The following is a 43,171-nucleotide window of genomic DNA, read 5'->3' as shown; positions in this document are numbered from 1 at the left end:
CCCGCCGGCATCGGCGTCCAGGTGCCGGTCTACGCCGGCCCGGCCTCCGACGCGCCCAGTCTGGTCCCGGCCGACACCGCCGACGCCAAAGCCGCGCCGACCGTGAAGTTCAATGTCACCTACGTGGGCTTCACCCCCGCGGCCAAGGCGGCCTTCCAGCGCGCGCTCAACGCCTGGGCGAGCAAGCTCAGCTCGCCGGTGCCGATCACCGTTCGCGCCAGCTGGGAGCCGCTCGGGGCCAACATTCTGGGCTCGGCGGGCCCGAGCTACGCGTGGCAGTGCAATGGGATGCTCTGTGTCGACGCCATCGCCAACAAGAAGGCCGGCCGCAATCTCAATCCGGCACCCGACATTGTGGCGCGCTTCAGCAGCAACTTCAGCAACTGGCACTTCGGGACAGGACCGGCTCCGGTCGGCAAGTACGACTTCCAGTCGGTCGTCATGCATGAGATCGGCCACGGGGTCGGCTTCCTCGGCTTCGGCAATGTCACCAACGGCAAGGGCACGGTCCAACTCCAGGGCTTCAACAGCCCCTATGACCGCTTCACCCGGCTCGGCTCCACCAAGACGAGCCCCCTGCTGTGGAAGATGCCCAACAATTCGGCCCAGCTCGGCCGCGCATTGACCAGCAACAACGTCTTCTTCGACAGCGCCAAGGTCCGCAGCGCCAATGCCGGCAAGGCCGCCAAGCTCTACGCGCCGGCCGGGTTCCGTCGCGGCAGCAGCTACTCGCACCTGGACGAGAAGGCCTTCCCCAAGGGCAACCCCAACTCGCTGATGACCTACGCCATCGGCGACGGCGAGACCATCCGCAGCCAGGGCCCCGTGTCCCTCGCGCTGCTGAAGTCCATCGGTTGGTGACGATTCGGGCGTGACCCCGGAGGGCTGACTGAAATCACCCGCGCACCAGACTCGTGGGACGACCGCCTTAGGGTTGTCCCATGAGTCTGGCGGCGCGGGTGATTCCTTGTCTCGACGTCGACGCCGGGCGCGTGGTCAAGGGCGTGAACTTTGCCAACCTCCGCGAGGCCGGCGATCCCGTGGAGTTGGCCCGCCGGTATGGCGAGCAGGGCGCCGACGAGATCACCTTCCTCGACGTCACGGCCAGCACCGCCGAGCGGCAGACGATGTATGACGTCGTCGGTCGCACCGCGGAGGAGGTCTTCGTCCCCCTCACGGTCGGGGGTGGCGTGCGCTCCGTCGAGGACGTCGACCGCCTGTTGCGTGCCGGGGCGGACAAGGTCGGGGTCAACACGGCCGCCATCGCGCGCCCCGAACTGATCGCGGAAGTGGCCGACCGGTTCGGTGCGCAAGTCCTCGTCCTGTCCGCCGACGTCCGACGTCGCCGCGACGAGGCCGGTATGCCGCTCGGGGACTTCGAAGTGACCACCCACGGTGGGCGCCGGGGCACCGGCATCGATGCGATCGCCTGGTGCGCCCGGGCCGCCGACCTCGGCGCGGGGGAGATCCTGCTCAACTCGATGGATGCCGACGGCACGACGGCCGGCTTCGACATTGAACTCATCGAGTTGGTGCGCCGCGAAGTATCCATTCCGGTGATCGCCAGCGGCGGGGCGGGCACTCCGGAGCACTTCGCCGAGGCCCTGGACGCCGGCGCCGATGCGGTCCTGGCCGCCTCCGTATTCCACTTCGGCACCCTGACCATCGCCCAGGTCAAAGAGTCGATCCGCGCGCACGGCCACCCCGTGCGGTGACGGTGAGCCTCGGCGGTCAGGCAAGATTGACACCATGACTGCCTTCGCTCAGACCGAGCGCGACCAGCTCTGCGACGAGTTCCTCGTCGTGGGCCCCGATGCCCCGACGTTGTGCGAGGGCTGGACCACCTCGCACCTGGCAACACACCTGGTGGTCCGCGACGGTCGCCCAGACCTCATCGTCGGCCCGATGCTGCCCATCGTCGGGGGCTACGCCAAGAATGCCGTGCGCGCCATCCGCAAGCAGCCGTGGCCCGACCTGGTCGAGGCCGTGCGCACGGGCCCGCCGATCTATTCGCCGACCGCGCTCGGCCCGATCGACGAACTCGTCAACCTGATCGAGTTCTTCATCCACCACGAGGACGTGCGCCGCGCCGCGCCGCAGTGGGAGCCGCGCGAGCTGCCGCGCGCCGAAGAGCAGGCCATTTGGACGGCTCTGACCCGCGCCTCCCGCCTGATGTTCCGGCGCAGCCGGGTCGGGGTGGAATTGATCAGCCCGTACGGCCGCAATCGCGCCAAGCCGGTGACTCCGCAGGGGGATGTCGCGCTCGACGGGCTGCCCTCGGAACTGGTGCTCGCGGCATACGGTCGTCGGGCCCACGCCCGCATCGAGGAGGTCGGCTCGGCCGACGCTATCTCGGCCTTGTGGGCGAGCAAGCTCGGGCTCGCTTGACCGGCACCTTCCGCCGGGCCGCCGAGGTTGTCGCGCTCGGCGTCCGCGCCCAGCCGCGGCTGTTCACTCTGGCCGTTGCTGGCAGCGCGCTGTATGGCGTGATGACCGCCGCGACCGCGTGGGCGGTCGGCTGGATCACCCGCACTCAGGTCACGCCCGCAATCGCCGAGCACACGCTGACCCCTCGTCGGGCGGCCGTGATCGGCGGCACCATCCTGGCGGTCGTCATCCTGACGACCGTCGGTGTGCTGCTGCGCCGGATCGCGGGCGGGTTCACGATGTTCAACGTCGCCGCGCACTATCGCGGCAAGGTGACCCGCCAATACCTTCGGCTGCCGCTGTCATGGCACCACCGGCACCCGTCGGGGCAACTGCTGTCCAACGCCAACGCTGACGTGGAGGCGGCGTGGGGCATTTTCATGCCCTTGCCGATGGCCCTCGGCGTGATCGTGATGCTCTTGACGGGCGCCGTGCAGATGTTCCTCGTCGATCCGGTCCTGGCCCTGATCGGGCTGGTGATCTTCCCGCTGCTCTTCGTCGCCAACGCGATCTTCCAGCGCCGGATGAGCGCGCGCGTGACGCGGGCCCAACAACTGCGGGCGGACGTGGCGGAAGTCGCGCACGAGAGCGTCGAAGGCGCCCTGTTGGTCAAGGTCATGGGCCGGGAGAACCTGGAAGCCGCGCGATTCGCTGATGTCAGTCACCGGCTCCGTGACGCGGGCATCGCGGTCGGCCGCACCCGCGGCGCCTTCGACCCGATCATCGAAGCGATCCCCACGCTCGGGATCCTGGCTGTCCTCGCCGTGGGTGCCCACCGCGCCGTGAGCGGTGCCGCCGACACCGCGGACGTGGTCCAGATCGCCTACCTCATCTCGGTCCTGGCGTTCCCCGTGCGCGCCCTTGGCTGGGTTCTCGGCGAGATTCCTCGAACTCTCGTCGGCTGGGATCGGGTCGCCGCGGTCCTGTCCGCCGAAGGTGCGATGGAGTATGGCGCACACGCCCCGACATCCCCGGCCGACGGCGGTGCCGAAGTCACCTTCGAGCACGTGGGCTACGACTATGCGCTCGACGAGGACGATCTGGCGACCAGCGCCGCGGGACCGCCGAGCGCCCTGCGCGACGTGAACTTCACGATCCCGGCGGGCTCGACGGTCGCCGTCGTCGGGGCCACTGGATCCGGCAAGTCGACACTGGCCTCGCTCGTCGTGCGACTGGTCGACCCGACCCGAGGCCGCGTCCGTCTCGACGGCCGCGACCTGCGCTCCCTGGCGCCCGGCGTCTTGGCCGCACAGGCGGCCCTCGTCCCGCAATCCACCTTCGTCTTCGACGACTCCGTCCGCGGCAACGTCACGCTCGGCGCCCGACTCCCCGACGCCGACGTCTGGGCCGCCCTGGGCATCGCCCAGGCTGACGGCTTCGTCGCCGCGTTGCCGGACGGGCTCGACAGCCGAGTAGGGGAGCGCGGCACCAGTCTGAGCGGCGGCCAACGGCAGCGGCTCGCGCTGGCCCGGGCCCTGGTGCGGCGCCCTCGGCTGCTGGTCCTTGACGACGCAACCAGTGCGGTCGACCCGAGCATCGAACAAGCGATCCTGACCGAGCTGGGGGTGGGGTCCGGCGGCATGACGCTCTTGGTCGTGGCCTACCGGATGTCCACGATCGCCCTCGCCGACGAGGTTATCTATCTCGAATCCGGGCGCCTGAGTGACCAAGGCACCCACGAGGACCTCATGGACCGGAGCCCGGGCTACCGGCGGCTGGTCACGGCATACGCCAAGGACGCCGCGCGACGCGCCGGTGACTCGGCGGACGAGACAACCCCGGGCGATCGCGACGCGGTCGAGGCGATCGGCGGACGGGCGTGACCACCACACCAGCGACGCCCGCCGCGCCGACCCCGACCGCCCGGCCCCTGAATACCTGGGGAATCGTGCGCCGCGGCCTGCAACTCTCCCCGGAACTCGCCCGCGGGTTATGGCTGACCCTGACGTTGGCGGTCCTGGCCACCGCCGGGCGCGTCATCATCCCGATCGTGGTCCAGCGCGTCACCGATCACGGGCTGCTCGCCCCCGGCGGAATCGACACCGGCGTCGTCACGAAGGCCATCGGCTTCGCCCTCGCCGCACTGGTGGTCACGTCAAGCGCGACCTACCTGCTCAATGTGCGCCTGTTCCGTGCCGCGGAGTCGGGCCTGGCCACCCTGCGCATCACGGCCTTCCGGCACCTGCACGACCTGTCGATGCTGACTCAGAGTTCGCAACGTCGCGGCTCGATGGTCTCGCGCGTCACCTCCGACGTCGACACCATCAGCCAGTTCGTGCAATTCGGCGGCATCATCTTGTTGGTCTCCCTCGGCCAGATCCTGCTGGCGACCGCGCTGATGGCGCACTACAGCCCAATCCTCGCGGCCGTGACCTGGGGATGCTTCGTCCCGCTGCTCATCGTCGTGCGCCGATTGCAGCGCTCGCTCGGCTTCGCCTACGGCCAAGTGCGCGAACGCGTCGGTGACCTGCTGGCTGCGGTCTCCGAGAGCGTCGTCGGGGCCGCGACGATCCGCAGCTTCGGGGTGGAGGATCGCACCGCCGAGCGGATCGGGGTCGCGATCGAGGAGCACCGACAGGCCGCCACCAAGGCGCACATTCGCTCCTCCATCGCCTTCTCGGCCGGGCAGTTTGTCGCCGGAGTCACCCTGGCCGTCGTCCTCGTCGTCGGCACCGCGCTGGCGGCCGGCGGCCGGATGACGCTGGGGGAGTTGCTGGCCTTCCTGTTCCTGGTCGGCCTGTTCACCCAGCCCGTGCAGATGGCGACGGAGAACCTCAACGAACTCCAGAATGCCGTCGCCGGGTGGCGCCGCGTCATCGAGATCGTCGACACCCCTGCCGATGTCGCCGACCCCGGCGACGACGGGATCGACTTGCCGCGTGGCCCGGTGACCGTCGACTTCGACCACGTCGACTTTGCCTATCCCGAGGGCGACCTCGTCCTGCGCGACGTCTCCACGCACATCGCCCCTGGCCGGCGAATCGCCATCGTTGGGGAGACGGGATCGGGCAAGTCGACTTTCGCCAAGCTCCTGACCCGCCTGATGGATCCGACCTCCGGCGTCGTGCGCCTCGACGGCCACGACCTGCGGACGGTGCGGTTCTCCTCACTGCGCGAGCGCGTGGTCCTGGTGCCGCAGGAGGGCTTTCTCTTCGACGCGACGGTCGCCGACAACATCCGGTTCGGCGCCCCGGCGGGTCGCGCCGAGGTCGCCAGCGCCCTACGCGAACTCGGCCTTGCCGAGTGGGCGGCCAGTCTGCCTCAGGGACTGGAGACCCAGGTGGGCCAGCGTGGGGAGTCGTTGTCCGCCGGGGAACGCCAACTCGTCGCGCTCGCGCGGGCCTACCTCTCCGATCCCGACCTCCTCGTCCTCGACGAGGCCACCTCGGCGGTCGATCCGGCCACGGAGGTCCGCATCCAGCACGCTCTCGATTCGTTGGCCCGCGGCCGGACCTCGATCGCGATCGCCCACCGGATCTCCACGGCTCAGGCCGCCGACGAAGTCATCGTGGTCGCCGACGGCCGCATTGCGCAGCGGGGCCCCCACCGCGAACTCGTCACCCAATCCGGACCGTATGCCGCGCTGCACGCCTCGTGGGTCGCCAACCAGAGCGTCGCCGACGCATGACCGCGCCTTGGCACAATGACGGGGTGTCCCCAACGCCCGCGTCCGGCCTTGACCCCGCCATCGCTGCCCGATTGAAGCGCGACGATCACGGCCTGGTCGCGGCGATCATCCAGCAACACGACAGCGGCGATGTGCTGATGCTGGGCTGGATGGACGACGAGGCCCTCCACCGCACGCTGACGAGCGGTCGGGTCACCTTCTGGTCCCGCAGCCGGGGCGAGTATTGGCGCAAAGGCGACACCTCCGGACACATCCAGCGGGTCATCTCCGTTGCGCTCGACTGCGACGGTGACGCTGTCCTGGTTCGGGTCGACCAGACCGGGGCCGCCTGCCACACCGGCACGCGGACCTGCTTCGACGACCGTGACCTCGGCGCAGTAGCCGCCCGATGACCCGCTGGGCCAGGCCGCGGGTCGTCATCCCGGTCGCCCTGCTTGCGGCCGGATTGGCCGTCATCTCCGGCCGCCGGATCTGGTTGACCGGACGCGTCGATGATGCCGCGCTCGGCGCGAGCACCGTCTCGGCGACCGGCACCCAGGCCGTGCCGGGCCTCGTCGCCCTCGCCCTCGTCCTGGCCGCGGGCACCCTGGCCGCGGCCACCGCCGCCCCCGTAGTCCGACGCATCACCTTGATCACCGCAACGCTCGCCGCCGGTGCCCTCGCCGCCCTCAGCGCCCGGGCCATGACCAATGCCGACAGCATCGTCGGATCGGTGGCGGCCCAGCAATCCGGTCGCTCCGGCAGCATCCCGGTGGCGGCCGAGGCCAACGCCTGGCCCGCGGCAGTCCTGGTGGCGATGGTCCTGACCGGGCTCGTCCTCGTGGCTGCGCTCGCGAGCGCCGGATCCTGGCGCGGACTCTCCGAGCGCTATGACGCCCCGGGGGAGTCCGACGCCGCCGGTGGCCGGGGCGAACGCGTGCTCCGCACCTGGGATCGGCTCGACCGCGGTGACGACCCCACGCTCGACGAGACCGCCCCCTGACCGACATCTCGGCATACGTCTGCCAGAATCGACCCCAATGTCATCCCGAGAAGGAGTTCGCACCATGCACGCGGAAAACCACGAAGGCCATGGCAATAGCGTCGCCGCCTGGGTGAGTGTCGTCGTCATGCTCGTCGGCTTCCTGACCGGCGCACTCGGCGTCCTCAAGGCGAGCGTCGCCGTGACCGTGGTCGGTGCGGTCATCGTCCTGATCGGTGCCGTGCTGTGGCCCCTGCTCGCCAAGATGGGCTATGGCGACAAGAACCCGCCGCGCCCCATCGTCTACACCAACTGACGTCTCACCCGCCTGCAGCGCGCTCAGCCTTGTCGTGAGCGCGGGATAGCCTTCCACTCATGCCCGAATCCGCCACGTCCGCGACCGTGCTGGACGCCCTCATCGAGGGCGTTCGAGCCGACCTCGCCGAGCGTATGGCGCGTGCCTCCCTTGCCGAGGTCGCCGCGGCGGCCCGCGACGCCGCGCCCGCCCGCCCCGTCCTTGAGCGACTGCGGGGCCCCCGTCTTGGCGTGATTGCCGAGGTCAAGCGTTCGAGCCCGAGCAAGGGCGCCCTCGCGCCGATCGCCGACCCGGCCGCGCTGGCCGCGACCTATGCGGACGGTGGCGCCGCCGCCATTTCCGTCCTGACCGAGCAGCGCCGCTTCGGCGGCAGCCTGGCCGACCTCGACGCCGTGCGCGCGGCGGTCGACATCCCCGTCCTGCGCAAGGACTTCATGATCGACGAATACCAATTCCACGAGGCCCGCGCCCACGGGGCCGATCTCGTGCTGCTCATCGTCGCCGCGCTCACCGATGGGGAGTTGCGCCGCTTCCACGACCTCGCCGGTGAGCTCGGCATGACCGCCCTGGTCGAGGTTCACGACGAGGCCGAGATCGAGCGCGCGCTCGCCGTCGACCCCCAGGTGCTGGGCGTCAACGCCCGGAATCTGAAGACCCTCGACGTCGATCCCGATGCCTTCGCCCGCCTGGTCCCGGCGCTCCCGGACGGCGTCGTGGCGGTGGCCGAGAGCGGCATCGGCGGGCTTTCCGATGCGCAGCGGTATGCCGCGGAGGGCGCCACCGCCGTTCTGGTCGGCGAGGCGCTGGTCACCACGGGCGACCCGGCTTCCGCGGTGGCCGAGCTGGCGGGGGTCCCGGCTCCCGGACGAGCGGGAGGGACGCGATGACGACCGGTCGGTTCGGCATGTTCGGGGGCCGTTATGTCCCCGAACCCCTCGTGCCTGCCCTGGAGCAACTCGACGAGGTCCGCCAAAAGGCCGCCGTCGACCCGGAGTTCCTCGCCGAGCTCGAGCGGCTGCATCGCACCTACACCGGCCGCCCGAGCATCATCACCGAGGTGCCGCGCTTCGCGGCGCACGCCGGTGGCGGCCGGGTCGTCCTCAAGCGCGAAGATCTCAATCACACCGGCTCGCACAAGATCAATAACGTCCTGGCCCAGGCCCTGCTGACCAAGCGGATGGGCAAGCGCCGCATCATCGCCGAGACCGGTGCGGGCCAGCACGGCGTGGCCACGGCCACCGCCGCGGCCCTGATGGGGCTGGATTGCACGATCTACATGGGCAAGGTCGATACCGAACGGCAGGCCCTCAATGTCGCGCGCATGAAGATTCTCGGTGCCGAGGTCGTCGCGGTCGAGCACGGCAGCCAAACCCTCAAGGACGCCATCAACGAGGCGCTGCGCGATTGGGTGACCAATGTCGACGACACGCATTACGCCATCGGCACCGTCACTGGGCCCTATCCGTTCCCGGAGATGGTCCGCGACTTCCACAAGATCATCGGCATCGAGGCCCGCGAGCAGATTCTCGACCTCACCGGGCGCCTGCCCGATGCCGTCATCGCCTGCGTCGGCGGCGGCTCCAACGCCATGGGCATCTTCCACCGATTCATCGAGGACGCCGATGTGCGGCTGATCGGGGTCGAGGCCGGTGGCGAGGGCATTGAATCCGGTCGGCATGCGGCGCGGTTCGCCGTCGCCCAGCCGGGTGTGCTCCACGGCGCGATGAGCTACCTGATGCAGGACGAGGACGGCCAAACCCTCGAATCGCATTCCGTCAGTGCGGGATTGGACTATCCCAGCGTCGGTCCGGAGCACTCCTACCTGCGCGACGTCGGGCGGGCCGAATACCGCCATGCCACCGACGAGCAGACGATGGAGGCGTTCCGCCTGCTCTGCCGAACCGAGGGAATCATCCCGGCGCTGGAGTCCGCGCACGCCCTGGCGGGTGCCATCGAGGTGGGCCGCGAACTCGGGCCGGACGCGCTCCTGCTGATCAACCTGTCCGGCCGCGGTGACAAGGACATGCATACGGCCGCCTCCTGGTTCGGCTTGATCGAGGAGACCTCATGAGCGTCGGCACCGCGCAGGTCCTGGAGCGTTGCCGGGCCGAGGGCCGCGCCGCCCTGATCGGCTACCTCCCCGTCGGTTTTCCCGATCTCGAGACCAGCATCGCGGCGATGGTGACCCTCGTGGAGAACGGTTGCGACATCGTCGAGGTCGGCCTGCCCTATAGCGATCCGGTCATCGACGGGCCGGCCAATCAGCGGGCCGTGGCACAGGCCCTCGCCGGCGGCACCCGGGTCGCCGACGTCTTCGACGCCACCCGCGCCGTGCGGGCGGCCGGGGCGCCCCCGATGGTGATGACCTACTGGAATCTCGTCCTGCGCCGCGGCATCGACCGCTTCGCCGACGAGCTCCGGGACGCCGGGGGAGCGGGCCTGATCACGCCCGACCTCATCCCGGACGAGGCCGCCGACTGGATGTCCGCAAGCGAGCGGACCGGCCTGGACCGGGTATTCCTGGTGGCCCCCAGTTCCACCCCGGAGCGCCTGGCCCGGGTCACCGAGGCGTGCCGAGGATTTGTGTATGCCGCGGCCGTCATGGGCGTCACCGGCGTGCGCTCGTCGGTGGGCGCCGCCGCCGAAGACCTCGTGTCCCGCACCCGCGCGGTCACCGACCTACCGGTCTGTGTCGGACTCGGCGTCAGCACCGGGGCCCAGGCCGCCCAGGTGGGCGCCTTCGCCGACGGGGTGATCGTCGGATCCGCCCTGGTCTCGACCTTCTTCGACGTGACCCCGCGCGAGGGCCTCGACAAACTCGGGGCACTGACCCGCGAACTGGCCGCTGGCGTTGCGGAAGGACGCGCACGGTGACCCCGGAGACACCGGCACCGGAGGCGAGTGCCCCCGCGGCGCCGCCCCCGCCCGTGCCGCCCAGTTATCCCTTCCGATCCGGGGGGGCGGGGCGCGGCCTACCGGCAGTGGAGACCACCGAGACGTCGACCACCCGGGCGACCGCGCGGCATACGGATGAGGGGGACCAGGCGGTTGCGGCCGCGACCGACGTGCCGCAGACGCGAGCGGGCCGCCATGCCGCGGCCCGACGCACGCGGCGGCGATCACAACGACCGCTCGTCATCGGCGGGATCGTCGCTGTCGTCGCGATTGCCGGCCTTGCCTGGGCCCTGATCGCCCGATCCGGCGGGTCCGATCTGCCCCCCGGCGTCGCGGCCATGGGCGACACGCTGACTCGCGGCACGGCGAAGGCCGGGGTGAAGGTGCTCGACATCTATGAGGACTTCCAGTGCCCCGAGTGCGGACAGTTCGAGACCTTGCACGGGCCGAGCGTCCGGGTCCTGGCCGAGTCCGGCGACCTCTTGGTCAACTACCACCTGCGCTCCGGCCTGGACAAGGACCATCAGGGCGATAACTCCGCGCGTGCCGCCGAGGCCGCCGTCTGCGCCGCCTCGGTCGGGCAGTTCGGCGAGTTCCACGACCAACTCGTCGCCAACCAGCCGCCGAGCGTGGGCGCCGGCTGGACCGATGAGCAGTTGAGCCAGTTCGCCAAGGACGCGGGCATCACCGGGGCCCAGCACCAGACGTGGCAGAAGTGCGTCGACGACGGGAAGTTCGCCGACTATGTGGCCTCCGTCGAGGCGGGCGCGGTCAAGGCCGGGATCACGGCCGACCCGGCCATCCTGCGCGACGGCCAGCCCTTCACGATCGCCGGCCTGGACGCCGCGAGCTTCGCGAAAGCTGTGACCGGAAAGTGAGCGACCTGGACCTGCGCGCAGCGTCGGACGCGGCGGCCCCGCCGATCCCGGAACGCAAGCGCCGCCTTCTTTTCGGCGAGATGCTGATCTTTGCGGTGCTGAGCCTGATCGCGTCGTTCGTCCTGTCCTATGACGCGATCGTGCTGGCGCGGAACCCGGACGCCATCCTCAGTTGCTCGATCAACGCCATCCTCGACTGCGCCAAGGTCGGCTCGACGTGGCAGGCCAATATCTTCGGTTTCCCGAACGCCTTCCTCGGCCTGATCAGCGAGCCCGTCGTCATGACCATCGCTGTCGCGTCCCTGGCCGGCGTGCGCTTCCCGCGCTGGTTCATGTTCGTTGGCAACGTCTGCTACCTGCTCGGGGTGATCTTCGCCTACTGGCTGCTCTACCAGTCCACCTTCAACATCGGCGCCCTGTGCCCCTGGTGCCTGCTGGTCACGTTGTCGACGACATTTGTGTTCACGTCGATGACCCAGTGGAACATTCTCGAAGGCAATCTGTACCTCCCGCCGAAGGCGCAGGCCACGGCGCGGCGCCTCGTTGAGCATGGCTGGTTCACCGTCGGGCTCATCTCGTGGGTGACAATCGTTGTCATCATCGAACTGCTCAAGTGGGGAAACCGCTTCATCTGACGCGCCGCACGGCATACCGAACAACCGCACAAAGCCGATCAACCGCACGAAGCCGATCAACAGCACAAAGGAAGACCACCCGCACATGGCCAAGCAACCCAGCACCAACCGCGCGAATCGTGGCTCCTCTGCGCCGCAGGACCGCGCCGCGAAGATCCAGGCGGTCCAAAAGGCCACCAGCACCGGCGGTGCCAACAAAATCGTGATCGCCGGGATCGTGGCCATCCTCGCCATCGTGTTTGCGGTGGGCGGCGTCATCTGGAATCAGAAGTCCAACGAGAGCGATGTCGCCGCAGGTGGCAACTCCGTCCCCGCGGGAGCGTCGGTCGACGGTGGCCTGGTGACCAACGCCTCAGTGAAGCTCGTCGACGGCGCGCCGACTCTGGCGCTCTACGAGGACTTCCAGTGTCCCAACTGCAAGGCCTTCGAGGGGGCCTTCGGCTCGGCGATCAAGGAGATCGCCGACTCCGGCAAGGCCAAGGTGAGCTATCACATCCTCAACTTTCTCGACGAGCGCGGGACAAACCAGTCGACCATGGTCGCCAACGGCGCGTTCTGTGCGCTCGACCAGGGCAAGTTCATGGAGTTCCACAACGCGGCCTACGCCGGGCAGTACCCAGAGGGCGACAAGGTCACGCTCGACCAGGTGTCGACCTTCGCCACGGCCGCTGGCTTGTCCGGCGATGCGCTCAAGACGTGGCAGACCTGCGTCAAGGTGGGCAAGTACACCAACTTCATCAAGGACACCAATACGGCGGCCTTCAAGATCGCGAACTTCAAGGGCACCCCGACGGTGATCCTGAACGGTGAGATGCTCACGCTCAGCACCCCGGAGGCGCTGACCAAGGCCGTCACCGACGCCGCCAAGGGCTGATCGCGTGATGCTGCCGGCGGCGCTGCCGAGTCCCACGGTCGGGGCGATCCACCTCGGACCCCTGGCCATCCGCGGCTACGCCCTCTCGATCCTCGCCGGGATCGTAGTGGCGGTGTGGCTGACCGGCCGCCGGCTGGAGCATCGCGGGTCCGAACGCACCGCGGCGCTCGACATCTCGACCTGGGCGGTTCCGTTCGGCATCGTCGGCGGCCGGATGTATCACGTCGTCACCTCGCCGGAGGCCTACTTCGGCGAGGGTGGCCACCCGATCGACGCCCTCAAGATTTGGCAGGGTGGGCTCGGCATCTGGGGCGCCATCGCCGTCGGTGCCCTCGGCGCGGCGATCGGCGCCCGCCGGGCGGGCGTGCGCTTCGCCGACCTCGCCGACGCCGCGGCCCCGGGGGTGCTCCTTGCCCAAGCGCTCGGCCGGTGGGGCAACTGGTTCAACAACGAGCTCTACGGTGGGCCGACCGACCTTCCCTGGGGCTTGACGATCCACAAGTGGGACTTGGAGGCAGGCCGCGCGGTCACCGATGCTCAGGGACATGCCGTGGTCCTCGGCACCTTCCAGCCGGTCTTCTTGTACGAGTCGTTCTTCTGCGTCCTGCTGGCGATCGCCCTGATTTATGTCGACGGTCGGCGGCCGTTGGCCCGAGGCCAGCTCTTCGCGCTGTATGTCGCCGGCTATCCCATCGGCAGGCTAGTCCTGGAGAAGATGCGCACCGACGAAGCGACGATGATTCTGGGTCAACGCCTCAACGTCTGGACGTGTCTCCTCGTCTTCGCCCTCGGCATTGTGTTCTTTGTCCTAGCGGGCCGACGGGCTCGTTCAAAATCGCCCGACGTATCACAGAGTGAGACAGTTCCGCTCACATCGTAGGACGCGGGTCTGATATCTTTCGGCCGGTGGCCATCGCCGTCCACCACCCCTCGGCGCGGCCGAGGTGACCTTGACTTAGGGCTCTTCGGCCCCCGCACTCAGGACGGTGACGACATGACTCGCCTGCCCTTCAGCGCCCTTCCCCCAGATTCGGGCCTCTATCGGGGTGCCAACGAGCACGATGCGTGTGGCGTGGCCATGGTGGCCACCTTGCGTGGCACGGCCGGGCACGACATCGTGCGGCACGCGTTGACCGCCCTGACCAATCTGGACCACCGCGGCGCGACCGGCGCCGACCCGTTGGTGGGCGATGGGGCCGGCATCCTGACGCAGGTCCCCGACGCCTTCCTTCGCGGCGTCGTGCCGTTCACCCTGCCCGCTCGTGGCTCGTATGCCGTGGGCATGGTCTTTCTTCCCATCGACCTCGACGAGCGCGCCCGGGCCATGGCCCGCATCGAAGACCTCGCCGTCGAGGAGGGCCTGGAGGTTTTCGGCTGGCGTGATGTGCCGCACCTGCCCGAGCTCGTCGGCGCCGCGGCCCGCGACTGTATGCCGCACTTCGCCCAGCTCTTCGTCGGCGCGAGCAATGGCGCGATGCGCGGCATACACCTGGATCGTCGTGCCTATTGCCTGCGCAAGCGCGCCGAGCGCGAACTCGACATCTATGTCGCCTCGCTGTCGGCCCGCACCGTGGTCTACAAGGGCATGCTCACCACCGGACAGTTGGAGCCGTTCTTCCCGGACCTGTCCGACGAGCGGTTCGCCACCGAACTCGCCCTGGTCCACTCCCGGTTCTCGACCAACACCTTCCCGTCGTGGCCGCTCTCACACCCCTACCGGCTGATTGCGCACAACGGCGAGATCAACACGGTCAAGGGCAACCGCAACTGGATGGCGGCGCGCGAATCCCAGCTTCAGTCCGACCTGATCCCCGGCGATCTCGAACGGTTGTTCCCGATCTGCCCGCCCGGCCAGTCGGACTCGGCATCCTTCGATGAGGTGCTCGAACTCCTGCATCTCGGCGGACGCTCCCTGCCGCACGCCGTCCTGATGATGATCCCGGAGGCGTGGGAGAACCACGAGGAGATGGACCCCGATCGTCGGGCGTTCTATGAGTTCCACTCCTTGACGATGGAGCCGTGGGACGGCCCCGCGTGCATCACCTTCACCGACGGCACTCTCATCGGGGCGGTCCTGGACCGCAACGGCCTGCGTCCGGGGCGCTACTGGATCACCGAGGACGGCCTGGTCGTCCTCGCCTCCGAGGCCGGCGTCCTCGACCTGGCCCCGGAGACCGTCGTGCGCAAGGGTCGCCTGCAGCCGGGCCGGATGTTCCTGGTCGACACCGCGCAGGGGCGCATCATCGAGGACGAAGAGGTCAAGTCGGCGCTGGCCACGCAGCTTCCCTACGCCGACTGGCTTCACGCGGGTCTGATCGAACTGGGCGAACTCCCCGAACGCGAGCACATCGTGCATACGGCCAAGTCCGTGGCCCGGCGCCAGCAGACGTTCGGCTACACCCAGGAGGAATTGCGGATCATCCTGGCGCCGATGGCTCGCACCGGCATCGAGGCATTGGGATCCATGGGGACCGACTCCCCGATCGCGGTGCTGTCGAGCAAGCCGCGGCTGCTCTTCGACTACTTCACCCAACAGTTCGCCCAGGTGACCAACCCGCCACTGGATGCCATCCGCGAGGAACTGGTCACCTCCCTCGGCGTCGCCGTCGGTCCGGAGGGCAACCTGCTCACGGCAACCCCGGCGCACGCCCGCCAACTCGTCCTGCCGTTCCCGGTGATCGACAACGACGAACTCGCCAAGATCATCCGGATCAACGCCGACGGCGACCTGCCCGGCTACGCCACGGCCGTGATCAAGGGTCTGTATGACGTGCACGGCGGTGCGGAGGCGCTCCAGGCGCGGCTGGCGGAGATCTTCGCGGAGGTGTCCGCGGCCATCGCCGGCGGGGCACGGTTCGTCGTGCTGTCCGACCGCGACAGCAACCGCGACCTGGCGCCGATCCCGTCGCTTCTCCTGTGTTCGGCCGTTCATCACCACCTGATTCGGGAGAAGACCCGCACCCAGGTCGGCCTCGTGATCGAGACCGGCGACGTGCGGGAAGTCCACCACGTGGCGTTGCTCATCGGGTATGGCGCGGCGGCCGTCAACCCCTACCTCGCGATGGAATCTGTCGAGGATCTGGTGCGCTCCGGCGCACTGACCGGAGTGACGGGCGAGAAGGCCGTCAAGAACCTCATCAAGGCCCTCGGCAAGGGCGTCTTGAAGGTCATGTCCAAGATGGGCATCTCCACGGTCGCCTCCTATCGCGGCGCCCAGGTGTTCGAGGCGATCGGGCTGTCGCAGGAACTCGTCGACGCCTACTTCACGGGGACGGTTTCCCAGCTCGGTGGGGTGGGTCTCGAGGTGATCGCCGCGGAGTGCGCGGCGCGGCATGCCGCGGCCTACCCGACGGACGGCGTGCGTCTGCCGCATCGCCGCCTCGAGGTCGGCGGCGAATACCAGTGGCGGCGCGAAGGCGAGCCCCATCTGTTCGACCCCGAGACGGTCTTCCGGCTCCAGCACTCCACGCGCCAGCGGCGCTACGACATCTTCAAGCAGTACACCGCGCGGATCGACGATCAGGCGCAGCGGTTGATGACCCTGCGCGGGTTGTTCGCCTTCAAGGAGGGGTTGCGGCCACCGGTGCCGATCGAGGAGGTCGAGCCGGTCACCGAGATCGTCAAGCGGTTCAACACCGGGGCCATGAGCTACGGCTCGATCAGCCTCGAAGCGCACCAGACGTTGGCCATTGCGATGAACCGACTCGGCGGCCGCTCCAACACCGGCGAGGGCGGCGAGGACCTGGATCGGTTGCTCGACCCGGAGCGCCGCTCGGCGATCAAGCAGGTGGCCTCCGGCCGGTTCGGTGTCACCTCGGCCTATCTGACTCACGCCAACGACATCCAGATCAAGATGGCCCAGGGCGCCAAGCCCGGTGAAGGCGGGCAGTTGCCCGGCCACAAGGTCTATCCGTGGGTGGCCAAGACGCGGCACTCGACCCCTGGGGTCGGCCTGATCTCACCCCCACCGCACCACGACATCTACTCGATCGAGGACTTGGCTCAACTGATCCACGACCTCAAGAACGCCAACCCCGAGGCGCGCATCCACGTCAAGCTCGTCGCCGAGGTCGGTGTCGGCACGGTCGCGGCGGGCGTCTCCAAGGCGCACTCGGATGTCGTGCTCATCTCCGGACACGACGGTGGCACGGGCGCGTCGCCGCTGACCTCGCTCAAGCACGCGGGTGGGCCGTGGGAACTCGGCTTGGCCGAGACGCAGCAGACCCTGGTGCTCAACGGCCTGCGCGACCGGATCGTGGTCCAGGTTGACGGCCAGCTCAAGACCGGCCGCGACGTCGTGATCGCGGCGCTCCTGGGCGCCGAGGAGTTCGGCTTCGCGACCGCCCCGCTCGTCGTCAGCGGCTGCATCATGATGCGTGTCTGCCACCTCGACACTTGCCCGGTCGGCGTTGCCACGCAAAACCCCGAGCTGCGCGCCCGGTTCACCGGCAAGCCGGAGTTCGTCGAGACCTTCTTCGAGTACATCGCGGAGGAGGTTCGCGAACACCTCGCCGCGCTGGGCTTCCGCTCGATCGCCGAGGCCATCGGCGAGGTCGCCACCATCGACACCTCGGCGGCCGTGGACCACTGGAAGGCCAACGGCCTCGACCTGGCGCCGCTGCTGCAGGAGGCGATCCCCGCCGAGGGCACGACGCGTTACCAGAGCATCAGCCAGGACCACGGACTCGAGAAGGCGCTCGACCACCAGCTCATCGCCCTGGCTCGCCCCGCGCTCGACGACGGGGAACAGGCTCGGGGGACGCTCGCCATACGCAATGTCAACCGGACGGTGGGCACCCTTCTCGGCCACGAGGTGACCCGGCGACACGTCGGCGGGCTGCCCGACGGCAGCATCGACCTGACCCTGACCGGCTCAGCCGGGCAGTCGTTTGGGGCCTTCCTGCCCGCCGGAGTGACGCTGCGGCTCGTCGGCGATGCCAACGACTATGTCGGCAAGGGTCTCTCCGGAGGCCGGCTCATCGTCACCCCCGCCCCGGAGTCGACCTTCGTGGCCGCCGACAATGTGATCGCCGGCAATGTCATCGGCTATGGGGCAACCACCGGCGAGATCTTCCTGCGGGGCACGGCCGGTGAGCGCTTCTGCGTACGCAATTCGGGCGCGACCGCCGTCGTCGAGGGCGTCGGCGATCATGCGTGCGAGTACATGACCGGTGGGACGGTGCTGATCCTCGGCCGGATCGGGCGCAACTTCGCGGCCGGGATGAGCGGCGGCTATGCCTATGTCCTCGACCTGCCCGAACACCGCGTCAACCGCGAACTCGTCGACATCCTGCCCGTCGCGGGAGCGCACGCCGAGGTGGTCGAGTCGCTGCTGCGCCGCCACCACGAGCACACCGGCTCGGCGCTCGCCGCAGCCCTGCTCGCCGATCTGCCGTCGGCACTCGAGCGCTTCCGGCTCGTGCTGCCGCGCGACTACCAACGCGTGCTCGATGTGCGCGCCGCCGCCGAGTCCGAGGGGCTCGACCTGGACGGCGATGTCGTCTGGGACCGAATCATGGAGGCATCTCGTGGCTGACCCACACGGCTTTCTCACCACGCGCGAGCGCGAACTCCCCACGCGCCGGCCGGTTGCCGTCCGGATCAAGGACTGGAAAGAGGTGTATGAGGAGACCGACCTCGCGCAGTTGCGTCGCCAGGCGGGGCGCTGCATGGACTGTGGCATCCCCTTCTGTCACTCCGGCTGCCCACTGGGCAACCTCATCCCGGAGTGGAACGATCTAGCCTGGCGCGGGGACTGGCGTGAGGCCATCGAGCGTCTGCACGCCACCAACAACTTCCCCGAGTTCACCGGGCGGCTGTGCCCGGCGCCGTGCGAGACCGCGTGCGTGCTCGGCATCAACCAGCCGGCCGTGACGATCAAGCAGGTCGAGGTCACGACGATCGAGCAGGCGTGGGCCGCGGGCAATGTCACCCCGCAGCCGCCGGACCGCCTCAGCGGCAAGACGGTGGCCGTCGTCGGGTCCGGCCCGGCCGGGCTCGCCGTCGCCCAGCAGCTGACGCGGGCGGGGCACACGGTGGCGGTCTACGAACGGGCGGACAAGCCCGGCGGGCTGCTGCGCTACGGCATACCGGAGTTCAAGATGGAGAAATCTGTCCTGGATCGGCGCATCGGTCAGATGGAGGCGGAGGGGACGCGCTTCCGCTGCGGCGTCGACGTCGGCGGCAGCGTGACCGGCACGCAACTGCGCGACCGCTACGACGCGGTGGTGCTGGCCATCGGGGCCACGGCGCCCCGCGACCTGCCGGTGCCCGGCCGGGATGCCGGTGGCGTCCTGCAGGCCATGGACTTCCTGCCGCCGGCCAACCGCAGCGCGCTCGGTGAGACGGTCACCGACCAGGTCACCGCCACCGGCAAGGACGTCATCGTGATCGGCGGCGGCGACACCGGCGCGGACTGCATCGGCACCTCGCACCGGCAGGGCGCCAGGTCGGTCACCAGCTTGGAGATCATGCCCCAGCCGGGCGCCGACCGGCCCGGCTCGCAGCCCTGGCCGACCTATCCGATGATCTTCCGCGTCGCGAGCGCCCATGAGGAGGGCGGGGAGCGGTTGTATGCCGTGTCGACGCAGGAGATCCTCAAGGACGCCAACGGCCAAGTCAGCGGCCTGCGGGTCAGTGATGTGCAAATGGGGGAGAAGGGGTTCGAACCCGTCGAGGGCACCGAGCGCATCCTGCCCGCGCAACTGGTCTTGTTGGCCATGGGTTTTCTCGGGCCGCAGCAGGCCGGCCTGGTCGAGCAGCTCGGCGTCGCGCTGGATGCCCGGGGCAATGTCCAGCGGGACGCGAGCTTCATGACGTCGGTGCCGGGTGTCTTCGTCGCGGGCGACGCGGGCCGCGGTCAGTCGCTGATCGTGTGGGCGATCGCCGAGGGCCGGTCCGCCGCCCACGGGGTCGACGCCTTCTTGACCGGTGCCTCGGCCCTGCCGCGCCCGATCAATCCGACCGATCGACCGCTGATGGCCTGACGCGCCGTCTCAAAGGTGTGGCCCACGCCACTCGATTCGGCCGGCACCCATAGAATTGGGTATATGCGTCGCGCCAAGATCGTCTGCACCCTCGGCCCCAGCACCAACTCCCCGGAGCGCCTCCACGACCTCGTCGCGGCAGGCATGGACATCGCCCGGTTGAATCTCTCGCACGGCTCCTATGACGACCACGCCGCGGTCTATTCCGCGGTGCGCCGAGCCTCGGACGTCACCGGCCGCGCCGTCGGGATCCTGGTGGACCTGCAGGGGCCGAAGATCCGCACGACCAGGTTCAGCGGGGGACCCGTGGAACTCGTCAACGGCGACCGCTTCACCATCACCACGCGCGAGGTGGACGGGTCCCAGCATCTTGTCGGCACGACATACAAGGGGTTGGCCGGTGACGTCCACCCCGGCGACACCCTGCTGATCGACGACGGCAAGGTCGAGCTCGTCGCCGTCGAGGTCACCGACACCGATGTCGTCTGCGAGGTCGTCGTCGCCGGCACCGTCTCCAACAACAAGGGCATCAACCTGCCCGGCGTCGCCGTGAGTGTCCCGGCCTTGTCGGAGAAGGACGAGGCGGACCTGCGCTGGGCCCTGCACCTGCGGGCCGACTGGATCGCGCTGTCGTTCGTGCGCAGCGCCGAGGACATTGACCGGGTGCACGAGATCATGGACGAGGAAGGCATTCGCCTGCCGGTCATCGCCAAGATCGAGAAGCCACAGGCGGTCGCCAACCTGGAGGAGATCGTCGAGGCCTTCGACGGCATCATGGTGGCCCGCGGCGACCTCGGCGTCGAGCTGCCGCTGGAGCAGGTGCCGCTGGTGCAAAAGCTCGCCATCGAGATCGCGCGCCGCAACGCCAAGCCGGTCATCGTCGCCACGCAAGTGCTGGAGTCGATGATCGAGAACCCGCGACCCACTCGCGCGGAAGCCTCCGATGCCGCCAATGCGGTGCTCGATGGTGCCGATGCGTTGATGCTGTCGGGGGAGACGTCGATGGGAGCCTTCCCGATCGAGGCCGTCACGACGATGGCGCGCATCATCGAGAACACCGAGGACCAGGGCTTCGACCGGATCGCGCCGCTGACCTACCCGGCCCAGACCGTCTCGGGCGCCATCACCCGCGCGGCGGCCGATATCGGGGAGCGGGTCGGGGCGCACTATCTGGTCACATTCACCACGACCGGCGGCTCGGCGCGGGCGCTTGCCCGGTTGCGGCCGGCCAAGCCCATGTTGGCGTTCACGCCATGGCCCGCAACGCGCTCGCAACTCGCGCTGACCTGGGGCGTGGAGACGTTCCTGGTGCCGAATGTGCGGCATACGGACGACATGGCCGTGCAGGTCGACCAGGCCCTGCTGGACCACGGCCGCTGCCCCGAGGGCGCTCGTGTGGTGATCGCCGCGGGGTCGCCCCCCGGCGTCGCCGGAACGACAAATGCGTTGCGGGTGCACGCGGTTGGCGACGCGGTCGGCCGGACGGGCGCCTTCGGAAGCAACGACGGCTGAGGCGGGCCGCGGCGGACCCGGACGCGGTCCCGCCCGCGCAGCGGGTATGCTGCACCTTGCCCAGCCGGGGTGGTGGAATGGCAGACACGGCGCACTCAAAATGCGTTGCCGCAAGGCGTGCGGGTTCAAGTCCCGCCCTCGGCACACCGATCGACACCCAGGTGGGGGGTCGATTGACGACACTCGGTGAGGATGTTCATGACGAAGTCGGAGACGGCTCCTGGCGGCACCGCGAGCCGGGTCGTGGTCGCCGAGGACGAGGCGCTCATCCGCCTCGACCTCGTCGAACTGCTCGGCGAGGCGGGCTATGACGTGGTCGGCCAGGCCAGCAATGGTGAGCAGGCCGTCGAGTTGACGCTGGATCTGAAGCCCGACCTGGTGATCATGGACGTCAAGATGCCCGTCATGGACGGGTTGTCGGCCGCCGAGGAGATCGGCAAGCAGCGGCTGTGCCCGGTGATCATGCTGACGGCCTTCTCCCAGGCGGAGCTCGTCGAGCGCGCCCGGGACGCCGGGGTGATGGCCTATATCGTCAAGCCGTTCACCGCCGCCGACCTCTCGCCCGCCATCGACATCGCCCTGTCGCGTTGGCGCGAGTTGAAGCTCCTTGAGCAGGAGGTCGCCGATCTCGGCGAAGCGCTGGAGACGCGCAAGGCTGTCGAGCGAGCCAAGGGCGTCCTGATGAAGAAGCTCAAGCTGACCGAATCCGATGCCTTCCGGTGGATCCAGAAGACCGCGATGGACCGACGACTCGGCATGCGCGAGGTGGCCGAAGCCGTCATCGCGGGCATCGACAAGGCCTGAAGCAACCGCCTCACTGATCAGCACTTTCGTCACATCGGTCACGCCCGCCCCACCGCGTCGGAGGGTGAGCGGATTCACCGCCAGACAGCCCTTTCGTCGGTGGCGACGTCTGCTCTAGAGTTCGGTAACCCGGTTCGGGCAGCGGCCCTTCCGGACGACCCGCACCATTCACATCCTCGCGACAGGAGCTTCCCGTGGCGCGCCCGCACCTCAGTGTGACGAAGGCCAAAGCCGTCGATGCCGGCGTCCTCGCGACGCTGTGGATCGAGTCCGCGCTGGTGTCGGGGATGAGTCACGACTTGGCAGCTCGGGCGGCCAATGCGGGCCGGATCCGCGAGGCCCTCGCCCGACCCGGCACGAGCGCGTTGTTGGCCACCCTCGACGGCCGCCCCGTCGGGTTCGTGGTGGTCAACACGCGCAACCAGGGCCTGATCGAGCCCGCCGCCTTAGCGATCGATGAGTTGTATGTCGTATCGGGTGCCCGTCGTCAAGGGGTCGCCGCGGCACTTCTTGGCGGTGTCGCCAAGCTGGCCGAGAGCCAGGGCCATGATGTGATCTTTGCCAACGTCTCGACCACCGACAAGTTGAGCAACCGATTCTTCGCGCGGCTTGGCTTCACCTCGACCGTGACGAGGCGGGCCGTGCCGACGTCGGTTCTGCGCCGCAAACTGGCGGGCTCCGATGCCGCCGCCCGGGATGTCCTGCTCGGAAAGCGCCGGACGCTGCGCGCTCGCGCCGGGATCGACACTGCTCAGGTCGCGCCACGGCTCACCCTGCGCCGTCCCGCCGCGGGTTAGCCGGCCGCCCCGTTCGCACCCGGCGGCAGGTCGCGGATCAAACACGTCAGCCGCGAGGTGCAGCATCGCTTGCCGTCCTCGTCGGTGACGACGATCTCGTAGGACACCATCGTGTTCCCGGCGCTGAGCACGGTCGCGACACCGGTGACCAGGCCGGAGCGGGCCGCCCGATGATGGGTGGCGTTGATCTCGATGCCGACCGCGACGCGCTCCGGGCCGGCGTGCAGGACCGCGCCGAATGAACCCAAGGTCTCGGCCAGGACCACGCTCGCGCCGCCGTGGAGCAGGCCATACGGCTGGGTGTTGCCGGCCACCGGCATGGTGGCGACGATGCGCTCCTTGCTCATCTCCACGAACTCGATCCCCATCCGCTCGATGAGGGTGCCCGCGGCGAGCCCGCGCACCATGGCGAGCTTCTGGTCTTCGGTCAGGGAGTCGAGGCTGTCGGTCATGGGCCATAGGCTGCCATGCGTGAGTCGATTGCTGCTGTTGGACGGTCATTCCCTGGCCTATCGGGCCTTCTTCGCGCTGCCCGCGGAGAACTTCTCGACCAAGACGGGCCAACACACCAATGCGGTCTATGGCTTCACCTCGATGCTCATCAACGTCCTGCGGGACGAGGACCCGACTCATCTCGCGGTGGCCTTCGATGTCTCCCGCGACACCTTTCGTGCCCAGGAGTATGCCGAGTACAAGGCCGGCCGGTCGGCCACCCCGAGCGAGTTCTCCGGCCAATTGCCGCTGCTGCGGGAGGTGCTCGACGCCCTGAAGATCCGCTGGATCGAAGTGCCCGGCTTCGAGGCCGACGACATCATCGCGACCTTGACCACCCAGGCAACCGAGCGGGACATGGAGGTCGTCATCTGCTCGGGCGACCGCGACGCCTTTCAACTCGTCTCGGATCGCGTCACGCTGCTCTATCCCGTCCGTGGCGTGTCGGAGGTATGGCGCATGGACCCGGCCAAGGTGACCGAGAAATACGGCGTTCCCCCGCAGCGCTATAGCGACCTCGCCGCCTTGGTGGGGGAGTCGAGTGACAACTTGCCCGGCATACCGGGGGTGGGTCCGAAAACCGCGGCGAAGTGGATCACGCAATATGACGGGCTGACTGGCATCGTCGCCCACATCGATCAGATCGGCGGCAAGGTCGGCGACGCGCTGCGCGCGCACCTGGATCAGGTGTTGCGCAACCGGCGGCTCAACCAACTCGTGCGCGATCTAGACACGGGTGTCGGCTTGGACGAACTTCAGCGCACCATGTGGGACCGCGAAAAGGTGCACGAGGTCTTCGACGCCCTGGAGTTCCGCGTCCTGCGCGAGCGGCTGTTTACGACCTTCGACACGGCGGCTGTCGAGGCAGACGGCGGTTTCGAGATCGAGTCGACGGTCCTTTCCGGGGATGATGTGCCGGCCTGGTTCGCGGGGCCGGGCCGCGCGGGCCCGGTGGGGGTGCACGTCGTGGGGTCGTGGGCCCGGGGCACTGGTGATGTGGGTGCCTTGGCGCTGGCGCCGACTGAGGGACCGGTGGCGTATGTCGATGTGACGCCGCTCGATCCGGCGGGTGAGGCCGCGCTAGCTGCGTGGTTGGCGGATGAGTCGGCACCCAAGATCCTGCATGACGCCAAGGGGCCGATGCACGCGCTGCGCGCGCGCGGCTGGGAGTTGAAGGGGCTGGACCAGGACACGGCGCTCGCGGCATACCTCGTCAAGCCGGACCAGCGCGACTTCGACCTCGCCGACCTCGTGCTGCGAATGCTCGGGCGCGACCTGCGCGCTGAGTCCGGGGCGCAAGACGGCATGCTCGACTTCGGCGCCGACGACCAGGCCGAGATCGATGCAGCTGCCGTCCGGGCGCGGGCGGTGCTGGATCTCGGCACCGAGCTCGCCGGCCAGGTGGAGGCCGCGGGCGGGACCGAGCTGCTGCAGCAGGTGGAGCTTCCGCTGGTCGGAGTGCTCGCCGAGATGGAGCAGACGGGCATCGCCGTCGACATCGAGCATCTTGAGGGTTTGGAGAAGGACTTCGCCGATGCCGTCGAGCGGGCGCAAGAGGACGCCTATGACGCGATCGGTGGCGAGCAGATCAACCTCGGGTCGCCGAAGCAGTTGCAGGTCGTGCTGTTCGACACGCTCGGGATGCCTAAGACCAAGCGCACCAAAACGGGGTGGACCACGGACGCGGAGGCACTGGCGGACCTCTTTGCCAAGACGGAGCATCCCTTCCTGGAGGCGTTGTTGCGCCACCGGGACGCGACCCGTCTGCGGGTCACCGTCGAGGGCCTGCTGAAGTCGGTGGCGGACGACGGGCGCATCCATACGACCTATGAGCAGACGATCGCGGCGACGGGACGGCTGTCCTCGAAGGACCCCAACCTCCAGAACATCCCGATCCGCACGGACGAGGGGCGCCGCATCCGCGAATCCTTCGTCGTGGGGCCGGGCTACGAGTCGTTGATGTCGGTCGACTACAGCCAGATCGAGATGCGGATCATGGCGCATCTATCCGGTGATGCGGGCCTGATCGAGGCCTTCCGGACCGGCGAAGACTTGCACCGGTTCGTGGGTTCTCGCGTTTTCGGCGTCGAGCCCGCCGACGTGACGCCGGCCATGCGCTCCAAGGTCAAGGCGATGTCCTATGGCCTGGCCTATGGGTTGTCCGCCTTCGGGTTGTCCCGCCAGTTGACGATCCCGGTGGAGGAGGCCCGCGCGTTGATGGACGAATACTTCGCCCGCTTCGGTGGCGTGCGCGACTACTTGCGCGATGTCGTGGCGGACGCTCGGGCCACCGGCTACACCGAGACGATGCTCGGCCGTCGCCGCTACCTGCCCGACCTGACCAGCGACAACCGGCAGCGCCGCGAGATGGCCGAGCGGATGGCCCTGAACGCCCCGATCCAGGGCAGCGCCGCCGACATCATGAAGGTCGCGATGCTCGGCACCCACCGGGCGCTGGCCGAGGCCGGCCTGTCGTCCCGCCTGCTGTTGCAGGTTCACGACGAGCTGGTCATCGAGGTCGCTCCGGGAGAGGCGGATCGGGTCGAGGCGCTGGTTCGCCGCGAGATGGGTGCGGCCGCCGGTGAGATCAGCGTGCCGCTCGACGTCTCGGTCGGGATCGGCCGCTCCTGGCACGACGCCGGTCACTAATCGGTCGGCGATGGGGTGTGGCGCCCACGTAGGGTGAGCGCCATGCCCGCGGACCAGCCCACCATCCTCGCGACCTCCGGCGGCTACCGCTATGGGGAGCGCACCCGGGTCGAGTACGACCACCTCGTGCACCACGCCGTCGCGCTCTCGGGTGTCTCCGGCCGGCGGCCGAAAGTGTGCGTGCTGGGCACGGCCAGCGGCGACCCGCGGTGGTTCGCATCCGAACTGGATGAGGCGGCCCGGATCGCGGGTTTTGAGCAGACGCACCTGCACCTGTTCCCGATGCCGAACCTGGACGACATTGAGGGCCATCTTTCTGCCCAAGACGTCATCTGGGTCAACGGAGGCTCCGTCGCTAACTTGCTCGCCGTCTGGGACGTGCACGACCTGCGCCCGGTCTTTCGACGGGTGTGGGAGCGCGGTGTCGTACTCGCCGGGGTGTCGGCGGGGTCAATCTGCTGGTACCAAGGCGGTTGCACCGACTCCTTCGGGCCGCAACTGCGAGCGGTCACCAACGGCCTGGCGTTGCTGCCCTACGGCAATGGCGTGCACTATGACAGCGAAGCGCGGCGCCGCCCGACCATCCACGCGCTGGTCGCGGACGGCACGTTGGGCGTCACGCACTGCACCGACGACGGTGTCGGCATCGTCTATCACGGCATCCAGGTCGTCGAGGCGGTCACCGAGACCCCCGGCAAGGGCGCGTACGTCGTCGCCCGCCAGCCCGACGGCAGCGTCACCGAGGAGCGGATCGAGCCTCGCCTGCTGGGTTAACACCGCGCCTCGTCCGAACTTGAGCACGCCTTAACGACTTGAGCACGTCCTACAGGACGTGCTCAAGTCGTTAAGGCGTGCTCAAGTTCGGACGAGAGGGTGTGGCTGCGGGGGAGCGCATGCCCCATACGCCCGCGGCGGCGACCACGGCCAGGACAGCGACGGCGCTCCATACGGCTCCGGAGATGGTCCGCGGGGCCACCCAATAGATGAGCGCCGCCAGCACCGCGGCACCGGCCCAGGCGACGAGCCCGAGGACGTGCCGCGCCCGAGCCACATCGACATAGGTGGCCAGCTGGATGACCGCCATCAGACTGCCGGCGACGGCGAAGACGGGCGCATACGACGCGGCCGCGACGTAGTCGTCGCCGGCCAGCACCCGAGTCATCACCGAGCCCAACACGGCCGCCGCCCCGCAGGCCAGGGCGCCGAGGACGGCCACGGCGATCAGGGCGTATGCCCGTGCCTTGGCCACCGAACCCCGCGCCGCCTCGTGCGGGAACACCCACAACGCGATGAAGTTGGTTCCCCAGAAGGTGACGCGGCCGAAGACGGTCAAGAAGGCGTACCAGCCCGACTCCGTGTCGGGCAATACCGCCCGGGCGGCCAGTAGGTCGGCGTTGAGGAGCACGAGCAGCGCCCCGGCTCCCGTGCTGGCCCGCACCATTCCGGCCCAATTCCGCTCCCCGGGAAGGTCCGCCACGCCCGCGACAGTCGGCGCCCCGCGCAACAGCCACGCCCCGAGCACCAGCACCGCCGTGGCGGTGGCGGCCGAGGCGGTGAGCACGAAGGTGGGCCCGCCCCCCCACGCCGCCGCGAGCACGGCCGCCACGACTCGGCTCGCCCCGGACGTCGTCAGCAGCACCCCGAAGGCGACCGTCCGCCCCAGGCCGAGCAACACGCCTAACAGCACCCCCAGGAACGTCTGCGGGATCATCATGACGGCCAGGGCGACGGCGGGCGCGTACGAGGGCAGCCGCAGCACCGACACGATGATTGGCGACGCCGCCAGGATCACCAGCGCGGTCCCCACCGACACGATCAGGGCGCGCCGATAGATCCACCCGCGCGGACGACGCGGTGACATCGCGACCAGCCGGGTCGTCTCGAGTTGGATCGCCGTGTAGGCGACGGTGAAGATCACCGACAGCCCGAGGAGGGCGCCGAGCGCGCCATACTGCTTCGGCCCCAGCGCCCGGGTGAGGATCAGGATGTAGGCGTAGCCGAGGATGCCGGAGGCAAACGTCGCCCCGGCCAGGGCGATGCCCGAACGGGCGAGTTCCCGCGTCCCGTCGCGGGACGTTCCATCCGCCATCACTTTGCTCCCCGAGTTGGTCGGCGTCGATTATGACGCGACGAGGGCGCGGGCCGGGTCAACTACGATGACCTGCCGGAAGATTCGTATGGCGCACCCCGGCGCCGCGCACAAGGAACGAGCCCCCCAATGTCCGAAACCGACGCCTCGCCCACGGCGGTCGGCACCCCCCTCGCTGCGCCGGCCGCACCCCTCCCCTCGGATTCCGTTGTGGTCGAGCGGTTCCTGCGTGCGTTCCGGGCGGTCGCCGCCCTGTTGACTGTGGCGAGCGCCGTCGTCTGGCTGCGCCCGATCAATGTCCCCGGCCAAAACTTCCAGCCGTTCGGCTGCGGCAGCGCCGCGGCACCCGCCTCCGACGACCTGGCCCGCCTCGTCTGCGACGGGTCGGTCGGCCGGTTCCGGGGCATCGCCCTTGGGCTGATCGTGGCGGCCCTGCTCGTGCTGGTCGTGGGGGAGATGCTGGCCAAACCACTGGGCCGCCGGCGTCCCCTCGTCATGTGGGCCCTGCTCCCGGCCATCGGTGGCTTCACGTATGCCGTGACGAAACTCCTGCTCCCGATCGTCGTCCACGGGGCGGACGGGGCAAAGATCCGCTGTGGCACCCCGCTCAGCCCAGTCACCGATGCCCTCGTGCGCGGGCAGTGCGGGTCGGTTCCGGAAGGGCTGCGGGCCACCGCCTTTGGGGTCCTCGTCGGATCGGCCTTACTCGTCGGGCTCGCCTTCTATGTCGGCGGGGCCGTGCACGCCGGGGTCGCGCACGCGGGTCTTGCGCCGGCCGCCGCAACGCCCGACGAGGGGTCGGGCGACTCGCTCACCGATGACGCCCGCGCGGACGACGCCCGCACCGACGACGGCGACCTTACCGACGACGGCGACCTTACCGACGACGGCGATCTGGGCGAGGACAACGGGGACCGGCGATGAGCTTTGAGGATTACTACCGCGACAACGTCACCTATATCTCCCGGGTCGACCCGCGACTGGCGCTGATCATCGACCTGGTGACCGCCCAAGCCCCCGCCAGCACCCTCGACATCGGCTGTGGCCGCGGCTTCCTGCTCGACCTGCTGGCCCGGCGCGGCCTGACCGGCCTCGCCGGTGTCGACGTCTATGACGACGTCACCGACGAGCGCTTCGACTACGTGCGCGCCGACGTGACCCAGGCGCTGCCCATCCCGGACGCAACCTTCGAGTGCGTGATCGCCGGGGAGATCATCGAACACGTGCCGAACCCCGACGATTTCCTGCGCGAGATCCGCCGAGTCCTCAAGCCCGGCGGCACGCTGATCGTCTCAACTCCGAATCTCGTCTCCTGGGCCAATCGCATCCTGGTGCCGCTCGGCGTCCAACCGCTGGGCACCGAGACCTCCAGCGAGATCTCGCTGGGCCGGCGGCACCGGGTCCTCGGGCAGGGCAATCAGGTGCAGGGCCACCTGAAGGTGTTCACCCACCGGGCGCTCGGGGAGATCCTGGAGCGCTACGGCTTCACGGTCACCCAGCGGCTCGGGGTGCCCGCCTTCTTCCCCAAACCGATCGACCGCATCGACCGGCTGATCGCCAAGCGCGTCGCCTTCGCCTCCGGCCTGGTGTATGTGGCGCAGGCCCCCACGGGTCCGTGGCCGACTCCGCCGGCGGGTCGTCGCCACGACGACTGTGGGGGCTGATGGCCCCGTCGCTACTCCGGCTTGGTCACGACATACACATAAGACACAAACGGCGGCCCGGCGGTGTCCTCGGGGATGACCGCCTCGACCTGGCCACCGGCGGCGCGCAACTCCTTCTCGACCTTCGCGCGCCGGAAGGTGTGGAACTCCATCACCGCGTCGTAGCCGTAGCGCCGCCGCCGGTAGACGTTCTGAACCGGGTTCGGCAGGCGCCGCACGATGCCGATCGGGCTCAGGTCGGCGTGGCTCGGGACGGTGAACATCGCGATCCCGCCCGGGCGCAGCACGCGCACGAACTCGCGCAGATAGGCCGCCTTCAGGTCGTTGCTCATGTGCTGGAAGACGACGATGCTGACGATGAAGTCGAAAGTGTTGTCGGCGAACAGCCCGAGGTCGGCCTTCTCGTTGAGGTGGAAGGCGACCCGAGGGTCGTCGGCGTGGAACTTCTCGGCCAACTCGATCATGCTCGGCGCCACATCGACGCCGTCGGCGTGAACGAAGCGACCGGCGAGCGCCCGCGTGAGACGGCCGGCCCCACAACCGAAGTCGAGGGCACGCTCGTGGCGAGCGGGCGCCATACCCAGGCCGTCGAGGATATCGAAGTAGCCCCCGAGCCACTCCTCGCCGGTGGCGAAGAACTCCTCCGGAGTCCACTTGTTCCCATGCCGGTCGGGATAGGCGAGGATGGCCCAGAGCGGGTCGGTAGCACCCAGGTCGTCCCAGTTGCGCTGCAGGTGATCGAGGTTCATCGCGGCCGTTCCAGTGTGCGGGGAGGATCGCGCGAAAGCGTATCCCGGCGACGGAGGGGGCCGAGGCCATGTCACGCCTGAGGCCCTCCCCCGAGGCCGCGGTCCTGGCCGGTTTGGCCCTGTTGCTGGCCGTGATCGTCCTGACCAACAACTGGGGCGTGCTGACCCCGGACACCAAGCCCGAGTTCTTCCTCAACCCGTGGCAGTCGGCCAAGGATTTTGCCCGGCCGTGGCTCGCCTCCCCCGAGCTCGGCTCGCCGAGCTTCAACGTCGGGGTGGCTCCGGTGGCCGCGATCTTCGCCGCCGCGAAGGCGCTCGGTCTGCCTGCCTGGCTCATTCAACGCGTATGGCGCATCGCCCTCCTCCTAATCGCCGGCTGGGCCGCCCGCGCCCTCTATCGCGAACTGACTCACGGGACCGCCGCGGATACAGCGCCCGGGCGCGTGGCCGCCGCCGTCGCCTTCGCGGCCAATCCCTATGTCATCGTCGGTGGTGGGACGACCCCCACCTTGCTGCCGTACGCACTGCTCCCGGCCTTCGTCCTCGGCGTGTTGCGGGCCGTGCGCCTGCGGTCGTGGCGATGGAGCGTGCTGGCGGCGCTCGCGCTGGCCGCGACGAGCGGACTGAATGCCGGCGTCGTGACCTTGCTCCAACTCGTCATCGTGATCCCCGTCGCGGTCCACGTCGGGGTCACGCAGCCGCGCTCGCTCGGTCGACTCGTGGTAGTCCTGATTCAAAGCGGCGCGGCCTACCTCGCGCTGTCGCTCTATTGGCTTGTCCCGTCAATTGCTGGTCTCGCCCGCGGCTCGAGCGTCGTCGCGAGCACCGAGCGCCTCGACTCGATCAATATCGGCTCCTCCTTTGCCGAGGTGCTTCGCGGGCTGGGCATGTGGAGCCTGTATGGAGCGGGCCCCGGCGGTCCCTTCCTGCCGCGACAACTGGCGTTCCTCAGCAGCGCCGTGGTCGTGGTCCTCACCTTCGGTGGTCCGGTTCTGGCCGCGCTCGGGGCGCGGCTCAGCCGGTCACCGGCGCGGGTGTTTGCGGCCGCCTCGGTGTTGACCGGCGCCCTGGTGATGGCCGCGCCGTTCCCGTATGCCGATCGCTCGGCCTGGGGAGATGCAGTCGTCCGGGCATTGGAAGGCGTCCCCGGGGCCGGGGCGTTCCGAACCTTGAACAAGGCGGGCGCCGTTCTCGAGATCGGCGTTGCTGTCCTGGTCGGCCTCGCCGTGGCCATCCTCGCCCCGCGCCTGCGCGAGAGCTGGCAGCGCGTCCTGGCCGTCGGCGGCGCTGCCGCCCTGGTGATGGCCGGGACCGCGCCCGCTTGGACCGGTGGCCTCTTCCCGGTGACCATGGACCTCCCCGGCTATTGGCAGGACGCCGCCCAGGATGTCAACGACCTCGGCGCGACCTCGGCACCCGGCCGCGTCTTGCTCACCCCAGGGATCAAGCTCGCGGCATACGACTGGGGGTATGCGGGTCCGGACGAACTCGGCAACTCCCTCTTCCGGCAACCCAATGTCTTCCGAACGACGACCCCGTCGAGTTCGCCGGAGGCCGCCGACCTGCTCGCCGAGGTGGACCGGCGGGCCTATCTCGGCATCCTGCCGCCGGGGACGACCTCGGCGCTGGCGCGGCTGATCCAGGTCGGGGTGGTCGTCTCGCGGTACGACACCGCGCTGGCGCCGGGAGCCGACAAGACCGTCGAGGCACAACTCGCGGCCGATCCCGGGCTGTTGCCGGCCGCGGCATTCGGCCCGCCGCATGGCGAGGGCATCGGCGCGGTCAATGTCCGGCCCGTCCAGGCGGCCGGTGTGCAGCGCACGCTTCTGCCGGCGAAGGGAGCGCTGCTCATCGACGGATCCGGCAGTGTCCTGCCGCAATTGGTCGCGGCCCGGCTGCTCACCGGCTGGCCGACCATGGTCCTCGCGGGCAGTCAAACGCCGGAGCAAACGGAGCAGGCCGTGCGCGATGGCGCGCACGTGATTCTCAGCGACAGCAACGGCCGCCGCCAGTGGAGCGACGATCCGACGCGGACGGGCTGGCTGCTCGGCCCGACGGAGGGGGAGGGAGCGACCCGCGCGCTCTACACCGAGGTCGACCAGACGGTCGCCCGGGCGGACGGCAACGCCACCATCACCACCTCGGGTCCGGGGCAGTTGTTCGGCCCGTTCGCCACGGGCGACCCCTACCTGGCGTTCGACGGCGACCCGAGCACCCAGTGGTTCTTCGGCAATTTCGGTGCTGGTGTCGGCAATGCGCTCACGGTGACCTTGCCCGACCCGATACCGATCGGTGTGATCACCCTGCGGACTCGCGACAACGGGGGCGTGCGCGTTGCCGCCGTCCGGATCACGGGCGCCGGTCCCGGCGGCCCCGTGGTCCGCGAGGCGAAGGTGTCGGCGTGGCAGTCGTTCGCGACGACTGTTGACCTCGGCGGGGCCCCGCTGCGCTCGATCACGATCGAGGTCACCGAGACGGCCGGGGACGGGCAAGGATGGGTCGGCATCGGCGAGATCAGCATCCCGGGCGTCAGCGTGCGCAAGGTGGCCCGTCTGCCGCAGGGCCTGCCGGAGCGGCTCTCCCGGCTCGACCCAGCCGTGCTGGGGCAGACCCCGATCGACGTGCTGCTGCGCCGCCGCGGCGGTGATCCGTCGGGGCTCACCGAGGAGGAACCCCGGCTCGAGCGGGACGTTCAGGTGCCGGACACACGGCCATACGACCTGACCGGGACGGTGCGTCTCGCGAGCGGGGCGATGGATCGGGATATCGACCTTCTGCTAGGCGCGTCGTCCGCGGTGCAGGCGCGAGCCAGCTCGCGGGCCTTCGGCAAGCCCGTGCTGAGGGGCTCAATGGTGTTGGACGGCTCCACCGACGGCGGGGACCTCGCCACCGGCTGGATTCCAGCAGACCCCGTCGCCGGTGAGTCCTTGCGCCTGGACTTCCCAAAACAGCGCTTGGGCCGGCTCACGATCGACCAGAACACCGAGGGAGCGATCGCGACGTCCGCCCTGGTGTCGGTCAACGACGGAACCCCGGTCGAGGTCGCGCTGTCGCCCGGCCACTCGACGATCCAGTTCCCAGCCGTGGTCCCGGATGCCACGCGCGTGCGGATCCTGTTGACCGGGCGGATGGGCGACGGTCCGGTGCGCATCCTCAACGTCGGCGGGTTGCCGCGGATGACCTGGTCGGGGCCGGGGGAGCGCTGCGTGCCCATCGCGACAATCGACGGACAACCGTGGTCGGCCCGGCTACTGGGCTCCTGGGACAACCTGTTGAGCGGGGGCGCGGTGGCGTTCACCTCGTGTGACGGGGACCCGCAGGAGCTATCCGCGGGCGGGCACGCACTCCGGTCCGTGTCGGCGTTCGCGGTGGACGAGATGCAGTGGCACGGCCGTAGCCCGCGCACCGCCCTGCCGCCGACGCCGTCCGTCCGAATTGAGCACACCGGCCCGACGAGCGTGGTCGCCCGTCTCGACAGCGATTGTGCGCCTTGCTATTTCAGCTCCGGGCAGGGGCGCAACACCCAGTGGCGGGCGACCTTGAATGGCGCCGACCTGGGGGTGCCCGTCGCCGTCGATGGCTACGCCTCCGGGTGGCGGATCGACGGGCGCGCCGGTGACGTGGTGATCGCCCGGTTCGGGCCGGCCCGCGCCACCGCGTGGGCGTGGGGGATCAGCCTGAGTTCGCTCGTCCTCGCGCTGATCGCGCTCACCTGGCCACGGTTGGCGCGGTGGCGCCGCCGCGACGGCGTGCCCGCGGCAGCTGAGCTGCCGGAGCTGGCGGTCGAGGAAGCGGCCGCCCCGAGTGACGCGCCGGCTCGGGGCTGGGTCGGTGTGCTTGCCTGGACCCTGGGGGTCGGCCTCGCGGTCGCGGCGACGGTTGGTCCCCTGCCCGGGCTCGTGGCCGCGCTCGTCGTGATTGGCACCGTCGGCCTTCCCAAGGGTCCGTCCGTGACGATCCGGTGGCGGCCGTTCCCGAGCCTCGCGCTCACGGTGGCCTGCGTTCTGTCCGGCCTCATCCCCCTGGCCTGGTATGCCGGTCCAAGCCGGCACAGCGCCCTGCTCGATGAGCACATCGGCGCCAACTGGGTGGCCCAGCAAACCGCCGGCCTGGCGATCTGGCTGCTCGCGGTCGGCGTGATCCTCGACCACCGCCGGCGCACGGCCGACGAATCGCGTCCCTAGCCCCGAACCCCTAGCCCAGAACCCGTACCCCGGAACCCGTAGCCCAGAACCCCTAGCCCGGAACCCCTAACCCCGGATCGCTCGGGTCTGCGCCGCGAGCCACACCCACACCCGGGCTGCACCGTCGGCGGTCCAGTGGACGCCGTCTTCGTAGAGCGGGGCGCCCTGGTAGGTCGCGGCATACGCCCCGGTCGGGCAGACTTCGCTCCGCAGATTCAGCAGGTGCACATCGGGATGTGCGGCGACGAAGTCGGTGATGACCTTGTTGAGCCACTCCTGGCGGCCCACGTCGTTGATGATCGGTGCCGTCTTGTCGAAGCCGCTCTCCGGCTTGCCGTAACACGGGAGGTTTGTGATCGCGACCGTGGGAGCGACCTTCCCGAGGTCCGCGGTGGTGGCGGTCAGCCACTGGGTGATGACCGCGGCATACTCCGGGGTGCCGAAGGTGAGGTCGGTGCCGTCCAGCACGTGGTCGAACAACTCGCCATTGCCGACCATCATCACCGCGACGTCCGGCTTCGCCTGCTCCAGGCCGGCGTGCCAGGCGGCCGACCACGTGGGGCAACTGTCGGGCTGCGGGACGACCTCGCCGTCGATCACCAGGTTGCCGCCGAGGAAGTTGCAGCCGAGCAGGGTGTTGCCCGCGACCGTGACGTGCAGCGACGGGTCGGGCGGGTACTTCGAGTGCAGATAGAACGCGACCGAGTCACCCAGCAGATACACCTTGATCGGGGTGGCGTCGGCGGTCGCCCCGCTTGGCTGGGCCGGGGGTGGGCTGGCGATCGGCCCCGCGGCCGTGCTCGGCGCGCCCGTCGCCAACACGATCCCGGTCAGAACCACGGCGGTGACCGCCCCGAGGCGCGCGATGACTTCGCCCGTCCACGGAGCACGCGGCCCGGTCGGCGACCAGCGCCGAATCGGCGTCTCGATGACCCGATAGGACAGCGTCGCCAGCAACCCGGTCACCGCAAGGCGCATCGCCAGCAGCGGCCAGCCTGTCGCCCCTGTCTGCGCGGGGGTCAGCACGACATACACCGGCCAGTGCCACAAATAGATGCCGTATGACGCGAGCCCGACCGTGACCAGAGGTCGCGTCGTGAGCACCCGGGTGAGCGGGCTCGTGCTCGGGCTGGCCGCGCCCAGGACCAAGGCGAGCGAGGCGAGCGCCGTGAGGAGGAAGCCACCGCGATACATCCAGGTAGAGGAGTCGTGGGCCACGGCATACACGAGCCCGATGCCGGCGAGCCCGAGCCATCCGAGGGGGCCCAACCACGTGCCGCCAGTGCCGGTGGAGCCCGAGTGCGCGCCGCCCGAGACTGTGCCTCCCGAGCCCGGGCCGCGCCACCAGCCGCGCCGGGTAAACACCACCGCTCCGACGGCCCCGACGAGCAAGGCTTGGAGACGGGTATCGGTGCCGTAGTAGATCCGGCTCGGATCGATCCCGGGGCGATAGAGCGCGGCCATCAGCCCGGCCGAGGCCACGGCGAGCGCGCCGAACAACACGGCCAGGCGCCGGCCGCGCCACCCGAAGCGCAAAAGCACCACCAAGAGCAGCGGCCAGATCACATAGAACTGCTCCTCGATCGCCAGGCTCCACATGTGCAGCAGCGGCGTCGGGGACGCGTACTGCTCGAAGTAGGAGATCCGCTCGATCACGAAGCGCCAGTTGGCCGCATAGAACAGCGAGGCGACCAGGTCGCCGCGCAACCGCGCCCGGACCACGGCGGGGGCGAGCAGCACGGCATACAGGCAGACGAAGACGAGCACGGCGAAGAGCGCCGGCAGCAGGCGCCGCGCTCGGTGAAACCAGAACCGGGCGAAACCGACCCGGCCGGTGGCCTCGTGCTCGGCCAGCAATAGCGAGGTGATCAGGAATCCGGAGAGTACGAAGAACACGTCGACACCGAGGAAGCCGCCGGGCAACCACGACACGCCGCCGTGATAAAGCAGCACGCCGATGACGGCCAAGGCGCGCACACCATCAAGGGCCGGCCGATGGGGCAGCGCCCAGCGCGACGTCGACGGCATCCGAGCGTGTCCCTTCCCTGCGAGCAGCCCGCATCCTAGGGGAGATGGCATACTCGCTGGTAATGGTGCCCGTCGAGAGCCCGATCCCCCCTCAAGGAAAGACCGTGTCTGACTTACCTGCTGCCCACCAGCCGAAGGTTTCGGTCATCGTCCCGACCAAGAATGTCGAGCGGACCATGGAACGCTGCCTGCGCTCCATCGCCGCCCAATCCTGGGGCAACGTCGAACTCGTCGTCGTCGACAATTTCTCGACCGACTCGACGTTCGAGGTGGCGCAGCAGTATGCCGATACCGCCGTCCAAGCGGGCCCCGAGCGCAGCGCGCAGCGCAATCTCGCCATCGACCTCGCCACCGGCGACTACATCCTGTGGATCGACGCGGACATGGTGCTGACGCCGCGGGTGATCGAGGATGCGATGGACTACGCCCTCGCTCGCGACCTCACCGGGGTCTTCATTCCCGAAGTCACCGTCGGCGACGGCTTCTGGACGGCCTGCCGGGCGCTGGAACGCAAGTGTTATGTCGGGGTCGAGATGATCGAGGCTCCCCGGCTGATCAAGCGGTCGTGGTTCGTCGAGAACGGCGGTTTCGTCGCCGACGTCGCCGGCCAGGAGGACGCCGAGTTGCGGATGCGCATGCTCGACCAAGGCGTGCCGATGGGCCACATCGAGACCTACATCCTGCACGACGAGGGTCGGATGACCTTCGCCGACATCATGCGCAAGCGCTACTACTACGGCAAGTCGCTGCCGGCCTACAACCGAGCCCAGCCGGGTGCCATCTCCAAGCAGGGCGCGGCGACCCTGCAGGCAATGGTCAAGGGCCTGCCGATCCTGGCGGGCGACCCCGTCCACGGCGCCGCCCTCGTGGGCCTGCGCGCGTGCGAGGCGGTCGCGTATGCCGCGGGGGCCGCCTCGGTCAACCTCACCAATCGCCGCGCCGCGTGAGCCGGGAGTGACCGGCGCGGCGCTGGCGCGGTGTCGACCGTATGCCGCGCCGCTCGCCACCGCCCTCGCGGCGGCACTGCTGCTGCTCGGGCCCGCGCTCGGCCCCGGACTGCTGCTGGCCGTCGATCTCGGGTGGTCACCCGATCCTCGCTTCACCCCGTTCGTCACGGGGACCGGGATGGTCGCACCCCGCGCGGTGCCCAGTGACGCCGCCGGCGTCCTGCTCGGCCTCCTCATCGGCGCCTCCGCCGCACAGAAATTGACTCTGCTCCTGATCGTGCTCGGGTGCGGACTCGGCCCGGTGACGCTCGCCCGCCGCCTTCGCCCGGGGATAAGCCCGCTGGCCACCAGCGCGGTCGCGGTCGCCGGGATGTGGAATCCGTTCGTCGCCGAACGCCTCGCCGTCGGTCAGTGGACCGTCCTGCTGGGCCTGGCGATCGTCGGCTTCGCCCTGCGCGCGGCTCTCGGACCGCAGCCGACCCTCCCGGTCGCCGCGTGCATCGCGCTCGCCGGGGTGGGCGGCGCCAACACCCTGGTGATGGTCCTGCCCCCGGTCCTGCTCGCCCTCCTCCTCACCCGACCGTATGCCGCGTCCCTCCGCCCCATCGCGGCCGCCCTCGGGACAGGGGTCGGCGTGGCAGCCGTATGGGCAGTGCCCGCCCTGATCGCCGCCGCCCCCGCCGATCCGGCCGGTGCCGAGGCGTTCCGACCCGCGTCCGATACCCCTTTCGGGGCCGCTCTGTCATTAGTCAGCGGCGGGGGGATGTGGAATGCGGCCACCCACCCGGATGCGCGGGCGGCGCTATTGCCCGCGGCCGCCGCAACCGCGCTGGCCGTGCTCGCCACGGTGGCCGCCTGGCGCCATCGCCCGGCTCGCGCCGTGCTGACGGCCGCCGGCATGATGCTCGTCCTCGTCGTCATCAGTGCCGCCCCCGGACTCGATCGGGCGTGGTCGGCCATCGTCGGGGCGCTGCCCGGGGGAGGGCTGCTACGCGACGCCCAGAAGCTGCTCGCCGCCTGGATCGTCCTGCTGGCCGTAGGTCTCGGCCTTGTCGTCGAGGCGTTGTTCCGTCGCCCGCGAGGCGGCCCCGCCGCGGTCGGGGCCGTGGCGCTGGCGCTGGCGCCGCTCGCCATACTTCCCGGGATCGGGTGGGGTCTCGGCGGGACGCTGCGGGCGCACGCTGTCCCGGTTGACCTGCGCGCCACCGCGACCGTGCTGAGCGACGCCCCGCCGGGGCTCGTCGGGGTGTTGCCGTGGAATCAGTACCGACGCTACCCCTGGAATGGCGAGCGCTTGGCGCTGTCCCTGGCCCCGCGGATGGTCGATCAACCCGTCCTCCAGAACGACGCCCTCCCGCTGCGCGGCGGCACGATCGCGGGCGAGGACGCCCGGGCCGCGGCGGTTAGCGCCGCCATCGCGGAGGGAGTCGACCCGGTCGCCGCGCTGCGCGCTCAGGGGGTGCGTTATGTCCTGATCGAGGCCGACGCGGGCACGGACGCGGTCGGCAGCCAGGCCACTATCCCGGCTGGGGCCCGGGTGATCGCCCAGGGCGAGTCGGCACGGGCATACGACCTCGGGCCAGCACCAGCCATCGCGACGCAGCCGGCATCCGGGCCTGTCCGAGTGGGGTGGATCGTGACCTCGGCGGCGTGGATGCTCGTGCTCGGCTGGGTGCTCGTCCGGGTGGTCCGTCGAGCCAGGTGACATTCGGCGCCCGCCGCGCCGTTCTTACCCCAGGTAATCCTTTGCTACCCTTCGGTCATGAATTCTTCGTCGTCCTCCGCCAAGGCGTTGGGTGGTTCGTTCCTCGCGGGCGTCCTGTTGGCCCTGTTCGGCGTCATCGGCGGTGTCGGTGCCATCACGCCCGACGCCAACGGCAAGCCGGCCAACCTGACTCAGTACGACAGCAACTGAACCGCATCGCGTCGTGATCGACGCAACGCACGGCCCCGATCACGGGCCGTGCGTTTTGTTGTGCCCGAACTCCGGCTCGGGTGATGAGCCGTCCACGTCCTCGGCCGCCGCGCCCTCGTCGGCACCGATCAACAGTCGCTCCCACACGTCCACAGTCTGATCCCAGCGGAACTGGGCGACCCACTCCTGCACCTGGCGGGACAGCTTCTCGCGCAGTTCGGCGTCGTCGATGATCCGGCCCAGCGCGACGGCGAGTGCCGGGGCGCCCTCTTCGCACAACAACCCGGTCTCGCCGTCGCGAATCGAGTCCTGGACACCGCCCGCCTCATAGAACCCGACGGTCGGGGTGCCGTGCACACCCGCCTCTACCACGACCAAACCCCAGCCCTCCTTCAAGGACGGCAGCGCTTGGACCCACGCCTGCGCCAGCAGCCGATGCTTCTCGGCCTCGGAGACGTGGTCGGTGAAGGTGATCCGATCGCGGACGCCGGCGGACTCGGCATACTCCTCCAGGCGATGCCCCCACCAGCCCGAGCCGACAACGAGCATGCTCAGGTCGGGATGTGCTGGGGCGAGCAACGCGAGCGCATCGATGGCGAGTTCCACGCGCTTGTGCGGGACGAGCCGGCCGAGCACGATGATCTGCGGCGTCGCCGAGCGCTCGATGTGCTCGTCCTTGACAACGTCCGTGCCGTTGTAGATCACGGACATCCGGTCGGCGTCCACGCCGAGACCCGCGAGCTCCCGCCCGGTCGAGGGGGAGACGACCACATAGGGCACCCTGCGATAAACGCGAGGCGCGACCTCGGATTCGAGCCACCAGCCGATGCCGGCGGCCTTCTTGCCGACGACGACGGGCCACTGCTCGCGGTGGACGTGGTGCACGAGGTTGATGACGCGCCCGCCCGCCAGCGGCGACAGGAAGGGCACACCATTTTGGATGTCGACCACGACATCGGCGCGCAGGCGGCCCACGAGCCGCGACGCCAGGGCCCGCGGGAACACCCCGAACCGCCCGCCGCGTCGGCTATAGGCGACGCCGTGCACAACCTCGTCACGAATTGCCCCCGGGTATGCCGCGGTGCGCACGGTGACCTGGTGCCCTCGCCGCGCGAGTCCCTCGGCGACCTCAACGAGGTACTTCTCGGCGCCGCCGGCCTCCGGGTGATGCTGGTCGCGCCAGCTCAGGAAGAGGACGCGTAGGTGGCGGGACAACGGAGGAACCTCGATCGTGGATTGGGGGGTTGTGCCCGGCGCGTAGCATGTCCGCGTGCAACCTGGGCAGAGCGAAAGATACCGCACGGTAACCCGCTCTACCCGAATGTTCCGTGCGTTCCTGCAGGAGCAGAGTAATCCCGAAGTCTTCTATCGCAGCCTCGCCCGCGACACCATCGCCCTCGTCGGCGCGCACGAACCGATCCAGGGGCGGCTGGTCGTCGACGTCGGTGCGGGGGAGCATCAGTTCGCCGAGGAGTTCCAGAAGGCGGGCGCCCGATACCTCCCGGTCGACCGGGACCACCGCATCTTGACTGAGTTGCCGCAGCGCGGCATCCAGGGGCTGGGGGAGCGACTGCCGCTGCCCGACGGCTGCGCCGACATCGTGATGTCCAGCAATGTGGCCGAGCACGTCCGCACGCCGGGGGTGCTCGGCGACGAGCTCGTGCGGATCGCCCGCCCGGGTGGCCTGATCTTCCTCGCCTACACCTCCTGGGCGAGCCCGTGGGGCGGACACGAGACGAGTCCGTGGCATTGGTTCGGCGGCGACTACGCCGCGCGGCGGTATGCCCGTCGGCGTGGTCGGCCGCCGAAGAATCGCTACGGCGACAATATGTTTGCGACCTCCGTGGCGGGCGGACTGCGCTGGGCGCAAAATCAGCCCGACGCCTGGCTGGTCGACGCCTTCCCGCGCTACCACCCGGATTGGGCCGCGGGCGTCCTGAGCGTCCCGGGCGCTCGTGAAGTGGCGACGTGGAATCTGACGATGCTGCTGCGCCGGCGCTGAGCCGCCGCCTGGCCACGCTCGCCGGCCTGCTCGTCGTCACCACGGTCGCGTGGTCGACGCCGGCGGGGCGGATCGGCGAGGACACCAAGAACGACCTCTATGTCGACGCCTGGGGGCTCATGCGCCGGGCGCTGCACCTGTGGGATCCGCAGGTCACCTGGGGGATGCTGCAGAACCAGGGCTACGGCTACCTCTTCCCGATGGGCCCCTTCTTCGCCCTCGGCAGCGAGGTTCTGCCGGTGTGGATCGTGCAACGCCTCTGGTGGACCTCGCTCCTGGTCGTGGGCTACCTCGCGAGCACAGCGTTGCTGCGCCAGCTGCGCCTCGGGCGGGCGGACGGCCATACGCCCTTGGTGTGGTGTCACCTTGGGGCCCTCGCCTACACCCTGGCACCCCGGGTTCTCTCCACGATGGGCGCGATCTCTCCCGAGGCGCAGACCCAACTGCTCGCGCCGCTGATCCTGTGGCCGCTCGTCGCCGCGAGCGCGGGTCGGCTGGGCTCTCGCCGGGCGGCGGCGCTCTCGGCGCTCGGGGTCCTGTTGTGCGGCGGGGTCAACGCGACGGCGACGATCCTGGCGGCCGTTCCGGCGGGGATCTGGCTTGTCACGCGACACCGGTGGTGGCGGGCGGCGCTGACCTGGTGGTGGGCCGGCCTGACGGCGGCGGCCGCCGCGTGGTGGCTGATCCCGCTCCTCCTGCTCGGGAGATTCTCGCCGCCCTTCCTCAACTGGATCGAGAATGCGGCGGTCGTCGCCAAGCCGGTCGGTCTGCTCGACCTGATCAAAGGCACCACGCATTGGCTCGGGCACGTCGTGGTCCTCGGTGGCCCGTGGTGGCCGGCCGGCTGGACGATCGCCAGCACCCCGATCATCGTCGTGGCCTCGACGCTGATCGGAGCGCTCGGCCTGGCCGGTCTGGCCGTCCCCGGCGCGCATCGCCGCTTCCTGCTCCTGTCGCTGCTCCTCGGGGTCGTCGTCTTGGCCGTGCCGCACGCCGGGCCCCTCGCCTCGCCGCTGCAGGGCACCGCCGTTCGGCTGCTCGACGGTCCGTTGGCGCCGCTGCGCAATGTCCACAAGGCCGACCCGCTCATCCGGCTGCCCCTCGTGATCGGGCTAGTTCGGCTCGGCGCGTGGCTGCCGCTGCGGCGCGTGCGGACCAGGGTCGGCGCCGCTCTCGTCGTGGCGGTGTCCTGCCTGATCGTGGCCGGCCCGGCCATGAGTGGGTCGTTAACGACGCGGGGTACCTTCACGGGGATGCCGGCCTATTGGGCCCAGGCCGGGGCGTGGCTCAGCGCGCACCAGCGCGAGGGCGGCGCCGTGCTCGTTCCGTCCGCGAGCTTCGGGGAATACACCTGGGGGCGCACCATCGACGAGCCGCTGCGCTCCCTCACCACCGGGTCGTATGCTGTGCGCGACGCCGTCCCGCTCACCCCCGCCGGGACCATCCGCTTCCTCGACGAACTTGAGCGGCGCCTGCAAACCGGCCGCGATCTCGACGGTGCCCGGGAGGCGTTGCTGTCTACCGGAGTCCGTTTTGTCATCCTGCGCAGCGACCTCGACACCGAACTCACCGGCGGACCACCGGCGTATGTCGCGCGCTCGGCCCTGCGCGCGACCCCCGGTGTTCGGCTCGTGGCCGGGTTTGGCGCGGCGACGCTCGACGACACTGGCACGCGCGGCCAGCCGGTGGAGATTTATGCCCTCGACGGGGCGGCCGCCGCGCCGCTGACGGCATGGCCC

The 43,171-nt window shown here is 69.6% G+C and carries 35 protein-coding genes and 1 tRNA gene; 31 read left to right on the top strand and 5 right to left on the bottom strand.

The annotated features are described in order from the left end of the window. From BN13_RS05135 to BN13_RS05035, 21 genes are all read left to right on the top strand, one after another. Positions 1-861, top strand: an 861-nt coding sequence (locus tag BN13_RS05135; RefSeq protein WP_048544979.1) for a hypothetical protein, incomplete at its 5' end; no start/stop codon positions are given. A gap of 80 nt (positions 862-941) precedes the next feature. Next, positions 942-1,715 carry an imidazole glycerol phosphate synthase subunit HisF gene (gene hisF / locus BN13_RS05130; protein WP_048544977.1) on the top strand — a complete coding sequence of 258 codons (774 nt, stop codon included), beginning with the start codon at positions 942-944 and terminating at the stop codon, positions 1,713-1,715. A gap of 34 nt (positions 1,716-1,749) precedes the next feature. Next, the gene (locus tag BN13_RS05125; protein WP_048544975.1) at positions 1,750-2,388 is read left to right on the top strand and encodes a TIGR03085 family metal-binding protein; all 639 of its coding nucleotides are present in this window, start codon (positions 1,750-1,752) and stop codon (positions 2,386-2,388) included. After that, positions 2,385-4,250 (top strand): ABC transporter ATP-binding protein, encoded by a 1,866-nt coding sequence (locus BN13_RS05120; protein ID WP_048548900.1) that lies wholly within the window; start codon positions 2,385-2,387, stop codon positions 4,248-4,250. The genes BN13_RS05125 and BN13_RS05120 overlap by 4 nt, the downstream gene beginning before the upstream one ends. Further along, positions 4,247-6,055: an ABC transporter ATP-binding protein gene (locus BN13_RS05115; protein WP_048544973.1), complete on the top strand. Its 1,809-nt coding sequence runs from the start codon at positions 4,247-4,249 to the stop codon at positions 6,053-6,055. Before BN13_RS05120 ends, BN13_RS05115 begins: the two co-directional genes overlap by 4 nt. After that, complete coding sequence (hisI, locus tag BN13_RS05110; protein WP_048544971.1) at positions 6,052-6,447, top strand: phosphoribosyl-AMP cyclohydrolase; 396 nt, start codon at positions 6,052-6,054, stop codon at positions 6,445-6,447. The genes BN13_RS05115 and hisI overlap by 4 nt, the downstream gene beginning before the upstream one ends. Continuing rightward, the gene (locus BN13_RS05105) at positions 6,444-7,037 is read left to right on the top strand and encodes a Trp biosynthesis-associated membrane protein (RefSeq protein ID WP_048544969.1); all 594 of its coding nucleotides are present in this window, start codon (positions 6,444-6,446) and stop codon (positions 7,035-7,037) included. Before hisI ends, BN13_RS05105 begins: the two co-directional genes overlap by 4 nt. 64 nt (positions 7,038-7,101) lie before the next feature. Next, on the top strand, positions 7,102-7,332 hold the full coding sequence (locus BN13_RS05100; RefSeq protein ID WP_048544967.1) for an HGxxPAAW family protein: 231 nt from the start codon (positions 7,102-7,104) through the stop codon (positions 7,330-7,332). Between the two features lie 59 nt (positions 7,333-7,391). After that, positions 7,392-8,219: an indole-3-glycerol phosphate synthase TrpC gene (gene trpC / locus BN13_RS05095; protein WP_048544966.1), complete on the top strand. Its 828-nt coding sequence runs from the start codon at positions 7,392-7,394 to the stop codon at positions 8,217-8,219. After that, on the top strand, positions 8,216-9,403 hold the full coding sequence (gene trpB / locus BN13_RS05090; RefSeq protein ID WP_048544964.1) for a tryptophan synthase subunit beta: 1,188 nt from the start codon (positions 8,216-8,218) through the stop codon (positions 9,401-9,403). The genes trpC and trpB overlap by 4 nt, the downstream gene beginning before the upstream one ends. After that, positions 9,400-10,206 (top strand): tryptophan synthase subunit alpha, encoded by an 807-nt coding sequence (gene trpA / locus BN13_RS05085; RefSeq protein ID WP_048544961.1) that lies wholly within the window; start codon positions 9,400-9,402, stop codon positions 10,204-10,206. The genes trpB and trpA overlap by 4 nt, the downstream gene beginning before the upstream one ends. Before the next feature lie 107 nt (positions 10,207-10,313). Then, positions 10,314-11,105 (top strand): DsbA family protein, encoded by a 792-nt coding sequence (locus tag BN13_RS05080; RefSeq protein ID WP_048544960.1) that lies wholly within the window; start codon positions 10,314-10,316, stop codon positions 11,103-11,105. Further along, complete coding sequence (locus tag BN13_RS05075) at positions 11,102-11,740, top strand: vitamin K epoxide reductase family protein (protein ID WP_235433944.1); 639 nt, start codon at positions 11,102-11,104, stop codon at positions 11,738-11,740. Before BN13_RS05080 ends, BN13_RS05075 begins: the two co-directional genes overlap by 4 nt. Positions 11,741-11,825: 85 nt before the next feature. Beyond that, a complete protein-coding gene (locus BN13_RS05070) occupies positions 11,826-12,614 on the top strand; it encodes a DsbA family protein (RefSeq protein ID WP_048544958.1) in 789 nt (262 codons plus the stop codon). 7 nt (positions 12,615-12,621) lie between these two features. Then, on the top strand, positions 12,622-13,494 hold the full coding sequence (gene lgt, locus BN13_RS05065; protein ID WP_048544957.1) for a prolipoprotein diacylglyceryl transferase: 873 nt from the start codon (positions 12,622-12,624) through the stop codon (positions 13,492-13,494). A 114-nt stretch (positions 13,495-13,608) separates the two neighbouring features. Beyond that, on the top strand, positions 13,609-18,150 hold the full coding sequence (gene gltB, locus BN13_RS05060) for a glutamate synthase large subunit (protein WP_048544955.1): 4,542 nt from the start codon (positions 13,609-13,611) through the stop codon (positions 18,148-18,150). Next, complete coding sequence (locus BN13_RS05055) at positions 18,143-19,600, top strand: glutamate synthase subunit beta (protein ID WP_048544953.1); 1,458 nt, start codon at positions 18,143-18,145, stop codon at positions 19,598-19,600. Before gltB ends, BN13_RS05055 begins: the two co-directional genes overlap by 8 nt. Before the next feature lie 63 nt (positions 19,601-19,663). Continuing rightward, positions 19,664-21,112 carry a pyruvate kinase gene (pyk, locus tag BN13_RS05050; protein ID WP_048544951.1) on the top strand — a complete coding sequence of 483 codons (1,449 nt, stop codon included), beginning with the start codon at positions 19,664-19,666 and terminating at the stop codon, positions 21,110-21,112. A 63-nt stretch (positions 21,113-21,175) separates the two neighbouring features. Beyond that, a tRNA-Leu gene (locus BN13_RS05045) sits at positions 21,176-21,256 on the top strand. Positions 21,257-21,310: 54 nt separating this feature from the next. After that, entirely contained in the window at positions 21,311-21,916 is a 606-nt protein-coding gene (locus BN13_RS05040) for an ANTAR domain-containing response regulator (protein ID WP_053079861.1), read from the top strand. A gap of 194 nt (positions 21,917-22,110) precedes the next feature. Next, the gene (locus tag BN13_RS05035; protein WP_048544947.1) at positions 22,111-22,713 is read left to right on the top strand and encodes a GNAT family N-acetyltransferase; all 603 of its coding nucleotides are present in this window, start codon (positions 22,111-22,113) and stop codon (positions 22,711-22,713) included. Here BN13_RS05035 and BN13_RS05030 read toward each other — a convergent pair. Further along, positions 22,710-23,165 (bottom strand): hotdog fold thioesterase, encoded by a 456-nt coding sequence (locus BN13_RS05030; protein ID WP_048544945.1) that lies wholly within the window; start codon positions 23,163-23,165, stop codon positions 22,710-22,712. The genes BN13_RS05035 and BN13_RS05030 overlap by 4 nt on opposite strands. Before the next feature lie 19 nt (positions 23,166-23,184). On the opposite strand from BN13_RS05030, the gene polA reads away from it, so the two are divergent. Together polA and BN13_RS05020 are read left to right on the top strand one after the other, a co-directional pair. Next, positions 23,185-25,854: a DNA polymerase I gene (polA, locus tag BN13_RS05025; RefSeq protein WP_048544942.1), complete on the top strand. Its 2,670-nt coding sequence runs from the start codon at positions 23,185-23,187 to the stop codon at positions 25,852-25,854. 42 nt (positions 25,855-25,896) lie between these two features. Next, positions 25,897-26,628: a Type 1 glutamine amidotransferase-like domain-containing protein gene (locus BN13_RS05020; RefSeq protein WP_048544940.1), complete on the top strand. Its 732-nt coding sequence runs from the start codon at positions 25,897-25,899 to the stop codon at positions 26,626-26,628. Positions 26,629-26,698: 70 nt separating this feature from the next. Here the strand turns inward: BN13_RS05020 and BN13_RS05015 are convergent, their stop codons facing one another. Further along, positions 26,699-27,943: a polysaccharide biosynthesis protein gene (locus BN13_RS05015; RefSeq protein WP_048544937.1), complete on the bottom strand. Its 1,245-nt coding sequence runs from the start codon at positions 27,941-27,943 to the stop codon at positions 26,699-26,701. Positions 27,944-28,072: 129 nt separating this feature from the next. On the opposite strand from BN13_RS05015, the gene BN13_RS05010 reads away from it, so the two are divergent. Together BN13_RS05010 and BN13_RS05005 are read left to right on the top strand one after the other, a co-directional pair. Further along, positions 28,073-28,867 (top strand): hypothetical protein, encoded by a 795-nt coding sequence (locus tag BN13_RS05010; protein ID WP_048544936.1) that lies wholly within the window; start codon positions 28,073-28,075, stop codon positions 28,865-28,867. Beyond that, entirely contained in the window at positions 28,864-29,607 is a 744-nt protein-coding gene (locus tag BN13_RS05005) for a class I SAM-dependent methyltransferase (RefSeq protein WP_048544934.1), read from the top strand. The genes BN13_RS05010 and BN13_RS05005 overlap by 4 nt, the downstream gene beginning before the upstream one ends. Positions 29,608-29,618: 11 nt before the next feature. On the opposite strand, the gene BN13_RS05000 is transcribed toward BN13_RS05005, so the two are convergent. Then, positions 29,619-30,356, bottom strand: coding sequence for a class I SAM-dependent methyltransferase (locus BN13_RS05000; RefSeq protein ID WP_048544932.1), 738 nt, complete (start codon positions 30,354-30,356; stop codon positions 29,619-29,621). A gap of 68 nt (positions 30,357-30,424) precedes the next feature. On the opposite strand from BN13_RS05000, the gene BN13_RS04995 reads away from it, so the two are divergent. Beyond that, the gene (locus BN13_RS04995) at positions 30,425-34,540 is read left to right on the top strand and encodes an alpha-(1->3)-arabinofuranosyltransferase domain-containing protein (RefSeq protein WP_048544929.1); all 4,116 of its coding nucleotides are present in this window, start codon (positions 30,425-30,427) and stop codon (positions 34,538-34,540) included. A 66-nt stretch (positions 34,541-34,606) separates the two neighbouring features. On the opposite strand, the gene BN13_RS04990 is transcribed toward BN13_RS04995, so the two are convergent. Continuing rightward, positions 34,607-36,568 carry an acyltransferase family protein gene (locus BN13_RS04990; RefSeq protein WP_048544927.1) on the bottom strand — a complete coding sequence of 654 codons (1,962 nt, stop codon included), beginning with the start codon at positions 36,566-36,568 and terminating at the stop codon, positions 34,607-34,609. A gap of 104 nt (positions 36,569-36,672) precedes the next feature. On the opposite strand from BN13_RS04990, the gene BN13_RS04985 reads away from it, so the two are divergent. From BN13_RS04985 to BN13_RS19155, 3 genes are read left to right on the top strand one after another with little or no spacing between them, the layout of a single operon-like run. Then, positions 36,673-37,515 carry a glycosyltransferase family 2 protein gene (locus BN13_RS04985; RefSeq protein ID WP_048544923.1) on the top strand — a complete coding sequence of 281 codons (843 nt, stop codon included), beginning with the start codon at positions 36,673-36,675 and terminating at the stop codon, positions 37,513-37,515. Beyond that, complete coding sequence (locus BN13_RS04980) at positions 37,466-39,220, top strand: hypothetical protein (RefSeq protein ID WP_157038445.1); 1,755 nt, start codon at positions 37,466-37,468, stop codon at positions 39,218-39,220. Before BN13_RS04985 ends, BN13_RS04980 begins: the two co-directional genes overlap by 50 nt. Positions 39,221-39,277: 57 nt before the next feature. Then, positions 39,278-39,430, top strand: coding sequence for a hypothetical protein (locus BN13_RS19155; RefSeq protein ID WP_157038444.1), 153 nt, complete (start codon positions 39,278-39,280; stop codon positions 39,428-39,430). A gap of 39 nt (positions 39,431-39,469) precedes the next feature. Here BN13_RS19155 and BN13_RS04975 read toward each other — a convergent pair whose 3' ends face one another. Then, positions 39,470-40,645, bottom strand: a complete 1,176-nt coding sequence (locus BN13_RS04975; protein ID WP_053079723.1) for a glycosyltransferase family 4 protein — start codon at positions 40,643-40,645, stop codon at positions 39,470-39,472. A 106-nt stretch (positions 40,646-40,751) separates the two neighbouring features. Between BN13_RS04975 and BN13_RS04970 the strand changes: the two genes are divergently transcribed. Continuing rightward, the gene (locus BN13_RS04970) at positions 40,752-41,432 is read left to right on the top strand and encodes a class I SAM-dependent methyltransferase (protein WP_048544920.1); all 681 of its coding nucleotides are present in this window, start codon (positions 40,752-40,754) and stop codon (positions 41,430-41,432) included. After that, positions 41,399-43,171 (top strand): alpha-(1->3)-arabinofuranosyltransferase domain-containing protein (locus BN13_RS04965; RefSeq protein ID WP_048544918.1); only part of this gene is annotated, 1,773 nt, incomplete at its 3' end. The genes BN13_RS04970 and BN13_RS04965, both read left to right, overlap by 34 nt.

The organism is Nostocoides jenkinsii Ben 74 (genome assembly GCF_001046875.1).
Classification (GTDB): Bacteria; Actinomycetota; Actinomycetes; order Actinomycetales; family Dermatophilaceae; genus Nostocoides_A; species Nostocoides_A jenkinsii.
The sequence above is the reverse complement of the archived record's forward strand: the minus strand, read 5'-3'. Positions and strand labels throughout refer to the sequence as shown.

What these genes read in the sequence shown, in the direction of transcription:
- hisF (WP_048544977.1), top strand. Translation starts at nt 942, where the DNA reads ATGAGTCTGGCGGCGCGGGTGATTCCTTGTCTCGACGTCGACGCCGGG.
- BN13_RS05125 (WP_048544975.1), top strand. Translation starts at nt 1,750, where the DNA reads ATGACTGCCTTCGCTCAGACCGAGCGCGACCAGCTCTGCGACGAGTTC.
- hisI (WP_048544971.1), top strand. Translation starts at nt 6,052, where the DNA reads ATGACCGCGCCTTGGCACAATGACGGGGTGTCCCCAACGCCCGCGTCC.
- BN13_RS05105 (WP_048544969.1), top strand. Translation starts at nt 6,444, where the DNA reads ATGACCCGCTGGGCCAGGCCGCGGGTCGTCATCCCGGTCGCCCTGCTT.
- BN13_RS05100 (WP_048544967.1), top strand. Translation starts at nt 7,102, where the DNA reads ATGCACGCGGAAAACCACGAAGGCCATGGCAATAGCGTCGCCGCCTGG.
- trpC (WP_048544966.1), top strand. Translation starts at nt 7,392, where the DNA reads ATGCCCGAATCCGCCACGTCCGCGACCGTGCTGGACGCCCTCATCGAG.
- trpB (WP_048544964.1), top strand. Translation starts at nt 8,216, where the DNA reads ATGACGACCGGTCGGTTCGGCATGTTCGGGGGCCGTTATGTCCCCGAA.
- trpA (WP_048544961.1), top strand. Translation starts at nt 9,400, where the DNA reads ATGAGCGTCGGCACCGCGCAGGTCCTGGAGCGTTGCCGGGCCGAGGGC.
- BN13_RS05070 (WP_048544958.1), top strand. Translation starts at nt 11,826, where the DNA reads ATGGCCAAGCAACCCAGCACCAACCGCGCGAATCGTGGCTCCTCTGCG.
- lgt (WP_048544957.1), top strand. Translation starts at nt 12,622, where the DNA reads ATGCTGCCGGCGGCGCTGCCGAGTCCCACGGTCGGGGCGATCCACCTC.
- gltB (WP_048544955.1), top strand. Translation starts at nt 13,609, where the DNA reads ATGACTCGCCTGCCCTTCAGCGCCCTTCCCCCAGATTCGGGCCTCTAT.
- pyk (WP_048544951.1), top strand. Translation starts at nt 19,664, where the DNA reads ATGCGTCGCGCCAAGATCGTCTGCACCCTCGGCCCCAGCACCAACTCC.
- BN13_RS05040 (WP_053079861.1), top strand. Translation starts at nt 21,311, where the DNA reads ATGACGAAGTCGGAGACGGCTCCTGGCGGCACCGCGAGCCGGGTCGTG.
- BN13_RS05030 (WP_048544945.1), bottom strand. Translation starts at nt 23,165, where the DNA reads ATGACCGACAGCCTCGACTCCCTGACCGAAGACCAGAAGCTCGCCATG.
- BN13_RS05020 (WP_048544940.1), top strand. Translation starts at nt 25,897, where the DNA reads ATGCCCGCGGACCAGCCCACCATCCTCGCGACCTCCGGCGGCTACCGC.
- BN13_RS05015 (WP_048544937.1), bottom strand. Translation starts at nt 27,943, where the DNA reads ATGGCGGATGGAACGTCCCGCGACGGGACGCGGGAACTCGCCCGTTCG.
- BN13_RS05010 (WP_048544936.1), top strand. Translation starts at nt 28,073, where the DNA reads ATGTCCGAAACCGACGCCTCGCCCACGGCGGTCGGCACCCCCCTCGCT.
- BN13_RS05005 (WP_048544934.1), top strand. Translation starts at nt 28,864, where the DNA reads ATGAGCTTTGAGGATTACTACCGCGACAACGTCACCTATATCTCCCGG.
- BN13_RS05000 (WP_048544932.1), bottom strand. Translation starts at nt 30,356, where the DNA reads ATGAACCTCGATCACCTGCAGCGCAACTGGGACGACCTGGGTGCTACC.
- BN13_RS04995 (WP_048544929.1), top strand. Translation starts at nt 30,425, where the DNA reads ATGTCACGCCTGAGGCCCTCCCCCGAGGCCGCGGTCCTGGCCGGTTTG.
- BN13_RS04990 (WP_048544927.1), bottom strand. Translation starts at nt 36,568, where the DNA reads ATGCCGTCGACGTCGCGCTGGGCGCTGCCCCATCGGCCGGCCCTTGAT.
- BN13_RS04980 (WP_157038445.1), top strand. Translation starts at nt 37,466, where the DNA reads ATGCCGCGGGGGCCGCCTCGGTCAACCTCACCAATCGCCGCGCCGCGT.
- BN13_RS19155 (WP_157038444.1), top strand. Translation starts at nt 39,278, where the DNA reads ATGAATTCTTCGTCGTCCTCCGCCAAGGCGTTGGGTGGTTCGTTCCTC.
- BN13_RS04970 (WP_048544920.1), top strand. Translation starts at nt 40,752, where the DNA reads ATGTTCCGTGCGTTCCTGCAGGAGCAGAGTAATCCCGAAGTCTTCTAT.